Annotated in this window: 48 protein-coding genes and 6 pseudogenes (1 of these 54 only partly in view); 29 read left to right on the top strand and 25 right to left on the bottom strand. The window is 69.6% G+C overall.

Features of this window, described 5'->3' with window-relative positions; all coding sequences use genetic code 11:
- The first annotated feature begins 254 nt into the window (after positions 1 to 254).
- Positions 255 to 752: an Hsp20 family protein gene (locus tag F1D61_RS15820; protein ID WP_203158845.1), complete on the top strand. Its 498-nt coding sequence runs from the start codon at positions 255 to 257 to the stop codon at positions 750 to 752.
- 133 nt (positions 753 to 885) lie between these two features.
- Positions 886 to 1,398, top strand: coding sequence for a hypothetical protein (locus F1D61_RS15815; RefSeq protein WP_203158844.1), 513 nt, complete (start codon positions 886 to 888; stop codon positions 1,396 to 1,398).
- 92 nt (positions 1,399 to 1,490) lie between these two features.
- Here F1D61_RS15815 and F1D61_RS15810 read toward each other — a convergent pair whose 3' ends face one another.
- From F1D61_RS15810 to ribH, 4 genes and pseudogenes are all read right to left on the bottom strand, one after another.
- The gene (locus F1D61_RS15810) at positions 1,491 to 3,638 is read right to left on the bottom strand and encodes a sodium-translocating pyrophosphatase (protein WP_203158843.1); all 2,148 of its coding nucleotides are present in this window, start codon (positions 3,636 to 3,638) and stop codon (positions 1,491 to 1,493) included.
- Between the two features lie 219 nt (positions 3,639 to 3,857).
- Positions 3,858 to 4,861, bottom strand: a pseudogene (thiL, locus tag F1D61_RS15805) (thiamine-phosphate kinase).
- 302 nt (positions 4,862 to 5,163) lie between these two features.
- The gene (gene nusB / locus F1D61_RS15800; protein ID WP_203158842.1) at positions 5,164 to 5,634 is read right to left on the bottom strand and encodes a transcription antitermination factor NusB; all 471 of its coding nucleotides are present in this window, start codon (positions 5,632 to 5,634) and stop codon (positions 5,164 to 5,166) included.
- A gap of 1 nt (position 5,635) precedes the next feature.
- On the bottom strand, positions 5,636 to 6,178 hold the full coding sequence (ribH, locus tag F1D61_RS15795) for a 6,7-dimethyl-8-ribityllumazine synthase (RefSeq protein WP_203159101.1): 543 nt from the start codon (positions 6,176 to 6,178) through the stop codon (positions 5,636 to 5,638).
- 249 nt (positions 6,179 to 6,427) lie between these two features.
- Between ribH and F1D61_RS15790 the strand changes: the two genes are divergently transcribed.
- From F1D61_RS15790 to F1D61_RS15765, 6 genes are all read left to right on the top strand, one after another.
- Positions 6,428 to 7,732: an MFS transporter gene (locus F1D61_RS15790; RefSeq protein WP_203158841.1), complete on the top strand. Its 1,305-nt coding sequence runs from the start codon at positions 6,428 to 6,430 to the stop codon at positions 7,730 to 7,732.
- A gap of 298 nt (positions 7,733 to 8,030) precedes the next feature.
- The gene (gene petA / locus F1D61_RS15785) at positions 8,031 to 8,594 is read left to right on the top strand and encodes a ubiquinol-cytochrome c reductase iron-sulfur subunit (RefSeq protein WP_203158840.1); all 564 of its coding nucleotides are present in this window, start codon (positions 8,031 to 8,033) and stop codon (positions 8,592 to 8,594) included.
- A gap of 42 nt (positions 8,595 to 8,636) precedes the next feature.
- Positions 8,637 to 9,923: a cytochrome b gene (locus tag F1D61_RS15780; RefSeq protein WP_203158839.1), complete on the top strand. Its 1,287-nt coding sequence runs from the start codon at positions 8,637 to 8,639 to the stop codon at positions 9,921 to 9,923.
- 88 nt (positions 9,924 to 10,011) lie between these two features.
- Positions 10,012 to 10,908, top strand: coding sequence for a cytochrome c1 (locus F1D61_RS15775; RefSeq protein WP_203158838.1), 897 nt, complete (start codon positions 10,012 to 10,014; stop codon positions 10,906 to 10,908).
- A 63-nt stretch (positions 10,909 to 10,971) separates the two neighbouring features.
- The gene (locus tag F1D61_RS15770) at positions 10,972 to 11,850 is read left to right on the top strand and encodes an S-methyl-5'-thioadenosine phosphorylase (RefSeq protein WP_203158837.1); all 879 of its coding nucleotides are present in this window, start codon (positions 10,972 to 10,974) and stop codon (positions 11,848 to 11,850) included.
- 82 nt (positions 11,851 to 11,932) lie between these two features.
- The gene (locus F1D61_RS15765) at positions 11,933 to 12,805 is read left to right on the top strand and encodes an MBL fold metallo-hydrolase (protein ID WP_203158836.1); all 873 of its coding nucleotides are present in this window, start codon (positions 11,933 to 11,935) and stop codon (positions 12,803 to 12,805) included.
- Positions 12,806 to 12,985: 180 nt separating this feature from the next.
- Here the strand turns inward: F1D61_RS15765 and F1D61_RS15760 are convergent.
- Together F1D61_RS15760 and F1D61_RS15755 are read right to left on the bottom strand one after the other, a co-directional pair.
- A pseudogene (locus F1D61_RS15760) lies at positions 12,986 to 13,681 on the bottom strand (oxidoreductase); the annotation flags it as partial.
- 167 nt (positions 13,682 to 13,848) lie between these two features.
- Entirely contained in the window at positions 13,849 to 14,142 is a 294-nt protein-coding gene (locus F1D61_RS15755; RefSeq protein WP_203158835.1) for a hypothetical protein, read from the bottom strand.
- 352 nt (positions 14,143 to 14,494) lie between these two features.
- Between F1D61_RS15755 and F1D61_RS15750 the strand changes: the two genes are divergently transcribed.
- Positions 14,495 to 14,875 carry a response regulator gene (locus F1D61_RS15750; RefSeq protein ID WP_203158834.1) on the top strand — a complete coding sequence of 127 codons (381 nt, stop codon included), beginning with the start codon at positions 14,495 to 14,497 and terminating at the stop codon, positions 14,873 to 14,875.
- Positions 14,876 to 14,918: 43 nt separating this feature from the next.
- Here F1D61_RS15750 and F1D61_RS15745 read toward each other — a convergent pair whose 3' ends face one another.
- The 4 genes and pseudogenes from F1D61_RS15745 to F1D61_RS35385 all read right to left on the bottom strand — a co-directional run.
- A complete protein-coding gene (locus F1D61_RS15745) occupies positions 14,919 to 16,163 on the bottom strand; it encodes an alpha/beta hydrolase (RefSeq protein WP_203158833.1) in 1,245 nt (414 codons plus the stop codon).
- A gap of 162 nt (positions 16,164 to 16,325) precedes the next feature.
- Positions 16,326 to 19,207, bottom strand: a pseudogene (locus tag F1D61_RS15740) (EAL domain-containing protein).
- A gap of 166 nt (positions 19,208 to 19,373) precedes the next feature.
- Positions 19,374 to 19,580, bottom strand: coding sequence for a UDP-3-O-acyl-N-acetylglucosamine deacetylase (locus F1D61_RS35390; protein WP_432443280.1), 207 nt, complete (start codon positions 19,578 to 19,580; stop codon positions 19,374 to 19,376).
- Positions 19,581 to 19,918: 338 nt separating this feature from the next.
- Positions 19,919 to 20,467 (bottom strand): annotated as a pseudogene (locus F1D61_RS35385) (UDP-3-O-acyl-N-acetylglucosamine deacetylase); the annotation flags it as partial.
- A gap of 561 nt (positions 20,468 to 21,028) precedes the next feature.
- On the opposite strand from F1D61_RS35385, the gene F1D61_RS15730 reads away from it, so the two are divergent.
- A complete protein-coding gene (locus F1D61_RS15730; RefSeq protein WP_203158832.1) occupies positions 21,029 to 21,766 on the top strand; it encodes a Crp/Fnr family transcriptional regulator in 738 nt (245 codons plus the stop codon).
- A gap of 372 nt (positions 21,767 to 22,138) precedes the next feature.
- Complete coding sequence (locus F1D61_RS15725; protein ID WP_203158831.1) at positions 22,139 to 22,711, top strand: peroxiredoxin; 573 nt, start codon at positions 22,139 to 22,141, stop codon at positions 22,709 to 22,711.
- A gap of 136 nt (positions 22,712 to 22,847) precedes the next feature.
- Here the strand turns inward: F1D61_RS15725 and F1D61_RS15720 are convergent, their stop codons facing one another.
- Positions 22,848 to 25,166 carry a lytic transglycosylase domain-containing protein gene (locus tag F1D61_RS15720; protein WP_203158830.1) on the bottom strand — a complete coding sequence of 773 codons (2,319 nt, stop codon included), beginning with the start codon at positions 25,164 to 25,166 and terminating at the stop codon, positions 22,848 to 22,850.
- A gap of 306 nt (positions 25,167 to 25,472) precedes the next feature.
- Between F1D61_RS15720 and dapA the strand changes: the two genes are divergently transcribed.
- The 5 genes from dapA to F1D61_RS15695 all read left to right on the top strand — a co-directional run bounded on the left by dapA (position 25,473) and on the right by F1D61_RS15695 (position 30,260).
- Entirely contained in the window at positions 25,473 to 26,375 is a 903-nt protein-coding gene (gene dapA, locus F1D61_RS15715) for a 4-hydroxy-tetrahydrodipicolinate synthase (RefSeq protein WP_203158829.1), read from the top strand.
- Positions 26,376 to 26,469: 94 nt separating this feature from the next.
- A complete protein-coding gene (smpB, locus tag F1D61_RS15710) occupies positions 26,470 to 26,943 on the top strand; it encodes an SsrA-binding protein SmpB (RefSeq protein ID WP_091747410.1) in 474 nt (157 codons plus the stop codon).
- Positions 26,944 to 27,296: 353 nt separating this feature from the next.
- Complete coding sequence (locus F1D61_RS15705) at positions 27,297 to 27,479, top strand: hypothetical protein (protein WP_203158828.1); 183 nt, start codon at positions 27,297 to 27,299, stop codon at positions 27,477 to 27,479.
- A gap of 97 nt (positions 27,480 to 27,576) precedes the next feature.
- Positions 27,577 to 29,364 carry an ABC transporter ATP-binding protein gene (locus tag F1D61_RS15700; RefSeq protein WP_203158827.1) on the top strand — a complete coding sequence of 596 codons (1,788 nt, stop codon included), beginning with the start codon at positions 27,577 to 27,579 and terminating at the stop codon, positions 29,362 to 29,364.
- Positions 29,361 to 30,260, top strand: a complete 900-nt coding sequence (locus tag F1D61_RS15695) for a DMT family transporter (protein ID WP_203158826.1) — start codon at positions 29,361 to 29,363, stop codon at positions 30,258 to 30,260. Before F1D61_RS15700 ends, F1D61_RS15695 begins: the two co-directional genes overlap by 4 nt.
- 10 nt (positions 30,261 to 30,270) lie before the next feature.
- Here F1D61_RS15695 and F1D61_RS15690 read toward each other — a convergent pair whose 3' ends face one another.
- The 6 genes and pseudogenes from F1D61_RS15690 to F1D61_RS15665 form a co-directional block, all read right to left on the bottom strand.
- The gene (locus F1D61_RS15690; protein ID WP_203158825.1) at positions 30,271 to 31,446 is read right to left on the bottom strand and encodes a vWA domain-containing protein; all 1,176 of its coding nucleotides are present in this window, start codon (positions 31,444 to 31,446) and stop codon (positions 30,271 to 30,273) included.
- Between the two features lie 32 nt (positions 31,447 to 31,478).
- Positions 31,479 to 32,375 (bottom strand): DMT family transporter, encoded by an 897-nt coding sequence (locus tag F1D61_RS15685; protein WP_203158824.1) that lies wholly within the window; start codon positions 32,373 to 32,375, stop codon positions 31,479 to 31,481.
- A complete protein-coding gene (locus F1D61_RS15680; RefSeq protein ID WP_246775906.1) occupies positions 32,372 to 32,854 on the bottom strand; it encodes a helix-turn-helix domain-containing protein in 483 nt (160 codons plus the stop codon). The genes F1D61_RS15685 and F1D61_RS15680 overlap by 4 nt, the downstream gene beginning before the upstream one ends.
- Complete coding sequence (locus F1D61_RS15675; protein ID WP_203158823.1) at positions 32,847 to 33,089, bottom strand: type II toxin-antitoxin system RelE family toxin; 243 nt, start codon at positions 33,087 to 33,089, stop codon at positions 32,847 to 32,849. Before F1D61_RS15675 ends, F1D61_RS15680 begins: the two co-directional genes overlap by 8 nt.
- Before the next feature lie 51 nt (positions 33,090 to 33,140).
- Positions 33,141 to 34,036: pseudogene (gene hemF / locus F1D61_RS15670) on the bottom strand (oxygen-dependent coproporphyrinogen oxidase).
- A 40-nt stretch (positions 34,037 to 34,076) separates the two neighbouring features.
- Positions 34,077 to 34,532, bottom strand: a complete 456-nt coding sequence (locus tag F1D61_RS15665) for a tRNA (cytidine(34)-2'-O)-methyltransferase (RefSeq protein ID WP_203158822.1) — start codon at positions 34,530 to 34,532, stop codon at positions 34,077 to 34,079.
- 121 nt (positions 34,533 to 34,653) lie between these two features.
- Between F1D61_RS15665 and F1D61_RS15660 the strand changes: the two are divergent.
- Positions 34,654 to 36,515 (top strand): annotated as a pseudogene (locus F1D61_RS15660) (ABC transporter ATP-binding protein).
- Between the two features lie 382 nt (positions 36,516 to 36,897).
- Here F1D61_RS15660 and F1D61_RS15655 read toward each other — a convergent pair.
- On the bottom strand, positions 36,898 to 37,362 hold the full coding sequence (locus tag F1D61_RS15655) for an outer membrane protein assembly factor BamE (RefSeq protein WP_203158821.1): 465 nt from the start codon (positions 37,360 to 37,362) through the stop codon (positions 36,898 to 36,900).
- 295 nt (positions 37,363 to 37,657) lie between these two features.
- Between F1D61_RS15655 and F1D61_RS15650 the strand changes: the two genes are divergently transcribed.
- The 11 genes from F1D61_RS15650 (at position 37,658) to F1D61_RS15600 (ending at position 48,792) form a co-directional block, all read left to right on the top strand.
- On the top strand, positions 37,658 to 38,209 hold the full coding sequence (locus tag F1D61_RS15650; protein ID WP_203158820.1) for a ubiquinol-cytochrome C chaperone family protein: 552 nt from the start codon (positions 37,658 to 37,660) through the stop codon (positions 38,207 to 38,209).
- 164 nt (positions 38,210 to 38,373) lie between these two features.
- The gene (locus F1D61_RS15645) at positions 38,374 to 38,892 is read left to right on the top strand and encodes a YceD family protein (protein WP_203158819.1); all 519 of its coding nucleotides are present in this window, start codon (positions 38,374 to 38,376) and stop codon (positions 38,890 to 38,892) included.
- Between the two features lie 129 nt (positions 38,893 to 39,021).
- Positions 39,022 to 40,056, top strand: a complete 1,035-nt coding sequence (gene plsX / locus F1D61_RS15640; RefSeq protein ID WP_203158818.1) for a phosphate acyltransferase PlsX — start codon at positions 39,022 to 39,024, stop codon at positions 40,054 to 40,056.
- Positions 40,057 to 40,085: 29 nt separating this feature from the next.
- A complete protein-coding gene (locus tag F1D61_RS15635) occupies positions 40,086 to 41,063 on the top strand; it encodes a beta-ketoacyl-ACP synthase III (RefSeq protein ID WP_203158817.1) in 978 nt (325 codons plus the stop codon).
- A gap of 171 nt (positions 41,064 to 41,234) precedes the next feature.
- A complete protein-coding gene (locus tag F1D61_RS15630) occupies positions 41,235 to 41,552 on the top strand; it encodes an integration host factor subunit alpha (protein WP_203158816.1) in 318 nt (105 codons plus the stop codon).
- 41 nt (positions 41,553 to 41,593) lie between these two features.
- Entirely contained in the window at positions 41,594 to 42,106 is a 513-nt protein-coding gene (locus tag F1D61_RS15625; protein ID WP_246775905.1) for a MerR family transcriptional regulator, read from the top strand.
- A gap of 70 nt (positions 42,107 to 42,176) precedes the next feature.
- Entirely contained in the window at positions 42,177 to 42,647 is a 471-nt protein-coding gene (locus F1D61_RS15620; RefSeq protein ID WP_203158815.1) for a hypothetical protein, read from the top strand.
- 201 nt (positions 42,648 to 42,848) lie between these two features.
- Positions 42,849 to 43,325, top strand: coding sequence for a 4-aminobutyrate aminotransferase (locus F1D61_RS15615; RefSeq protein WP_203158814.1), 477 nt, complete (start codon positions 42,849 to 42,851; stop codon positions 43,323 to 43,325).
- 343 nt (positions 43,326 to 43,668) lie between these two features.
- Positions 43,669 to 45,621, top strand: coding sequence for a PrkA family serine protein kinase (locus tag F1D61_RS15610; protein ID WP_203158813.1), 1,953 nt, complete (start codon positions 43,669 to 43,671; stop codon positions 45,619 to 45,621).
- Positions 45,622 to 45,739: 118 nt separating this feature from the next.
- Positions 45,740 to 47,056 carry a YeaH/YhbH family protein gene (locus tag F1D61_RS15605; protein WP_203158812.1) on the top strand — a complete coding sequence of 439 codons (1,317 nt, stop codon included), beginning with the start codon at positions 45,740 to 45,742 and terminating at the stop codon, positions 47,054 to 47,056.
- Between the two features lie 155 nt (positions 47,057 to 47,211).
- Positions 47,212 to 48,792, top strand: a complete 1,581-nt coding sequence (locus F1D61_RS15600) for a SpoVR family protein (RefSeq protein WP_203158808.1) — start codon at positions 47,212 to 47,214, stop codon at positions 48,790 to 48,792.
- A gap of 229 nt (positions 48,793 to 49,021) precedes the next feature.
- Here F1D61_RS15600 and F1D61_RS15595 read toward each other — a convergent pair whose 3' ends face one another.
- The 7 genes from F1D61_RS15595 to F1D61_RS15565 form a co-directional block, all read right to left on the bottom strand.
- Positions 49,022 to 50,011 carry a branched-chain amino acid ABC transporter permease gene (locus tag F1D61_RS15595; RefSeq protein WP_203158803.1) on the bottom strand — a complete coding sequence of 330 codons (990 nt, stop codon included), beginning with the start codon at positions 50,009 to 50,011 and terminating at the stop codon, positions 49,022 to 49,024.
- Positions 50,012 to 50,039: 28 nt separating this feature from the next.
- Positions 50,040 to 50,927: a branched-chain amino acid ABC transporter permease gene (locus F1D61_RS15590; RefSeq protein WP_203158802.1), complete on the bottom strand. Its 888-nt coding sequence runs from the start codon at positions 50,925 to 50,927 to the stop codon at positions 50,040 to 50,042.
- Between the two features lie 79 nt (positions 50,928 to 51,006).
- Complete coding sequence (locus F1D61_RS15585; protein WP_203158800.1) at positions 51,007 to 52,212, bottom strand: ABC transporter substrate-binding protein; 1,206 nt, start codon at positions 52,210 to 52,212, stop codon at positions 51,007 to 51,009.
- 119 nt (positions 52,213 to 52,331) lie between these two features.
- Positions 52,332 to 53,582, bottom strand: a complete 1,251-nt coding sequence (locus F1D61_RS15580) for an ABC transporter substrate-binding protein (RefSeq protein ID WP_203158798.1) — start codon at positions 53,580 to 53,582, stop codon at positions 52,332 to 52,334.
- A complete protein-coding gene (locus tag F1D61_RS15575; RefSeq protein WP_203158796.1) occupies positions 53,582 to 54,331 on the bottom strand; it encodes an ABC transporter ATP-binding protein in 750 nt (249 codons plus the stop codon). Before F1D61_RS15575 ends, F1D61_RS15580 begins: the two co-directional genes overlap by 1 nt.
- Complete coding sequence (locus F1D61_RS15570) at positions 54,324 to 55,130, bottom strand: ABC transporter ATP-binding protein (protein ID WP_203158794.1); 807 nt, start codon at positions 55,128 to 55,130, stop codon at positions 54,324 to 54,326. Before F1D61_RS15570 ends, F1D61_RS15575 begins: the two co-directional genes overlap by 8 nt.
- 123 nt (positions 55,131 to 55,253) lie before the next feature.
- The gene (locus tag F1D61_RS15565) at positions 55,254 to 56,351 is read right to left on the bottom strand and encodes an acyltransferase family protein (RefSeq protein ID WP_246775904.1); all 1,098 of its coding nucleotides are present in this window, start codon (positions 56,349 to 56,351) and stop codon (positions 55,254 to 55,256) included.
- 232 nt (positions 56,352 to 56,583) lie between these two features.
- Between F1D61_RS15565 and F1D61_RS15560 the strand changes: the two genes are divergently transcribed.
- Positions 56,584 to 56,745, top strand: partial view of a DUF4142 domain-containing protein gene (locus tag F1D61_RS15560; protein ID WP_203158792.1) — the beginning only. Its footprint extends 555 nt past the window's final position; only the first 162 of its 717 coding nucleotides appear in the window; the start codon lies at positions 56,584 to 56,586; its stop codon lies beyond the right edge, outside the window.

Here is a 56,745-nt window from a genome sequence, read left to right as displayed (position 1 = left end):
TTTCGCAGGGCCGGGTCGGCGCGGCGCGGATCTGACCCTGCGCCGGGTGGGCGAAAAAAATCGGCGGATGCCGGAACCGGAACGCGGCATCCGCATTTCACACGCGCGAGGCCCGAACGGGCTCGCCTCTCGGGCTCCGCACCAAGGGCCCGGCTGACAGAACCATGATCCGATCCAAGTCATCACGATCCAAGTCATCACGATCCAAGTCATCACGATCCAAGTCATCACGTTGCTCCAAGGAGGATGTGGTCATGAGGACTTTCGACTTCGCCCCGCTCTACCGGTCCACCGTCGGGTTCGACCGGCTGTTCTCGATGCTGGACCAGGCGGCCCGGATCGAGCCGTCGGCTCAGCAATGGCCGCCGTACGACATCGAGAAGATCGCCCAGGATGCCTACCGCATCACCATGGCGGTGGCCGGCTTCTCGGAAGACGAGATCGAGCTGACCCAGCACGACGCCACGCTGCTCGTCACCGGCCAGAAGAAGGACAGGGACGGTGAGCGCGATTACCTGTATCGCGGCATCGCGGCGCGGGCCTTCCGCCAGACCTTCAGCCTCGCCGACCATGTGAAGGTCACGGGCGCCCGCCTGGAGAACGGCCTGCTCTCGGTCGACCTCACGCGCGAGGTGCCGGAGGCGCTCAAGCCGCGCCGCATCGCCATCGGCGGCGGCCGGGCTGTCCACGGGCAGGACAACGCACCGGCAGAGGTCGAGTATCAGGTCGAGCACCGCTCCCGGGCGGCGTGATTTCAAGGCTGTCCGACCCGAAGACTGCCCATCCCTCAGGTCATCGACTGACGAATGGACCTCCGGGGCATCGCGTCCCCGGGGCCCGAACCCCTTGTCGTGGCAATTCACGCACCTTCAGGGAGGATGAACCATGTCGATGGAGACGAACTTCGCCTCACCCGGTCTCCACCACGTCGGCGCGATCAATCCGCCTGCCGGCCGGCCCGAATCTGTCGAGGCCTGGCAGGCCCTCGTCGCACCCGGCGATGTCTTCCGGCACCCGCGGGAGGTGCTGGCGCATCCGCTCCTGTCGCGGGCGGAGAAGCGCGCGATCCTGGCCTCCTGGGCTTCGGATGCCTGCGCGTTGGAGAACGCGCCGGGCCTGCGCTGCCTGACCGGCTGCCGGGCCGAGCCGGTCTCGGTGGATGCCATCCTGGAAGCCCTGGCCGCGCTCGATCGTGATGCGTCGCGGGGCTTCGGCCCGCGTCTGGCGCGGCGCCCGCCTCCACGGCGCCGGTCGCGCAATGCCTGGGCGATCGCGTGGCGCCCGGGCCGGCGGAACGACGACGACGACCCGCCCCCATGCCCCGCCGCGATCATGCCGGCGCCGCGTCCGCGGATCTCCCCGGACGCAGCGGCCCGGGCGCTCTGCCTGCCGGCATAGGCCCCGGGGTAGCATTCGATGAAAGACGGCCGCCCGGGGGAGCCCGGGCGGCCGCGCCGTGGATCGACCAGTCGATCAGCGAGGCGCCGACATCAGCTATGGGCGAGGATCGCCAGCAGCAGCAGGGCGATGATGTTGGTGATCTTGATCGCCGGGTTCACCGCCGGGCCGGCGGTGTCCTTGTAGGGGTCGCCGACGGTGTCGCCGGTCACCGCCGCCTTGTGGGCGTCGGAGCCCTTGCCGCCGTGGTGGCCGTCCTCGATGAACTTCTTGGCGTTGTCCCAGGCGCCGCCGCCGGAGGTCATCGAGACCGCGACGTAGAGGCCGGTGAGGATGACGCCGAGCAGCATCGCGCCCACCGCCGCGAAGGCCTGGCCCTTGCCGGCGATGGCCTGGATCACGAAGAACAGGACCACCGGCGACAGGACCGGCAGGAGCGACGGCACCACCATCTCCTTGATCGCCGCCCGGGTCAGCATGTCGACGGCGCGGCCGTAATCGGGCCGCTCGGTCCCCTGCATGATGCCGGGCTTCTCGCGGAACTGGCGGCGGACCTCCTCGACCACGGCGCCGGCCGCACGGCCCACCGCCGTCATGGCGATGCCGCCGAACAGGTACGGGATCAGGCCGCCGAGCAAGAGACCGACGACCACGTAGGGATTCTGCAGCGAGAAGTCGACCGTGACGCCCTGGAAGAACCGGTACTGCGTGTCCGAGGCGTTCTTGATGAAGTAGTTCAGGTCCGAGGTATAGGCGGCGAAGAGCACGAGGGCGCCCAGGCCCGCCGAGCCGATCGCGTAGCCCTTGGTGACCGCCTTGGTGGTGTTGCCGACGGCATCGAGCGCGTCGGTGGACTTGCGCACTTCCTTGGGCAGTCCCGCCATCTCGGCGATGCCGCCGGCATTGTCGGTGACCGGACCGAAGGCGTCGAGGGCGACGACGACGCCCGCCAGCGCCAGCATCGCGGTGACCGCGATGGCGATGCCGAACAGGCCGGCCAGCGAATAGGTGACGATGATGCCCGCCACGATGACGATCGCCGGCAGCGCGGTCGATTCGAGCGAGATCGCCAGCCCCTGGATCACGTTGGTGCCGTGGCCAGTGACGGAGGAATGGGCGATCGACTTGACCGGCCGGTAGTTGGTGCCGGTGTAGTACTCGGTGATGACGACGATCAGCGCCGTGATGACGAGGCCGGCCACCGCGCAGAGGAACAGGCTGAGCGAGGTGAAGCTGTCGCCGCCGGTGGTGGTGAAGCGGGTCGCGAAGCCGCCGAACATCACCATGTTGAGGCCGGCGATCGCCACGATCGAGAGCGCGCCGGCGCCGATCAGTCCCTTGTAGAGCGCTCCCATGATCGACTGGTTGGTGCCGAGCCGTACGAAGAACGTGCCGATGATCGAGGTGATGATGCAGGCCGCCCCGATCGCCATCGGGTAGATCAGCATCGTCTCGAGCACGTTGCGGCCGCCGACATCGACCTGGCCGGAGAAGAAGATCGCTGCCAGCACCATCGTGGCGACGAGAGTCACCGCGTAGGTCTCGAACAGGTCGGCCGCCATGCCGGCGCAGTCGCCGACATTGTCGCCGACATTGTCCGCGATGGTGGCGGGGTTGCGCGGATCGTCCTCGGGAATCCCGGCCTCGACCTTGCCGACGAGGTCGCCGCCGACATCGGCGCCCTTGGTGAAGATGCCGCCGCCCAGACGCGCGAAGATCGAGATCAGCGAGGCACCGAAGCCGAGCGCCACGAGGGCGTCGATCACCTCGCGGCTCGCCGGGTTCAGGCCGGCGAAGCGGGTGAGGTAGGTGTAGTAGAGCGCCACGCCCAGGAGCGCGAGGCCGGCCACCAGCATGCCGGTGACGGCGCCCGACTTGAACGCCACCGAGAGGCCGGCACCGAGGGACTGCGCCGCGGCCTGCGCGGTGCGGACGTTGGCGCGGACCGAGACGTTCATGCCGATGAAGCCGGCCAGCCCCGACAGGACGGCGCCGATCAGGAAGCCGACCGCCACCTTGATGCCGAGGAACCAGGCGAGGAGCCCGAACAGCACCACGCCGACGAGCCCGATGGTGAGGTACTGGCGGCGCAGATAGGCCTGGGCGCCCTCGGCGATCGCGCCGGCGATCTCCTGCATGCGCTGCGTGCCGGCATCGCGCCGCATGACGTCGTTGATGGTGACGATGCCGTAGGCAACGGCACAGAGGCCGCCCAGGATGATGAGCAGGAGTGCGGTCATTCTACCGTCCTTGATTGTCGGGCATTCCCGCGACGTCGGACGGCCGAGATGGCGAGCGGCCGTGAACGCGCGACGCGGGCCTCCCTCCCTGTTGAGCGGGCCCGCACGCCAGCGCGGATCCACGCCCCTAGTCGTGCCAAACTTCCCACCCGAGCGCAAATGCTCCCAAGCTTCGTCCGCTTGAGACTTTCGACGCCGCGCCGCGGTCTTTGGAAACGATCAGAAGTGGCTGAACGAGCCGGAGCGGAAGCGGCGCGCCGTGCCGTCGGCCGCGCGGAAGACCGGGGGGCGCCGCCCTCCGTCACCGTGCCGATCTCGGTGAGCGCCAGGCCGGCCCGCGCGGCCGCCTCGCACAGGGCCGGGACCTTCGCCGGATCGGCGGCGCAGAGGATCTCGTAATCGTCGCCGCCGGTGAGCGCGGTGTCGAGGAGGCCCGGCACCGCCGCCACGGCGGCGCGGACGGCCTCCGAGAGCGGGATCCGTGCGATCTCGACCTCGGCGCCGAGATCCGCCGCCCGCATCATCTTGGCGAGGTCGCCGACGAGGCCGTCGGACACGTCCATCGCCGCGCGGGCATGGGCCCGCAGGGCCGGCGCCAGGGCGAGGCGGGCCTGCGGATGCAGGTAGCGGTCGACGAGGGCGGCGCGGACCGGGAAGGACAGGGCCTCGCCCCAGGACGCCGCCGGCTTCTGCCGGAGCTTGAGGCCCAGGGCCGCGTCGCCGATGCTGCCGGTGACGAGCAGCCGATCGCCGACCTGCGCCGCGCCTCGCCGCACCATCGTGCCGGAGGGCACCTCGCCGAGCGCGGTGATGCCGAGAAGCGTGGGGCCGGATGCCCGCACCGTGTCGCCGCCGAGCAGCGGGCAGCTCGCCAGAGCCGCCGCCTCGCTCAAGCCGGTGCAGAACTCGGCGAGCCAGGATTCGTCCCAGTCGTCCGACAGCGCCAGGGTGAGGAGGAAGCCCGTCGGCTCGGCGCCCTTGGCGGCGAGGTCGGACAGGTTCACGCCGAGCGCCTTGTGGGCGATCGAGGCCGGGGGATCGTCGGCGAAGTAATGCACGCCGGCCACCACCGCGTCGGTGGTCAGGACCAGGTCGTGGCCGGGGCGGGGCGTCAGCACGGCCGCATCGTCGCGCAGCGACAGGCCGCCGGCACCGGCGAGCGGCGCGAAGTAGCGGGCGATCAGCTCGTCTTCGGTGGGGCGGGGCAGGTCGTGACGTGCCATCGCGTGACGGTCTCGCGGCAGGGGGCGGATGGCAGGTATGAGGCGATCCGCCTGAACCTCGGCCGACAGCTAGGGCCCGCCGACCGGGGGTCACAATGATCTAACGGCAAAAAGCTGAAAATTTTCCCGGTTTTGCCGTCGATCGGGTGCGCCGGCGGCGAGCTGGTCCCGCGGCCACACGCCGTTTCCGGTCGATCCCGTCGCGGTGCAGAAGCGGCTTTCGCCCGAGCGCGTGGAGCCTCCGGCTCGGCGCGGCGGCTCGGCCGAAACGGTTTTCCGCACCGATCGTCCGGACAATCGTGTCAGCCGGCGCGGGAGCCCTTGGTGAAGTCGTCGGGGCGCACGGCGCGGCCGACCTTGTCGAGCACCGCGTTGACGAGACCCGGCTCCTCGCCCTCGTAGAAGCTGTGGGCGACGTCGACGTATTCGGAGATCGCGACCTTCACCGGCACGTCGCGGCGGAACATCACCTCGTAGGCGCCGGCCCGCAGGATCGCCCGCACCACCGCCTCGAGGCGGCGCAGGGGCCAGCCGGCGGCGAGCGCCGCGTCGAGGCGCTGGTCGATCGCCCGCTGCTCGTCGACGGTGCCGCGCAGGAGGTCGCGGAAGAAGGCGGTCTCGGCCGGCGGGTGCTCGACCTCGTCGATGACCTGACCGATCCAGAACGCCTCGAATTCGGCCAGCGCGTCGATCACGCCCTTGCCGGATATCTCCATCTCGTACAGGGCCTGGACCACCGCGAGGCGGGCGCCGCTGCGCTCGGCGGGCTTCATCTCACTTGGTCTCCGGATCGCGGCGGGGGGTGAAGCCGATGGTACGGTCCTGGCGGCCGGATTCCTCGGCCCGGCGCAGAGCCAGCACGGCCAGGGCCGCCTCCGCCGCGCCGCCGCCCTTGTTCATCTCGGCCACGCGGGCGCGGGCCTGGGCCTGGGCTTCGTTCTCGACCGTGAGGATGCCGTTGCCGAGCGGCAGCCGGAGCATGACCGAGAGGTCCATCAAGGCCCGGGCGCTCTCGCCGGCGACGATGTCGTAATGGCCGGTCTCGCCGCGGATGACGCAGCCGAGCGCCACCACGGCGTCGTAGGGCTTGTGGGCGCGGGCGGCGGCCTCGAGCAGGATCGCGACGGCCTGGGGAATCTCGAGCGCCCCCGGCACCGTGACCACCACCGCCTCGGCGCCCGACGCGGTGATCGCGGCCGTCGCGCCGGCCAGGAGCTCGTCGGCGATGTCCTCGTAGTAGCGGGCCTCGACGACGAGCACCCGGGCTCCGGTGAGCCGGGGGCGATCGGCTCCGCTGTCGCGGCGTGGCGTGACCATGGCGAACTTCTGCATCTCGAACGGGCACCGGCTCGCGCGCAGCCGGACAGGCCTTGCCGCGATGCGTCACCGGTGGGGGAGGGGAGCACTAGACCAGAAGAGGCCCGTCCCACAAGTGCTTGCGGTTCCGCAGATCGTCGCTCCTTGCCAACGGACATCAATCCGGTCATCCCGGGCGCCAGAGCCGGGCCCCACGCCCGGCCCGACCCCTAATGCGGCTCAACAACAAACGGCCGGGAGGACGACGCCGTGACCACCGACATCGAAGCCAGGACCATCAAGCGCGTCAGCTGGCGCCTGATCCCATTCCTGATCGTCTGCTATTTCGTGGCCTATCTCGACCGGGTCAACGTCGGGTTCGCCTCGCTGACCATGAACCGGGATCTCGGCATCTCGGCCACCGCCTACGGGCTCGGCGCCGGCCTGTTCTTCATCACCTACTTCATCTTCGAGGTGCCGTCGAACCTGGCGCTGGAGAAGTTCGGGGCCCGCCGCTGGATCGCCCGCATCATGCTGAGCTGGGGCATCATCTCCGGCGGCATGGCCTTCATCGGCGGCGAGACGAGCTTCTACATCATGCGCCTGCTGCTGGGCGCGGCCGAGGCCGGCTTCTTCCCGGGCATCATCTTCTATCTCACCCTGTGGTTCCCGGCGGCCTACCGGGCCCGCATCGTCTCGCTGTTCATGGTGGCGATCCCGCTGTCCAGCGTCATCGGCTCGCCGATCTCCGGCCTGCTGCTCGAGCTCGACGGCGTGCTCGGCTTCAAGGGCTGGCAGTGGCTCTACGTGATCGAGGCGCTGCCGGCCGTGGTCCTGTCGGTAATGACCTACTTCTACCTTACCGACCGGCCGGCCGACGCCAAGTGGCTCGCCCCGGACGAGCGCGCCTGGCTGGAGCAGACGCTCGCCGCCGAGGCCGCCCGCAACCCGCGCCAGGGACACGTGCCGCTCACGCAGGAGATCCTCAACCCGCGGGTGCTCGCCATCGCGGTGGTGTATTTCGGCGCCGTCGCCTTGCTCTACGCCTTCGGCTTCTTCCTGCCGCAGATCTTCAAGGCCTTCGGCCTCACCAACGCCCAGACCGGCTTCGTGATGATCATCCCGTACGCCGTCGGCACGGTCGGCATGCTGTGGTGGGGCAAGCGCTCGGACGCCAAGAAGGAACGCCGCTACCACCTCGCCGCGGCGCTCGCCTGCGCCTCGGTCTGCACCATCGGGGCGGCCCTCGTCGGCGACCCGATCCTGAAGGTGGTCCTGTTCTCGGGCGCCGCGCTCGGCATCTTCGGGGCCCTGCCGATCACCTGGACGCTGCCGACCGAGACCCTCTCGGGCGCGGCCGCCGCCGGCGCCATCGCGGTGGTGAACTCGATCGGCAACCTGTCGGGCTTCGTCGCGCCCTACGCCGTCGGCGCGATCAAGGACTGGACCGGCAACTTCACCGGCGGCCTACTCCTGATCGCCTGCGCGGGCATCGTCGGGATGATCACGGTGCTGCGCCTGAGCCATACCGGCGCACCCGCGGGCACCGGCCGCGTCGGCGCGCCGGCCGAATAGGCCGCACGAGCGCGGGACGGTCCCTCCGGGCCGTCCCGGCACTGGACAACACACTCCCCCGAAATCTGGAATTCCTCCGGATCAAGCCCCCTTTTCGCCCTTTATTCCGGGGCTTGGCCGTGCCAGAGAGCTAGCCGCGCGGCGACGCCCGGTCGCATTGCCGCCATGCGTGGGGAGGTGCTTCGGTCCGGCAGGATCGGGGAACGACAACCCCGCCGACCCTTCCCGCGGGCCTCGACGCCTCCTTGCCGCGCGAGCGGCGGCCCGCGCCGTCAACGATTTTCGGGAGAGCCGGAACTTGGCCACCACCGTCGCCCCATCCGACGCCGCGCATCCCCACGGGACGACCCGCCGGGACTTCCTGTTCCTCGCCACCGGCGCGGGCGCCGTGGTCGGGGCCGCCGCTCTGGCCTGGCCCTTCGTCGCCTCGATGGCCCCCGATGCCGAGACGATCGCGGCCGGCGCGCCGATCGACGTCGACCTCACGCCGATCGCCGACGGCCAGATCGTCAACGTGTTCTGGCGCGGCAAGCTCATCTTCGTGCGCCACCTCACCGAGAAGGAGGTCGCCGACATGAAGGCGGTCGCCCCGGCGAGCCTGATCGATCCGGCGCCGTTCCTGGGCCGCGTCAAGGCGGGCCACGAGCGCTGGCTCGTGACCTACGGCAACTGCACCCATCTCGGCTGCGTGCCGATCGCCAATGCCGGCGGCCACGAGGGCTGGGGCTGCCCCTGCCACGGTTCGCAGTTCGACGCGGTCGGCCGCGTCACCCGCGGGCCGGCGCCGATCAACCTGCCGATTCCGCCCTACGCCTTCCAGGGCGACACCAAGGTCCGCATCGGCGAAGGCGCCACCGCCTGATTCGACGCCGATCGTGAAGCAACGACAGACGCGGGCTGCCCCATGAGCGCACACGCTACGACCTACATCCCCAAGAGCCGCTTCGCGAAGTGGTTCGAGGCCCGGCTGCCGATCGCAGGCCTGGTCCATTCCTCGTTCATCGCCTTCCCGGTTCCGCGCAACCTGAACTACTTCTGGACGTTCGGCGCCATCCTGATGGCGATGCTGGGCTCGCAGATCATCACCGGCGTCTGGCTGGCGATGCACTACCAGCCCTCGGCCACCGAGGCGTTCAACTCCGTCGAGCACATCATGCGCGACGTGAACTACGGCTGGCTCCTGCGCTACATGCACGCCAACGGCGCCTCGATGTTCTTCATCGCGGTGTACGTGCACATGTTCCGCAACCTCTATTACGGGTCCTACAAGGCCCCGCGCGAGGTGCTCTACATCCTCGGCGTCATCATCTACCTGCTGATGATGGCGACCGCGTTCCTCGGCTACACCCTGCCGTGGGGCCAGATGTCGTTCTGGGGCGCCACCGTCATCACCAACATCCTGGCGGCTATCCCGATCGTCGGCGATACGATCCAGAGCCTGCTCTGGGGCGGCTACTCGGTCGGCAACCCGACGATCAACCGCTTCTTCTCGCTGCACTACCTGCTGCCGTTCATGATCGCCGGCGTCGTCGTCCTGCACGTCTGGGCGCTGCACGTCACCGGCCAGAACAACCCGACCGGCATCCCGATCAAGACCGGCAAGGACGCCGTGCCCTTCACCCCCTACGCGACCATCAAGGACGTGTTCGCGGTGGTGGTGTTCTTCGCCTTCTTCGCCTACTGGATCTTCCTGCAGCCGAACTATCTCGGCCACGCCGACAACTACATCCCGGCGAACCCCGCCGTGACGCCGGCGCACATCGTGCCCGAGTGGTACTTCCTGCCCTTCTACGCCATCCTGCGCGCGGTGCCGGACAAGCTCGGCGGCGTGATCCTGATGTTCGGCGCGGTGATCATCCTGGCGCTGGCGCCGTGGCTCGACACCTCGCGGGTCCGCTCGGCCAACTACCGGCCGATCTACCGCCAGTTCTTCTGGGTCTTCATCTTCTGCTGCTTCCTGCTCGGCTGGCTCGGCTCGAAGCCCCCGGAGGGCGGCTACGTGCTGGCCTCGCGGATCGCCACCTTCTACTACTTCGCCCACTTCCTGATCGTGATGCCGCTGGTCGGCCTCTTCGAGACCCCGAAGCCCCTGCCGGGCTCGATCCTCGAGAGCGTCACCGGTCCGGGCAAGCAGGTCGGCTCCTCCGGCATGCCGGCCGGCGCCGCCGCCGCGCCCCCGACCAAGGGCTGAGAACCGGCTTCGGGCGGGTGCTCCACGCACCCGCCCGCTCCACGATCGTGATGAAGCACTAACGACGCCGTAAGGGGCATCGAGGGGAATGATCAGAACACGCGCTCTCTTGGCTGCCGCTCTCGCCGCGCTCCTGTCGGCCGGCGCCGCCTCGGCGGAAGACCACGGGCCGCTGCCGCACCGCGAGAAGTGGACCTTCTCGGGGATGTTCGGCACCTTCGACCAGGCGCAGCTGCAGCGCGGCTTCCAGGTCTACCGCGAGGTCTGCTCGAACTGCCACGGCCTGCACTACGTCCGCTTCCGCAACCTCGGCGAGGAGGGCGGGCCCGACTTCTCCGCCGCCCAGGTCAAGGCGCTGGCGGCCGAGTACAAGGTCAAGGACGGCCCGAACGATTCCGGCGACATGTTCGAGCGGCCCGGCCGCCCGGCCGACAAGATCCCGGCGCCGTTCCCGAACGAGCAGGCCGCGGCGGCGGCCAATGGCGGCAAGGCGCCGCCGGACCTGTCGCTGATGGCCAAGGCCCGCACCTTCGCCCGCGGCGGCCTGTGGTTCATCATCGATTGGCTGCCCTTCGTCGGCTACACCGAGCAGGGCCCCGACTACATCCATGCCCTCCTCAACGGCTACAAGGACGAAGTGCCGAAGGGCGTGACCGTGCCCGAGGGCGGCCACTACAACGAGTACTATCCGGGCCACGTCATCGCGATGCCCAAGCCCCTCAGCGACGGTCAGGTGACCTACGCCAAGGGCGCCGACGGCAAGCCGGTCGCGGCGGAGACCGTCGACCAGTACTCGCGCGACGTGACCGCCTTCCTGATGTGGACGGCGGAGCCCCACCTCCTGGCGCGCAAGTCGCTGGGCCTGCGGGCGATCCTGTTCCTGCTGGTGCTGGCCGGCCTGCTCTACTACGTGAAGAAGAAGATCTGGTCCGACGTCGGCGGCGAGACGCACGGGCTGCAACCCGAGCTGCACAAGACGCACTGACGCCAGCGTGCAATCTTTCCAGAGGCCCCGCGAGGGGCCTCTTTTCGTTACAGGAGAACTCTGATGGTCAAGGCCGTGCTCGGAGTGATCGGCGGGTCGGGCGTCTACGACCTGCCCGGGCTGGAGGATGTGCGCGAGGAGGCAATCACCTCGCCGTGGGGCGAGCCCTCGGACGCGCTTCGCATCGGCCGGATCGGCGAGACCCAGGTGGTGTTCCTGGCCCGCCACGGCCGCGGCCACCGGCTCTCGCCCTCGGGCATCGATTACCGGGCCAACATCGACGCGATGAAGCGCGCCGGCGTCACCGACATCGTCGCGCTCTCGGCCTGCGGCTCGTTCCGGCAGGAGCTCTATCCGGGCCTGTTCGTGCTCGTCGACCAGTTCGTCGACCGGACCAATGGCCGGACCTCGTCGTTCTTCGGCAATGGCTGCGTCGCCCACGTCTCGATGGCCCATCCCGTCGGCCCGCGGCTGCAGGCCCGCATCCTGGAGGCGGCCGAGGCCGAGGAGATCGCGGTCAGGAAGGGCGGCACCTATGTCTGCATGGAGGGGCCGCAATTCTCCTCCTACGCCGAATCGCTGACCTACAAGGCGCAGGGCTACGACGTGATCGGCATGACCAACATGCCGGAAGCCAAGCTCGCCCGCGAGGCGGAGATCACCTACGCCACCATCGCGATGGTGACCGATTTCGATTGCTGGCACCCGGAGCACGACGCCGTCGACGTGGCCGCCGTGGTGGCGGTGGCCCGCGCCAACGCCGCCAAGGCCGCCCGCCTGGTGAGCCGGCTCGCCCGCGACTTTCCGGCCGAGCGCGAGCCCTGCCCGGCGCGCTCCGACCGGGCGCTCGACGGCGCCATCATGACCGCGCCGACCCACCGCGATCCCGCGCTGATGGCCAAGCTCGACGCGGTCTGCGCCCGGGTGCTGGCGGGCGGCTAAGGGTCTCCGGCGCCGCGCCTCCATCGACGGCCGTGCCGCCGCACCTATATGCGGCGGCACCTCCACCGATCAGGTCTCGCGCGTGCCCGGATACCTGCCCTTCGCGGGCGCCCTCGCTCTCCCCGCCTTCGTCTGCGACAATTGCGGCTTCTGGCAGCGCCATTTCGCAGCTCCGCCGAGCTGCCCGATGTGCCTCGACGCGCGCCACGTCGTGCCTCAGGATGGCTGGCGCTTTCGCGATGTCGCGGAGGCGCAAGCCTCGTTCCCGTGCCACTGGGAGGAGGTCGAGGCGGGGGTGTGGAAGTTCTGGAACGAGCCGGTGACCGGCATCGGGCCGAGCGCCTACCTGATCGTCACGCCCGACGGCAACATGGGCTTCGAGGGTTGCCCGGTCTTCAGCGAGGCGGCGCTCGACCACATCGCTTCGCTCGGCGGCATGAAGGTCCTCTCGGCCTCGCATCCGCACAGTTACGGCGCGCTGCCCCAGCTCCAGGACCGCTTCGACCCCGAACTGTGCCTGCCCGCGGCGGACTTCACCTGGAGCGCGGCGCTCCAGGTCTCCTGGCCCTACGACGATGTCCTGGAACCCCTGCCGGGGCTGGTGCTCCACCGCACCGCCGGCCATTTCGACGGCCATGCGGTGCTGCACGACCGCGCCCGCGGCATCGTGTTCTGCGGCGACGCGCTGAAGTTCGAGCTGAACCCGCAGAACCCGCGCGAGGCGCTGACGATCTCGGCCCACAAGGCCTTCGTGCGCGGCGTGCCGCTGACCCAGGCCGAGCTCACCCGCTACCGCGCGGTCTTCGCCGCCCTCGACTTCCACCAGACCTGGACGCCGTTCGAGCAGGCGGCGAATGTCGGCCGGGCGGAGGTGCTGGCCTTGATCGACGCGATGCTGGCCGGGCGCCCGCACGCCTATCCTGTGCCGGTCGCCGAGCTGCGCTCCGGCTCCTGACGGGGCGTCACAACCCGAACTGCGCGCCCGTATCCCCGGGGTGACGAGACTCCGGGCCCGGCTGCGGGCGGGCAGGAAGGGCAGGGCGGCGCAGGTCGCGCCGACGCTGTCGCAGAGCCGCTCGATCGCCCGCACGATCTCCGGCGGGCCGGCGACGTGGACGGTGTCGCTGCCGCGCAAGGTCGGCAGATGGGCGGTGACGGGGCCGTGGCGCACGTCCGACTGGCCGCGGCGGTCGCGGCTCGCGGCCATCGTGATCTGCTGCACGCCGGTGCCGCGCAGCCAGTCGAGGGCCGGGCGCATGTAGAGGTCGTCGGCGTCGGCGGCGCCGGCCACCACCACCATCTCGCGGCCGGTCTCGAGGTGGCGCGCCGCCCGGGCGATGGCCCAGATCGGCGCGAAGCCGGTCTCGGCCGACACCAGCACGAGGCGTCCGGGGCCGGGACGGTAGGGCGTGCCGCCGGCCGGGCCCTTGATCCGCACGGCGTGGCCGGGATGCACCGCCTCGCCGAGCGCCGGGCCGAGGCTGCCCCGGTCGCGGCGCAGGTGGAAGACGAGCTCGTTGAGCTCGGTGTTGCCGTCGATGCGCTGCGTCGGGCAGTAGGGCCTCGCCGGCAGCCCCGCGAAGGCGAGCTCCACGGCCTGGCCGGGCGCGATGTCGAGGCTGCGCGAGACCGTGACCACGACCTCCGTCACCGCGCCTGAGAGCGGAGTGGCGGAGAGCAGCGTGCCGGCGCGCTTGGCGGTGCGCAGGACCGTGAGGGCGGACGGGGCAGGGCCCGGCCGGGTGGCGACGCCCTCGCCGAGGCGGGGGCGGGCGCGGCTGGTGTTGCGCAGGCGCGGCAGCACCTCCTGCAACCCGGAATCCTGGATCATGCCGTCGCGGCCGGCCGCCACGTTCCGGGGCAGCGCGGCATCGAGGGGCGTGTCGCCGGTCGCCACACGGACGGTCTTGCCGTTGACGACGAGCGAGCAGCGGGGCTCATGGCCGTCTCCGTGCGACTGATCGGGCTTTGGGACGGAACGAGGGGGGGCGCCACGCGTCAGCGGGGCGCGAACAGCAGGCGCTCGACGAGCGAGGCCCAGCGGTCGCGGTCGGCGCGCAGGTCCTCCTGCCGGTCCTCGTCGTGAGCCTGCTGGGTCGTCAGCGCGGCGACCTGGGCGCGCAATTCGGCCACGGCCTCGCGCTCGGAGCGCAGGACGGCCTTCATCACCTTGTTCTCGGCCTCGAGGGTCGCGACGAGGTCGTCGATCTCCTCGATCTCCATCTCGTCGGGCGGGGGCAGCCGGTGGGGCCGGGCGCCGATCCAGCCCGGCGGCAGCAGCAGGCGCCGCACCAGATCGAAATCCGGGCCGCTTCTCTCATTGGAGCCCGGGTCTCTCCGCCCATTGAACTCAGGGCCGCTCCGCGCATGGACCTCAGGGCCGCTCCGCTCCTGGCCCGAGATATCGAACGCCGCCTCGCTCATCGCCGCCTCTCCGCGCCCCGCGCCGTCCGGACCGCGCCCTCCGAGGGGCGCGCCGCATCCGATCACGGCCAGGCTGACGATGCGACGATCATGGTTAAGGAGCCTTTAAACGGCACCGTCGCATTCGCGTGATTGACCCGGGGAAGCCGCCGACACACTCTCGCCTCCGTTGCCCGGAGCGGACGGTGATTCGCCCGCCCCGGAACCCACGGAGATCGCGATGCTGGACGGACGACGGGTGCTGATCGTCGAGGACGAGGCGCTCGTCGCCCTGGAGCTGACCGAGATCGTGACCGGCTCGAACGCCTACGCGGTCGGCCCGGCGCGCACCAACCGCGAGGCGCTGGCCCTCATCGAGATCGAGGCGATCGACGTCGCGATCCTCGACCTCAACCTCGCCGACGGCGAGGCGACGCCCACCGCCGAATGCCTGATCGCCAAGGGCGTGCCGGTCCTGATCTGCACCGGTGGCGTCCTGCCGCGGGCGATGCGGCTGATGTGGCCGGATTTGCCGATGCTGAGGAAGCCCCTGAACCCGGACCGGCTGGTCGAGGCGTTGGGGGCGTTGTGCGCGGAGCCGGTGGGCGGAGGCCATCCCTGATCGGCACCGGCCGGGGAACGGCCCGCCCGTTCGAGCGCCGGCCTCAGGGACGGGAGGACGCCCGGTGGAGGGCTTCCGGCGCCGTCGCGTACGAGCCCCCGACCGGATCGCCGGTGAGCTGTCCGGGGCGAGCGGACACCGCATCCAGCACCGACTTCAAGATGGATGATTGCCACGCAAAGTAAGGGTTGAAGGTCAGCCGGGCGTGGCTCTTGTTCGCCTCGCGATACCCCCAGTCCGAGTACCAGACTTCCCCGCCGCGCTCGCAGGCCTGCAAGCCGGTCTCGTCCTGGCCGTTCCAGCAGATGCGGGCGGTTCCGCGGTCGCCATAGAGCTGGTTCGTGGGCCTGAACAGGATGCCCATATGCGAGAACTGGCTGATCCGCCATTCCGGCAGGCGATCGCTGCGGACGAGGATGCGTCCCTCGTCGCCCGGCTTCGCCGGCGTTTCGCCGTACCAGATCAGCCGGCTGGCCGGGTGAGGGAATCGATTGCGGAACGTGTCGAGCAGGTAGCCCGTATCCAGCACCGAGTCGTTGCGGGCCACGACCATGAAGACCGGCTTGTCGTAGGGCCGCTCGTCGAGGTGACGCCGCACCGCCTGGCTGCTGCGGTAGAATTGCGCGAAGCCGTTGGTCGGCACCGTCAGGTAGCGCACCTCGTTCTGAAGTGGCGCCCGCCCGCCCGGCGCGAGCAGCCACGGACGGATCCGAGCGAGCAGCGGCGTCGTCCAATCCAGCGGTACGTCCGACTTGAAGCCCGGTGAGAACAGCACGAGCCCGGCGACGGCGTCGTTCTCGTAGGCGTATTCCGTGGCGAGGTTGGCCCCGGTGGAGAAGCCGCCGAGATAGACCTGCCCGACCTCACGGCGCAAAGCCTCCGCCTGCTCGCGGACGACCTGCCGCCACTGCTCCAGATCGACATCCAGCAGATCCTCCGGGCGGGTGCCGTGGCCCGGCAGGAGGAGCGTGCGCACGAGGATGCCGTTCGCGGCGAGATCCTGGGCCACGTCGTGGAAGGACCAGGGCGAATCCCCGAGGCCATGCACCAGAAGGATGCCCCTGGAGGGCGCCGCACCCCGCCCCGACACGGCCGGGCGCCATTCCCGAGGGGCGTTCAGGGCTACCGCACGCTCCGTCCCCCAGCGTGCCTGCAGACGGGCGAGAGCCTGCTCGCGGTGCGCGGAGAAGCCCGCGGAGTCCGTCGCGAGCCCGGCGGACCCAGCCTCCGCCTGCGCCCCCGCCGCGACCAGGACGGCGAGGAGCAAAGCCGGACGCAACCACTTCATCGGGCAGCTCCTCGACATGGACGCGGGCGAACGGGCAGGTCGGCTCCCGATGCGGCGTCATCGCGGGGGGATGTCGCCCAGGCGCCGCAAGCCACTCTCCCGCGCCGGCCGAGATCTTTTCCGTGCGAGGCCGCACAGGGTCGACGGAGCCGGTATCCGCCGCTACGCCGCTTCCGGCGCCGCTCCCACCAGCTGCCGGGCCTGCAACACCGACATCGGCTCGCCGAAGGCGAACCCTTGCGCGTAGTCGCAGCCGATCTCGGCCAGCGCCAGGGCGTCGGCCTCGGATTCCGCGCCCTCGGCGACGATCTCCAGCCCGAGTTCCTGCGCCATCCGGACGATCGAGCGCAGGATGCCGGAACGGCCGTTGGCCATCTGGCGCACGAAGGAATGGTCGATCTTGATCGTATCGAACGGGAAGCGCTGCATGTAGGTCAGCGCCGAGTAGCCGGTGCCGAAATCGTCGAGGCACAGGCCTGCGCCGAGTTCGTGGATGCGGGCGAGCATCTGCGCGGCGTATTCCGGGTTCTCCATCACCAGCGCCTCGGTCAGCTCCAGCTTGAGCGAGCCGGGGATGACGCCGGTGCGGGCGAGCACGGTCTTCACGTCGTGCAGGAGGTCGTGGCGCAGGAGCTGGCGCGAGGACAGGTTGACGGACGCGAAGATCGGCGGCTCGACCACCAGGGCCTGCTGCCAGGCGGCGAGCTCGGCGGCGGTGCGCTCGAGCGCGAAGACGCCGAGATTGACGATGAGGCCGGATTCTTCCGCGATCGGCAGGAAGACCTGGGGGGCGACGCGGCCGAGCCGGGGATGGTCCCAGCGCAACACCGTCTCGAAGCCCGCCACGGTGCGGTCCTCCAGGCGGACGATCGGCTGGAACAGCACCTTGATCTCGTTGCGCTCCAGCGCCCGGCGCAGGTCGCTCTCCAGCATCATCCGCTCGCCGCGGTCGGAGCGCATGGTCGGGCGGTAGACCTCGATCCGGTCGCCGCCCTGGCGCTTGCCGTTGATCATCGCCAGTTCGGCGTTCTTCACCACGTCGTCGCGCTTCACCACCGCGCCCGCCTCGTGGAGCGCCACGCCGATCGAGGGCGTCAAAAAAATCTCGCGGTCGGCATAGGTGATCGGGGTGGTGATCGCCCGGCGGATGCTGTCGGCGAAGGCGATGATCCGGTCGGGGTCGCGCTCGGAGAGCAGGATGACGGCGAATTCGTCGCCGGCGACCCGGGCGAGGGTGTCCTGGGGGCGCAGCAGGCGGTTGAGGCGGCGCGACAGGGTCAGCAGGATCGAATCCCCCGCCGAGAGCCCGATCGCGTCGTTGACCTGCTTGAACCGGTCGATGTCGACCACGAACAGGGTGGGCTTGAGGCGCGGATCCTGGCTGGCCAGCGCCAGCGCCGCGTCGAGCCGGTCGTTGAACAATTCGCGGTTGGGCAGGCCGGTGAGGTTGTCGTGCACCGCATCGTGCAGCAGCCGCTCCTCGGCGATCTTCGCTTCGGTCACGTCCGCGATGGTGCCGACGATGCGCACCACCTCGCCGTCGGTGCCGATCACCGGCCGCGCCTTGAGGCGGAACCAGTAATAGGGCCCGGCCGCCGAGCGCAGGCGGAAATCCTGGGAGATGCGGCCGCGGCGCTCCTCGATCACCGTGTCGAGGGCGGCGGAATAGCGCTCGACGTCGAAGGGATGCAGCAGCGAGAGCCAGTTCGCCTGCGGCCCCTCCAGCGCCCCGCGCTTGAGGCCGAGCTGCCCCTCGATCTCGGGGCCGGCGAAGACCCGGTCCCCCGGCACGTCCCAGTCGAACACCACGTCGCCGGCCCCCGTCAGCGCCAGGGCCCGGCGCTCGGTGTCGGAGACGAGACTGTTGCCGAGGCCCCGCCCGCGAAGGCGTGCTGGAGCACCGTGAAGCCGATCAGCATCACGATGAGGACGAGGCCGCCGATCAGCGCCGGCTGGACGAGGTCGTTGTGGAGCTGGCCGGTGATGGCGAAGCCCGCCGCCACCACCCAGGCGAGCAGCAGGAGCCAGGTCGGGATCAGCAGGATCGCCCGGTCGTAGCCGTTGTGGATCGCGAGATAGACCACCAGCAGCAGGCCGATTCCCGCCACCGTCGCGATCGAGATCCGCGCCACGCCCGCCGCCACCGGCGGATCGATGACGGCGAGGCCCACGAGGCCGCCGAGGAACAGGAGCCAGATCAAGGCGACGTGGCTGTAGCGCACGTGCCAGCGGGCCAGGTTGAGATAGGCGAACAGGAACACCAGGAGCGTGGCGCCGAGCACGGCTTCCGCCGAGGCCCGGTAGATCCGCTCGGCGACCTCCGTCACCGGGAAGATTCTTTGGAAGAACCCGAAATCGATGCAGGCATAGGCCAGCACCGCCCAGGCGAGGGCGGCGGCGGCCGGGAAGATGATGGCGCCCTTGACCACGAACACGATGGTCAGGAACAGGGCCAGCAACCCGGCGATGCCGATGATGATGCCCTTGTAGAGGGTGAGCCCGGTGGCCTTCTTGCGGTAGGCGTCCTGGTCCCAGAGATAGACCTGCGGCACGTTGGGGGTGCGCAGCTCGGCCACGAAGGTGACGGTGGTGCCGGGATCGAGCGTGATGACGAACTGGTCGGCATCCGGGCTCTCGTCGCGCTCGGGGCGGATGCCCTGGCTCGCCGTGATGGCGGCGATGCGCGAACCGCCGAGATCGGGCCAGACGACGCCCGAGCCGACGAGGCGGAAGTGGGGCGCCACCAGCAGGCGGTCGATCTGCTCGTCGGTGTCGTTGGTGAGCGCGAACACCATCCAGTCCGGCCGCGCCCCGGTCTCGCGCGCCTTCACGGCGATGCGGCGCACGATGCCGTCCTTGCCCGGCGCCGTGGAGATCTGGATCAGGTCGCCGTCGGAGCGGTAGCGCTCGATCGCCGGGGTGAGGTCGATGGCCTGCGAGTCGAGGGTGACGCGCACGGCCTCGACCGCGCGGGCCTCCGGCGTGGCGAGGAGCAGCCCGGCGAGGGCCGCGAGGCAGGCGAGGACGAGTGAGTACGTGCGCAAGCTTCGGCGTCTTCCGACCGGACAGGGACGGCCACGGGGCGGCTCGGGGGAGGTGCCGGACCGTACTGACGCCCAAGCTTGCGGGCAAGGCGGAGGCCACGGATCTCCCCTGCCGCCCGCGAGCGCGGCCGTCGACGGGCTTCGATCGCTCCCCTTTGCGGCCAAATCAAGTTGGGCGGTCGGCGGTCCGATCGGTGCCGGCCGTCGATGCCTCCGTGAGCCGGACCACGTCCCAGCATTCCGGATGGCGCATCAGCTCGGTCAGGAAGGCGAAGGTGAGGGCGTGGGTCGGGCAATTCGCCACCACGCGCCCGAGGATCGGCCGGCCCGCGAGGGCGAGGTCGCCGACGAGATCGAGAATCTTGTGCCGCACCGGCTCGTCGGGGAAGCGCGCCCCGCCGAGCACCCGGCCGCCCAGCAGGATCGCGACCCGCCCGGGCGGGCGCCGCGCAGGAGCGGCTCGCGGTCGCGCGGATGCATGCGGCCGTCCGTCTCCGGGCCGATCGGGCGCCGGTGCTCCGGCCGGCTTTCGGCGGGCACGAGACCGCCCTCGCGCACGGTCTGGGAAGCGAACGAGCGCGTCCAGAGCCGGTCCCGGGTCGAACCCGGCAGGAGCGTGCGGGCGAGCCGCGTCTTGAGCAGGGTGCGCCAGATCAGCGAGGCGTTGCCGAAGCTGCGGCTCGGCGCGATCTCGGCGCGGAACGCGGCGGGATCGATCGGGCCGGACCAGCGCAGCACGCCGAAGCCCGGCAGCCGGTCGGTGCTGACGTCGACGCTGAAGGTGTCGGCCGGCTCGGCGCGCAGGAAGCCGTGCAAGCCGTCGACCTGGAACGGCGCCCGGATGCGCAAGGCCTCGCGCGGCCGTTCCTGCACCACCCGCCCGGCGGACTCGATCAGGGCGCACCAGCGCACCGCCGAACCGTCGAGAATCGGGATCTCGGCCCCCTCCACGGTGATCGCGGCGTTGTCGATGCGGGAGGCCGCCAGGCTCGCCATCAGGTGCTCGATGGTGCGCAGCTTGCGCCCCCGGCCGAGATCGAGGGCGGTGCTCATCCGGCTCGCGACCCAGTCCGCCGTGCCGGCCGGCACGTCCGCAGAGGTCCCGGAGCGCGGGCAGCGCACGGTGAAGCGGATGCCGTGGCCGGCGGGGGCGGGGTTCAGCGTCACGCGGGCGGCCCGGCCGGTATGCAGCCCGGGACCGCGTACCGACACGCTCCGGCCCACGGTCGCCTCGCGCCACGCGCCGTCCTCGAACCCCATGATCGTCGCCCGCCTCGTCGACGGGCAGGGCCGCCGTCCCATGTGTTCCCGAGGAGCCGGCACGGTTGGTCCGAGGGTGGGACGGCCGGGCAGCCGGTCTCTTCGACCCCGGACCCTGAGCCGCGCCAAGACCCGCCGCGCCAAGACCCGCCGCCGGGCACTCGCGCGCGCGATGGCAGGGCGGTTCTAGGAAGACCGACCGGAGGCCGACACTCGTCCGTTCGGACTAATCCCAACGGAAGGCAAAGCAGACGAGATGTCCTTCGCCGCCCGGACGACCGTCGCCCTGAGTGTCGATCGCGACGGCCGGCACGGGACGATCGTCATCGTCTTCCCTTCGATGGCCCTTGCCTTCGATGGCCCTTGACGCATCGCTCGATCTCGCCTTCTCCCAAGGGGAGGCCGCGACGGCCGGCAGGTGAGGCGAGGAAACCCTCAGCCGACGCCGGTCCCCCATGAGCGCTCGACCGGGCGCTTTACCGAGCCGCGGCAAACACTAGCTGTCCATCGCGACCGATGGGACACTCGCGCTGCCGCGCCACGGGCCGGAAAGGGGGCACGATGAATCCGCTGATCCGCAAGCTCGAACGGTTCACCCGCCTGAGCGACGCGGACAAGAGCCTCTTGCAGCAGGCGGCCACCGCCCGGATCGTCAACTACGACACGCACCAGGACATCATCGCCGAGGGCGAGGAGCCGACCGACGTCAACCTGATCCTCGGCGGCTGGGTCTGCCGCTACAAGCAGCTCGCCGATGGCGGCCGCCAGATCATGTCGTTCCTGCTGCCGGGCGACCTGTGCGACCTCAACATCTTCCTCCTGCGCCGGATGGACCACGCGCTCGGCACACTCACCCCGGTGGCGGTCGCCAAGATCTCCCGCGACCTGCTCCAGACGATGCTGAACGCCGATCCGCGCCTGACCCGGGCCCTGTGGTGGGAGGTGCTGGTGACGGCGGCGATCCACCGCGAATGGCTGGTCAATATCGGCCGGCGCACGGCGCTGGAGCGCGTCGCCCACCTGCTCTGCGAGGTGTACTTTCGCCAGGCGGCCGTCGGCCGGGCGAAGGAGGGGCGCTGCGAATTGCCGATCACCCAGGTCGAGCTCGCCGATGCGCTGGGTCTCTCGGCCGTGCACGTCAACCGCACCTTGCGCGAATTGCGCCTGTCCGGCCTGATCGACTGGCGGGGCAAGACCCTGGCGATTCCGGATGTCGATGCCTTGACGCGGATCGCACGGTTTTCGCCGGATTATCTGCACCTCGACTTCGAGGGAGAGCAGTTCGACGCGGCGACTTGAAGTGTCCCTGGTGAAGATACCAATCGCCGTCTTCCATTGTCGATGCGGCAGAAAACGGGCGTTTTATCTCTTGTAATCTGCGCCGAGATCAAAATGGATTGACTCTCTGTGGCGCGATACCGACGCGACAACATTTTTCATGTCATCGATCAAAAAAATTTGGCGTGATGAAAATTTAATTTGCTGGCATTTGCACCTTGCTTGTGTAAATTTATATAAAAACACGGACATTTTTCAATTGTATATAACAATCATCATGCTTTTTCAAAATAAAATATCGCGGATATTTTCTTTAAATCAATGATGATTTCTGCTATGAATCGCGCGTATTAACAATAAACTAACCTTTTTTGATGGGGGATGAAAAGAAAAATGGAAAAACTGAATTTCCAGCAGGTGGACTGGTCTCTGCTGCCACAGCCCACCGATGATGGCGGGAGCGATCATCTTGCGGGGTCTACCGTGCCATCGACGCAGCTGATGTCCACCGACGGAAATCCGGTGGACATTGGCAGCCTCACCGGCTGGAGCGTGCTCTATGTCTATCCGCTCACGGGACGGCCCGACATGAACCTGCCCAATGGTTGGGACGACATTCCCGGCACCCGCGGATGTACGCCGCAATCATGCTCGTTCCGCGATCATTATGGCGATCTGAGACAGCACGGCGTCGCGGGCGTTTTCGGTGTTTCGACGCAGAGCACCGAGTACCAGAAAGAAGCGGCGGAGCGGATGCACCTGCCGTTTCAACTGCTATCGGACGACGGCTTGACGCTGGAAAAAACTTTGGGACTTCCGACGCTGATCGTAGATGGTCGTGTTTTATATAAAAGGATTACGCTGATCTTGCATGGCAATAAGATTGAGAAAGTTTTCTATCCGATATTTCCGCCAGACAGGAATGCGACAGATGTCCTGAGCTACATGAAGGCCATCAACCCGTAATCAAGATCGGCATCACCGTCGTGCGATCCAGATAGCGCGGCGGTCGCGGGGGCATGCCCGGCGATCGCCGTGAGAACCACCGTAGCCATCGCCGCCCTCGATCGGATCGACAGCGGCCGGCAGCATCGCTTCTCCCTCACCGCGCCCCGCGCCGCAGGTCGTCGTCGATCAGCAGCGCACTCCGCCCATCCCCGGCCTCCGCCAGCCGATTCCGATACACCTGCAAGTTCTCGGTCACCCGCTGGACGTAGTTGCGGGTCTCGGTGAAGGGGATGCGCTCGACCCAGTCGACCGGGTCGACGTTCGGGTTACGGGGATCGCCGTAGGCGTCGATCCACTTCTTCACGTTGCCGCCGCCGGCATTGTAGGCCGCGAAGGCGAGGATGTAGGAGCCGCGCCAATCCTCCATCAGCTCGCCGAGATGGGCCTGGCCGAGGCGGGCGTTGTAGGCGGGATCGCTGGTCAGCCGGTCGGTGTCGAAGGCGGCGCTGACCCGGCGGGCGGTGCGCTGCGCGGTCGCCGGCATCATCTGCATCAGGCCCCGCGCCCCGACGCTCGATTGCGCCCGCGGGTCGAACTGGCTCTCCTGGCGGGCGATGGCGAAGACCATCGCGCGCTCGACCTGCGGCACGGCCGACGAGGCCTCGTAGGTCGGGATGCCGTTGGTCGGGTAGGCGTGCCGGTCGAGGGGCAGGCCGCGCTGCACCGCGGTCTTGCCGATCGCCACGAGCGCCCGGGGATCGTTCAACGACATCGCGACGTCGCCGAGCGCGTTCAGCTCGGCCGGGTCGGTCAGGCGCTGGGCGAAATCCATGTAGAGCGGCAGCATCAGTTCCTTGATGCCGGCCGCCGCCAGCAGGCGCAGGGCCCGCACGGCGTTGCGGTTCTCGAAGGCGGTGCGGGCGGCCTCGTCGAGGGTGCTGCACGGGCGCAAGGACAGCGAGCCCTGGCCGAGCTTCGCCCGGGCGAGCTGGCCGTAATAGGCGATCGGCTGCGCGCCCGCGCGCTCGTAGAAGGCCCGCGCCTCGATCGTCTGGCCCGCGGCCTCCGCGGCGCGGCCCTGCCAGTAGGCGGCGCGCGCCACCGAGATCGGCGTCTCGGCGATCGCCGCGGCGGTGGCGAAATGCGTGCCCGCGACGTTCGCTTCGTGGAGGAAGCGCAAGGCGATCCAGCCGGCATGGAACTCCGCCTCGATGCGCTTCTCGACCGTGCGGGCGCTGTGGCCGGCGGCGACCGCGTAGGCCGTCTTGGCGTCGCCGGCATCCAGCAGCTTGCGGGCGACGATGCGGCGCTCGATCCACCATTCGTCGGGATCGGCCAGAACCTCGGGGTTGCGCGGCGCCTGGGCCATCACGGCGGCGGCCTCCGCCGGCTTGTCGAGGCGGCGCAGGTACTGGGCGCGGGAGAACAGGTAGGAGGAATCCTGGCGCAGGCTCGGCGGCACGGCGTCGAGGGCCGCCCCCGCATTCGACGCCTTGGCCTCGACGGCGCGGCGGGCCCGCACCAGGGTGCCGTAAGCCTTGCCGGCGTAAGCGGCGGCGCGGCCGGCGGTGTCCCAGTCCTCCTTCATCAGCGCCCGCTCCATGCGGTAGCGATGGTCGACCTCGCCGATCGTGCCCGGGAAGGCGTCGAGGACCTTCAGCTCCAGGGTGCGGCCGAACGTGTCCTCGCGCCACAAGTCGCGGGCGAGGGTGGCCGCGTCCTCCGGCAAGCCGTCGGCCTTGAAGGCCAGCGCCAGGGCGAACTTGCCCGGCGCGCTCTGCGGCCGGCGGGAAGCGAAATAGGCGCGGACCACCGAGGGGGACTTGCGCTGGGAGAGCAGCGCCTCCTCGGCGCGGCGGCGCACCATGGCGCCCACCGGCCAGTCCGGGTTGTCGCGGATGAACGCCACCGTGCGCTCGAAGCCGATGCCGGCCCCGGCGCGGATCGCCGCCCAGTCGAGCAGGGCGCGGGCGGCCGGGTCCTTGATCCCGTCGCGGATGCGGTCCCCCTCGCTCACCTGGCCGCGCCGATAGGCCTCGACCGCGCCGCGCAGCGCCGGGCCGTCGACCTCGGTGCCCAGCACCGGCCGGCCCGGATCGGGCACGCTCGGCACCGGGGCGGACGGGTTGATCGCCGCGTCCGGGGCGGGGAAGGGGATCGGCACCTCGGGGTCGGCGGCGGCGAAGGCGGCGGCCGCCACCGGCAGCCGGCTCCCGGCCTCGCCGGCATTCCGGCGCAGGCCGTCCGCCGGGGCGGAATCGGCCGGCGTGAAAGCTGTGGACGGGACGAAGCCCTCGGCCGGGGAGAAGCCGTCCTCGCCGCCCCGCTCGACCACGCGGGAGGGCATCGCCGCCTCGGCGGGCGGCGGGGGAGCGACGGTCGAGCCGCCGAGCGCCGTCAGCGAGGTCAGCGCGGCGCCGGACACCGTGAGGGCGAGGACCGCGAGGCGGCGCCGTCGAGGCGAGAGCAGCATGGTTCCCGTTCCCCTGAAGAGCTCGAATGACCGGACGCCCATGGTGAAAGCGTCGCGTTAAGAAGCGATTAACCCTGGGCCGCGATGGCGCCGGAACGCCCGCGGGAACGCGAGCGTTCGCGCGCGGGCCCCCGAGGGCCCATGCGGGAGCGTTTGCGCGCGGGCCCTCGACGCCGTATGTGTCGAAGGCCGGACGGCCGAGTTGGTCGCCCCATCGCGGTCCCCCTGGTGATCCGCATGCGGGCCGGCCTCCCAACCAGACAGATCCCGGGGGCCGCCGCGCCCGCCCGGGCGAGGAACGCCAGCATGACGTCGACGCAGACTTCGCAGCGCCTGAGGGGCTCGCTCACCGCCCTGGTGACGCCGTTCCGCGACGGCGCCTTCGACGAGCACGCCTTCCGGGCCTTCGTCGCCTGGCAGATCGAGAACGGCACCCACGGCCTGGTGCCGACCGGCACGACCGGCGAGAGCCCGACCCTGAGCCACTCCGAGCACGACCGGGTGGTCGAGGCCTGCATCGACGAGGCCGGCGGCAAGGTGCCGGTGGTGGCCGGGGCCGGCTCCAACTCCACCGCGGAGGCGATCGAGCGGTCCCGTCATGCGGAGAAGGCCGGCGCGGACGCGCTGCTCATCGTCACGCCCTACTACAACAAGCCGACGCAGGAAGGGCTGTACCAGCACTTCAAGGCGGTGAACGATGCGGTCGGCATTCCCATCCTGATCTACAACATCCCCGGCCGCTCGGTGATCGACATGAGCGTCGACACCATGGCGCGGCTCTTCGAGCTGCCGAACATCGCCGGGGTGAAGGACGCCACCGCCAACGTGGCCCGGGTCAGCCTCCAGCGCCAGGCCATGGGCGAAGACTTCGTCCAACTTTCTGGCGAAGATGCGACCGCCCTGGGATTCATGGCGCATGGCGGCCACGGCACCATCTCGGTGGCCTCGAACGTCGCGCCGCGCCTCTGCGCCGACTTCCAGGAAGCCTGCCTCGCCGGCGACTTCCGCAAGGCGCTCACGCTCCAGGACCGGCTGATGCCGCTCCACACCCATCTCTTCGCCGAGACCAACCCGTCGCCGACGAAGTACGCGCTGGCCCGTCTCGGCCTGATGAGCGAGGAGGTGCGCCTGCCGATGGTGCCGGTGGGCGAGGCGACCCGCGCCCTCGTCGACGGGGCGATGCGCCACGCCGGCCTCACCAACGGCTGAGCTGCACCCTATATACGGCGGGAACCCCCGGGGCTCCCGCCGCCCGCCTTCCCAGGATCTCTGCCAAGATCTCTGCCAGGACTTCCGCCGCCCGATGGCCAAGAAACCCGAGCCGAAGAACCGCGTCGTCGCCGACAACCGGAAGGCCCGCTTCAACTACGAGATCACCGACACGGTGGAGGCGGGCATCGCGCTCACGGGCACCGAGGTGAAGTCCCTGCGCGGCGGCAAGGCGACGATCGGCGAGGCCTTCGCCGGCCCGTCCGGCAACGACCTCCTGCTGTTCAACGCCTACATCCCCGAATACCTCGAGGCGAACCGCTTCAACCACGACACCAAGCGGCCCCGCCGCCTGCTGCTGCACCGGCGCCAGATCGACAAGTTCATCGGCGCGACCCAGCGCGAGGGCTACACGGTGGTGCCGCTGAAGATCTACTTCAACGAGCGCGGCCGGGCGAAGGTCGAGCTGGGGCTCGGGCGCGGCAAGAAGCTCCACGACAAGCGCGAGACGGCCAAGGAGCGCGACTGGCAGCGCGACAAGGCGCGGCTCTTGCGCGACAAGGGGTGATCACGCGGCATTTCGGCTTGCTTGGCACACGGTAGACGGCTGGTGCAACGCTCGCGATCACCAGGCATTTCCCACCCGCGACCTCACCCTGAGGTGTCAGTCCATCACCGATGGACTGACCTCGAAGGAGGGCTCCAGAAGTCTCTTTGATCCCTGGAGCCCTCCTTCGAGGTCAGCCGATTTTCAATCGGCTGACACCTCAGGATGAGGTCGCGGGTGGGACTGGCGACGTAGCCAGAAACCTATGTCGTGTCCCCGATGTCGTGTGCCTTGGGCCGGCACAACACGCCGCACTGTCTGCCCCGGCCAGCGCCCCTAGCTCAAAATGGGTGCAGGCCAGCGCGGAGGCGCCGATGTTCGTCGAGGGAGGATGGCGGCCGTCCTGGGAGCCGCCGCCGCGCCCGCCCCAGCCCCGGCTCACCGGGCGCCAGGAGCGGATGCTGATCTGGCTCATCGTCGTCAACGTGCTGCTGTGGTTCCTCGCGCCGATCGGCGGCGCGACCGTGATCCACGCGGCGCTGGCGATGATGCAATAGGCCCGCCGCCGCAGCCCAGCCGCGCGCCGCCCCGAATTGCCGCCCCCCGACCCCCGTGCTAGCGCCACCGTCCCACCCCACGGACGAAGCGAGCATCATGGCGCGGCGCCCCCTCCTTTCCGGCGACATGCTGCCGCTGCTCCTCCGGCTGTGGCGCGACTGGCTGCGCCCGCATGCCGGCACCCTCGCCGTCGTGCTGGTGCTGATCGCGGTGATCGGCGTCGCCACCGGCTTCTACCCGACGCTGATCAAGGCCGCCTTCGACGCCTTCGACGCCAAGGATGCCGGGGCGCTCGCCTACGGCCCCGTCCTGGTGATCGCCGTGACGGCTGTCCGCGGCTTCGCGCTGCTCGGCCAGACGGTGCTGACCAACCGGGTCGTCACCCGGATCGAGGCCGACATGCAGGCGGCGCTCTACGGCCACATGATCGAGCAGGACCTGGCGCAACTCGGCCGCGAGAGCCCGGCGAGCCTGACCCAGCGCTTCACCACCGACTTCGCCTTCATCAAGGAGGCGCTGACGCGGATCTCCACCGTGCTCCTGCGCGACGTGGCGATGCTGATCGCGCTCGTCTGCGCGATGGTCTGGATGGATCCCTGGCTGACGATCATTGCCGGCATCGTCGTGCCGTTCGTCGCCGGGCCGATCGCCCGGATCGGCAAGAAGCTGCGCCGGGTCTCGACCTCGACCCAGGAGCAGGTCGGGATCACCGCGAGCCTGATCAGCGAGAGCCTGGCCGGAATCCGCGTCGCCAAGACCTACGGCCTGGAGGGCTATCTCAAGGGCCGCACCCGCGACGCCCTCGACGAGGTGCGCCGCCTCAAGATGAAGGCCGCCAATGCCCGCGGCCGGCTCGATCCGCTGCTGGAAGTGGGCGGCGGCCTCGCGGTCGCGGGCGTGCTCGCCTTCATCGGCCACCGCATCCTCTCGGGCGAGAAGAGCGTCGGCGACTTCACCGGCTACGTCGCCGCCCTGCTGCTCGCCGCCCAGCCGGCCCGCGCGCTCGGCAATCTCAACGCCATCCTGCAGGAGGCGCTGGCCGCGCTGTCGCGCACCTTCGCGCTGATGGACGAGGCGCCGACGATTCGGGAGAAGCCCGGCGCGCCCGACCTGGCGGTCGCCGGTGGCGAGGTCCGGTTCGAGGGCGTGCGCTTCCGCTATCGTGACGACGCCCCGGCGCTCGAGGGCATCGACCTCGTCGTGCCGGCCGGCCGTACCACGGCCCTCGTCGGCCGTTCGGGCTCGGGCAAGTCGACGCTGCTCTCCCTGGTGCCGCGGCTCTACGACGTAACCGAGGGCGGGGTCCGGATCGACGGGCAGGACGTGCGCGACGTGACCCTGGACTCGCTGCGCCGGGCCGTCGCGGTGGTGTCGCAGGAGGTGGTCCTGTTCGACGATACCATCGCCCGGAACATCGCCTTCGGCCGCGAGGGCGCGAGCCGGGACGAGATCGAGGCGGCGGCCAGGGCCGCGGCCGCCCACGGCTTCATCACGGCGAAGGCGGAAGGCTACGACTTCCGGGTCGGACCCGCCGGCAACCGGCTGTCGGGCGGTGAGCGCCAGCGCATCGCGCTCGCCCGGGCTTTCCTGCGCGACGCGCCGATCCTGCTCCTCGACGAGGCGACCTCGGCGCTCGACGCCGAATCCGAGCAGCTGGTCCAGGCGGCGCTCACCCGGCTGATGCGGGGCCGCACCACGCTCGTCATCGCCCACCGGCTCTCGACGGTGCGCGACGCCGACCTGATCGTCGCCATGGAGGGCGGCCGGATCGCCGAGACCGGCAGCCACGCGGCGCTGATCGCGAAGGGCGGCACCTATGCGCGGCTGCACCGGCTCCAGCTCGCCGACGACCGCGAGCCGGCATCCGAGGCACAGGCCTCATGAAGCCCGAGGTGTCGGGGGCGACCGAGGCCCCCACCGGCCGGCGCCTCGCCGCGGGCGTCGGCTTCGCGCTTCTCGCCATCAGCCTGTGGGGCGGCTGGTTCGTGATCACCCGCCGCACGGTCGGGGCGGGGGGCGTGCTCGGGCCCGCCGACCTCGTGGCGCTCCGCTTCGGCATCGGCGGCCTGCTGCTGCTGCCGGTGCTGCTCCTGCGGCTGCGCGGCCTCGACCGGCGGGCGTTCGTCGATGGCGCCTTCCTGTACGTGGCGCAGGGCGCGCCCTTCGCGCTGCTGATCTCGATCGCGCTCCGCTACGCGCCCGCCGGCCACGGGGCGGCCCTGACACCCGGCACGATGCCGCTCTTTGCCGCCCTCCTCGGCGTGCTGCTGCTCGGCGACCGGCCGGGCCGCTTCGCGCTCGCCGGCCTCGGGCTGATCGCCGCCGGGGCGCTCACCCTGGCGGGGGGCTTTCGCGATGCCGACGAGCTGTTCGGCTACGGGCTTCTCCTCACCGCCGCCTTCCTGTGGGCCGCCGGCACCGTGCGGATGCGCCGCTCGCGCCTCACGGCGCTGGAGGCGACGGCGCTGATCTGCGTCGGCTCGCTCGTCACCTATATCCCGCTCTACCTCGCCTCGGGCCTGTCGCATCTCCTGGAGGCGCCGCCGGCGGAGGTGGCGATCCAGGCCGTCTACCAGGGCGTGCTGGTGAGCGTGGTGGCGCTCATCGCCTTCAACCGTTCCCTGGCCCTGATCGGCCGGCGCACCCCGGCCTTCACGGCGCTGGTGCCGGTAATCGCGACGCTTCTCGCGATTCCCGTCCTCGGCGAGGTGCCCGACGTTCTCCATGTCGGCGCCATCCTGGCGATCGGGGCCGGCGTGCTGCTGACGACGCGGGGGTGAAGGCGCTTCCCTACCGCAGCAACGCCCGCGTCGCCTGGTCGATGCCCTCCAGCGTCAGCGGGTACATCCGGTCCGAAAAGATCTGCCGGATCATCGCGTTCGACTGGGTGTAGTTCCACTGCGCCTGCGGCACCGGGTTGAGCCAGGCCACTTTCGGGAAGTGGTTCAGCACCCGCTCGAGCCAGACCTTTCCGGCCTCCTCGTTCCAGTGCTCGACCGAGCCGCCCGCCATCGCGATCTCGTAGGGCGACATCGCGGCATCGCCGACGAACACCACCCGGTAATCGGACGGATAGGTGCGGATCACGTCGAGGAGCGGTGTCCCCTCGGTGTGGCGGCGGCGATTCTCCTTCCACACCGTCTCGTAGAGGCAGTTGTGGAAGTAGAAATGCTCGAAGTGCTTGAACTCCGAGCGGGCGGCCGAAAACAACTGCTCGGCGAGTTCGACGTGCCAGTCCATCGAGCCGCCGACATCGAGGAACAGCAGCACCTTCACGGCGTTGCGGCGCTCCGGCCGGAGCTGGAGATCGAGGGTGCCGTGGCGGGCGGTCTCGCGGATCGTGCCGTCGAGGTCGAGTTCTTCCGCAGCCCCGGTGCGGGCGAAGCGGCGCAGGCGCCGGAGCGCCAGCCGGATGGTGCGCGAGCCGAGCTCCGCCGAATCGTCCAGGTCCTTGAAGGTGCGCTGGTCCCAGACCTTCACCGCCCGGAAGTTGCGGTTGCCGTCCTGGCCGATGCGGATGCCTTCCGGGTTGTAGCCGTAGGCGCCGAACGGCGAGGTGCCCCCGGTGCCGATCCATTTCGAGCCGCCCTGGTGGCGTTCCTTCTGCTCGGCCAGCCGCTGCTTCAGGGTCTCGAACAGCTTGTCCCAGCCGAGCGCCTGGAGCTGCGCCCGCTCCTCCTCGGTGAGGTATTTCTCGGCCAGCTTGCGCAGCCATTCCTCGGGAATTCCTTGCGGCTCCACCGCCTCGCCGACCGTGACCACGCCCTTGAAGACGCGGCCGAACACCCGGTCGAACTTGTCGAGGTTGCGCTCGTCCTTCACCAGGGCGGTGCGGGCGAGGTAATAGAAGTCCTCCACCCGCTGGTCGGCGAGGTCGCGGTCGAGGGCCTCGAGCAGGATCAGGTACTCGCGCAGCGAGACCGGGACCTTGGCGGCGCGCAGTTCGGTGAAGAAGGACAACAGCATGGCGCCGATCAACGCGCCACGGCGCCCCGCGGTCAAGCCCTTTCGGGCTGGGCGGCCGGGGCCTGACGCCGCGCCTCCGCGGCGAGGTTCCAGACGATGCCGCCGACGATCAGCCCGGCGCCGACGAACAGCCACGGATCGAGCGGCTCGCCGTAGAAGCGCCAGCCGAGCACCGCGATCAGCGGGATGCGCAGGAAATCGAGCGGCATGACCAGGATGGCGTCGCCGCGGCGATAGGCGCTGGTCAGGCACCAATGCGAGGTCAGCCCGGCGATGCACAGGACCGCCAGCGCCACCGCGTGGTGCCCCTCGAAGGCGTGGACCGGCAAAGCCGGAAACACCCGGCCGGCCACGAGGTTGAGCGGCAGCTGGATCAGGTTCATCCAGAACAGGATCGACAGCACGCTCTCGGTCCGGGTCAGCGCCTTGGTGGCGACGGCCGTCAGCGCGAACATCACCGCGGCGGCCAGCACCACGAGGCTCGCCGGCTGCAACGCGGCAAGGCCCGGCCGCAAGACCACCAGCACGCCGAGAAAGCCGAGGGCGACCGCCGCGACCCGGCTCGCGGTCAGCCGCTCGCGCAGGATCAGCACGGCGAGCAGCGTGACCCAGGCCGGCGTGGTGAATTCCAGCGCGAAGACGACGGCGAGCGGCAGCAGCGTCACGCCGTAGGACCAGGCGTAGTTGCCGCCCCAATGGACGAGGTTGCGGGCGAGATGCAGCCTCATGCGCCGCGCCGCCAGCGGCCGGCGGCGCAGGAGCGCCACCGCCCCGACGATCGCGACGCCGGCCGCCGCCCGGGCCGCCAGGATGTCGAACAGGCCGAGCGCTGGCGCCAATTCGCGCACGGCGATGGCGGTGGCCGAGAAGGACAGAAGCGCGCCGGCCATCCACAGGACGACGGCGGCGAGATCGGGGAGGGGTTTCACCGGCTTCGTGAGGACCGGCGACGCGGCTTCAGAATGGGCGCAGCGACCTCATTCGGAACGGGGGCGAAGTCCTGGTCCAGAAGCAAAGCTGCGTCGACGTCGCAGGCCTGAGCGATCGCCTCGATCTCCGTCGGGGTGCTGGCGTGGCGTCCCTGCTCCATCGCAGCCAGCACATCCTCGGCGAGTCCAACTTTCGCCGCGAGATCGGCGAGGCCCAGACCGGCATGGCGGCGGGCTGCGACCAGAGGCGGCTCGCCGGCCAGCACGGCAGCCGTCAGCCAATTCGGCGCGAAGGCGACGGTGCCAGCGTCCCGGGCGGCCAGATGGTCCGCGGCGAGCCGCGCGGTCATGCGGTCCTCCGCATCCTCGTCGCCGGCGCGGGCCAGGAGGGCGTCATAGGTCCTCCGCGACAGGATGACGAGTTCCTCGCCTCCCTCGGTGACGATCGACTGAACGCTCATTCGCCTGACCTCATTCATAGATGTCGCGCCGGTCGCCGACCTTGAAGACCTCGATCGCATCGGTCGTCTCGATGAAGACAGCCCGGTACGACCCTGATCGGATTCGCAGCCCGGGAACTCCCACCAGGGCTTTGACGTCGCCGGTTCCCGTCGCTGCGTAGCGCTCGAGCTTTGCCCGCATCTGCCCCCGAGCCTTGTCCGGCAGCCTCGCGAAGGCTTTCAGGGCCGGTCCGGTGAAGCGGATGGCTTTCATGCCCGAAGCCGTTCAGATGGGAGTGGGACAGCCTCGGGATAAGGTGGGATCCTAAGGCCAGCGCACCGTCGGCGGCATCGACGACAGGATCGACGCGACGTTGCCGCCGGTCTTCAGGCCGAAGATCGTGCCGCGGTCGTAGAGCAGGTTGAACTCGACGTAGCGGCCGCGACGCACCTGCTGCTCGTGGCGGTCGGCCTCGGTCCAGGGCGTGGCGAGGTTGCGCCGCACGATCTCGGGATAGATGCTCAAGAAAGCAGTCCCGACCTCGCGGGTGAGGGCGAGGTCGGCGGCGGGATCGCCGGTCCAGTGGTAGTCGTAGAAGATGCCGCCGATGCCGCGGGGCTCGTTGCGGTGCTTGAGGTGGAAATACTCGTCGCACCAGGCCTTGTAGCGAGCGTAGTCGGCGGCCGGATGCTTCGCACAGGCCGCCTCGAAGGCGGCGTGGAACGCGACCGTGTCCGGGTCCTCTTGCGTGCGCCGCCGGTCGAGGACCGGGGTCAGGTCGGCCCCGCCGCCGAACCACGTCTTCGTCGTCACCACGAAGCGGGTGTTCATGTGCACCGTCGGCACGTGCGGGTTCCACGGATGGGCGATCAGCGAGATGCCGGTGGCGAAGAAGCGCGGATCCTCCGCCGCCCCCGGGATCTGGCCGCGGAACTCGGGGGCGAACTCGCCATGCACCGCCGAGACGTGGACGCCGCATTTCTCGAACACCCGGCCGCGCAGCATCGCCATCGTGCCGCCGCCGCCAGGCGCACCGGAATGGTCCTTGCGCTCCCAGGGCGTACGCTCGAAGCGCCCGGGCCCGCCGGCCTCGGGGCGAACGGCCCCGTCGCCTCCTCCTCGATCTCTTCGAGGGCGGCGCAGATGCGGTCGCGCAGGGTCGAGAACCAAGCGGTCGCCTCGGTCTTGAGCGCGGCGATGTCGGGAGCGGCGTCGGTCATGGTCCTCTTCATTCCATACCGGCGCGTCCGGGCCAAGATGTCAGAGGCTGCCGAGCTGGCGTACCCCCTCGCCGAGAATCATCCCGGCCGCCACCGCGACGTTGAGCGAGCGCATGCCCGGCCGCATCGGGATCGTCACCCGGGCCTCCGCATCGGCGTGGACCAAATCCGGCACCCCGGCCGATTCGCGTCCGACCATCAGGCAGTCGCCGTCCCGGAAGGCGTGCGCGGTGTAGGGCACCGAGCCGGCGGTGGTGGCGAGCACCAGGCGGATCCCGGCCTCCCGCCGCCAGGCGTCGAAGGCGGCGTAGGAGCGGTGGCGGGTGATCGCGACGTGGTCGAGGTAATCGAGGCCGGAGCGGCGCAGGTGGCGGTCCGAGACGTCGAAGCCCGCCGGCTCGATGATCTCGACGGCGACGCCGAGGCAGGCGGCGAGGCGCAGCATCGTGCCGGTGTTCTGCGGGATGTCGGGCTGGTAGAGGGCGAGGCGCAGCATGAATCCACGGGCATCCATTCGATCGGCCCGTCATACGCCGGACTTCGGCCTGCGGCATCGCCCCCCGGTTGGCGGATGCCGCCGGCCGCATAGCTGAGGATCCCTCACCCCCGGAGCCCGCATGTTCCTCGACTGGCTCGAGCGCCGCATCGATCCCTTCGCCCCCTTCGACGAGGCGCGCCGCCCGCCCGGCACGGTGGCGGGCTTCGCCTGGTTCTACCTGCGCCCGGTGCGGGGTCCGCTGGCGATCCTGTTCGTGGTGGCGCTCGCCGCCGGCAGCGTCGAGGCCTCGCTCTACCTGCTGATGGGCTGGTTCGTGGACATCCTGGCCAGATCCGGCCCGGAGACCCTGTGGCGCGACCACGGCACCGGGTTGATGCTGGCCGCCGCCCTGATCCTGGTGGCGCGGCCGGTCCTGTCCTGGCTGCACGAGGTTCTGTCGAACCAGTTCGTGGTGCCGCAGACGACGAGCCTGATCCGCTGGCGCACCCATCTCTACACGCTCGGCCACGCCCTGTCGTATTTCCAGGCCGATTTCGCCGGGCGGCTCGCCAACCGGGTGACGCAGGTCGGGGTGGCGGTGCGCGAGCTCGCCATCGTGGTCATCGACACGCTGCTCTACGTCGCGATCTTCGCGGTGACCGCGGTGAGCCTGTTCGGGGCGATCAGCCCCTGGCTGATGCTGCCGGTCCTGGTGTGGATCCTCGCCTATGCCGGGCTCACGGCCTATTTCGTGCCTCGGGCGCGAGCGCGTTCGCTCAAGGTCGCCGATACCCGCTCGGCCCTCGTCGGCCGCATCGTCGACAGCTACACCAACATCCTGACCGTCAAGCTCTTCGCCCGCGACCGCGAGGAGCGCTCGGCGGTGCAGGCCGCCACGACCGAGCATACCGACGCCTACCTGCACTCGTTCCGGCTCATCACCGCCGTCACCGCCACGCTGTCGCTGCTGAACAGCGCCCTGATCGTGGTGACCGCCGGGGTGGTGCTGGCCCTGTGGTCGCATGGGCAGATGACCACCGGTGAGGGGGCGGCGGGCCTCGCCCTGGTGCTGCGGCTGATCGCGATGTCGGGCTGGGTGATGCAGACCGTGCGCGGGCTGTTCGAGAATATCGGCGTGGTGCAGGAGAGCATGCAGACCATCGCCCTGCCGCACGCGCTGACCGACCGGCCGGGCGCCCGCGACCTCGCGGTGACGGGGGCGAGGTGCGGTTCGAGCGCGTCAGCTTCCATTACGGCCGTGAGGATGCCGGGATCATCGAGGATCTCACCTTGCGCATCCAGCCCGGCGAGAAGGTCGGCCTCGTCGGTCCGAGCGGCGCGGGCAAGACGACGCTCACCTCCCTGCTCCTGCGCCTGCACGACCTCGAGGGCGGGCGCATCCTGATCGACGGGCAGGACATCGCCGCGGTGACGCAAGCCTCCCTGCGCCGCCAGATCGCCGTGGTGACGCAGGATACCTCGCTCCTCCACCGCTCGATCCGCGACAACATCGCGTATGGCCGCGAGGACGCGACCGAGGCGGAGATCGTCGCGGCGGCGAAGGCCGCGCATGCCGACGCCTTCATCCGCGACCTCACCGACCACAAGGGCCGCGGCGGCTACGACGCGCAGGTCGGCGAGCGCGGCGTCAAGCTCTCGGGCGGGCAGCGCCAGCGCATCGCCATCGCCCGGGTGATCCTGAAGGACGCACCGATCCTGATCCTCGACGAGGCGACCTCGGCCCTCGATTCGGAGGTCGAGGCGGCGATCCAGGGCTCCCTCGACCGGCTGATGCAGGGCAAGACCGTGCTCGCCATCGCCCACCGCCTCTCGACCATCGCGGCCCTCGACCGGCTGGTGGTGCTCGATCGGGGTCGGATCGTCGAGGAGGGCAGGCACGCCGACCTGATCAAGGCCGGTGGGCTCTATGCCCGCCTGTGGGCGCGGCAATCCGGTGGGTTCCTGGGGAGCGATGAGGAAGAGCGGGCGGCGGCGGAGTAGGGGCCCGGTTCGGTCTTCTCCTCTCCCCGCCCGCGGTAGGGCTGTCCGGGGAAAATCCCGTTTAAAATCAAGCGCTGGATCCCCTCTCCCGAGTGGGAGAGGGGTAGGGGTGAGGGTGGCTCGGGTTCAGGATAAACCGCTAAGCGTCGAGCTGCGCAGCTCGACAGAACAGGGTCATTGCGGCACCCGAGCCACCCTCACCCCGGCCCCTCTCCCACACGGGAGAGGGGAGACGCGCCTTTTTCTTTCCCCGGACAGCCCTGCGCCCGCGGGGAGAGGAGCCTGCGCTACGCTTTTCTCCCGGATAGCCCTGCGCCTGCGGGGAGTAGAGGATGCACGATGCCTGTGAGGAGAACTCGACGTCCCTCGCAGGAGAAGCCGCTTACCGCGCGTTGCCGAACGGCTCGAACTTGGTCAGGCCGCGCATCAGCTGGCCGAGGAAGGCCTGCTCGCCGCCGCTCGTCGGCGTGGTGCGGGAGATGAAGTCGAACACCTTGCCGTCCTGCTCGCCGTAGAGCGCCACGCGCTCGACCTTGAAGCCGCCGTTGAAGTACACCGCCAGGACGCGCTGGTCCTTCGGGCGCTCGCCGATGAACATCACCGGGCGCCGGGTGTTCTGGCTAATGTAGTACCAGGACTTGTTGCCGACGGTGGAGACGGTGGTGGGCGTGCCGAGGAGCTGGAGCACCTGCTCGGCGCTGGCGCCGGGCCGCACCTGGGCGACGGCGGCATCGTCGATGATGTAGCCGTGCCGGAATTCCTCGCCGATCACGCAGCCCGCGGCCGACAGACCGATCAGGCCGGCCGCGGCGAGGCGGAGGAGCGACGGTGTGAAGCGGCGCGGCATCGAGACCTCGGAAGATGTAAGCGGAACGTGTATCGGACGGCCTGACGGCAGCCTTGCGCGAGAAGCGACCGTTGCCGTACCCCGGGGTTGTGGCGTTGGCAAGGCACGGCCAAGCTTCGGCCACGGATGTCCGGTCACGGGCGGGACGCGGCGCCGACGGGGCCGGCCAGAGCATCCTCCGACGGGGCGGGCACTGGTTCGTCGAAGGAAAATGCGGCGAAATCAAAGACGTAGGGCAGCGACCGGTCCCACGGCGGCCGATCCCTGCGCGAAGCGGGAAGCGAGACTTTACACGATGATGCGAAACCCCTTCCGCCGTGAGGATGCCCGCCGGCGCGCCATCGAGGCGTTGCATATCCGCATCAATGCCGGGGCGCGGGTGCCGGCGCTCTACCTCGATCTCGGCGTGCCCGACACGGTCGAGGGCCGGTTCGAGGCCCTGTGCCTGCACGTCGTCCTGGTGCTGCGCCACCTGCGCCGGCTCCCGGCCCCGGCGGCGGACATCGCCCAGGATCTCGTCAACTCGGTCTTCGCGCAGCTCGATTCGTCCCTGCGCGAACTCGGCGTCGGCGACATGGGGGTGTCGAAGCGGATGAAGAAGCTGGCCCAGGCCTTCTACGGCCGCGCCGCCGCCTACGACGCGGCCCTCGATGCCGGCGACCGCGACGGCCTGGCGGCGGCGCTCGCCCGCAACGTCCTGGCCCGGGACGAGCCCGACGCGGCGCGGGGGCTCGCGGCCTACGTGGCGGCGGCGGATGCCGCGCTCGCGGGCACGGATCTCGACGCCCTGATGGCGGCCGGCCCGGTCCTGCCCGATCCGGCGGCCTTCGCCGGTCCCGCGGCCTGACCGGAGGCAAGTCCCGGAGGCAAGTCCCGGAGACAGGGGGACCTTGCGCCAGAGCGCGCCGCGACGCATCTCCTGGCGATCCGGGCCCGACCGCGCGGGCACCCCGCAGGGCTGCCGCGCCCGTTTCCCGGCCCCCACTCCCAGGATCCGACAAGGAGCCCTCGATGACCCCCGACAGCGTCGGCCCGTTCTCCCGCCCGATCCTGGTCGAGCGCATTCTGAAGACCGGCCAGCCCGTCACCGTCGAGGCCAACGAGGGGGAGCGCGCCGCGCTCGCCCGCGATTTCGACCTGCCGGGCATCGCCCGGCTCACCGGCACCTTCCGGCTCTCGGGCTCGCTGCACCGGCTCCAGGTCACCGGGACCGTAGAGGCCGCCGTCACCCAGACCTGCAGCGTCACCCTGGAGCCGTTCGACGGCACGGTGAGCGAGGAGGTCGACGTCGACTTCGCCGCCCCCGACGCCTTCGCGGGGACGCCGGCCGAGGATGCCGACATCCCAGATCCGATCGTCAACGGCCGCATCGACCTCGGCAGCCTCGCCGCCGAGTTCCTGGCCCTCGGCCTCGACCCGTATCCGCGCAAGCCCGGCGTCGCCTTCGAGCCGCCGGCGGAGGACGAGGAGGAGAAGCCCTTCGCGGCGCTCCAGGGGCTCAAGGGCCGAGAGGCCGGAAACGACGGCTGACGACCACCGCATCACGAAAAGACTTCAGAATTCGTTTGCGGCCTGGGCCCGGGTCGCTATTTTCCGCCGCGCCGCGGACCCCCTCGTTCGCGCGTCCCCGGTGGATCCGAGAGGCTGTTCGACACCCCCATGTCCCAGAGAGTGCGCATCTCGCTCGACGCGATGGGCGGCGATCACGGCCCCTCGACGGTCGTGCCCGGTGCGGGGCTCGCCCGCGAGCGCCACCCCGAGACGACCTTCCTGATGTTCGGCGACGAGGCGGTGCTCACTCCCCTGGTCGCGGCCGAGCCGCGCCTGAAGGGCGCCGTCGAGATCCGCCACACCACCGTGGCGGTCGCCATGGACGAGAAGCCGAGCCAGGCGGTGCGCTCCGGCCGCGGCAAGTCGTCGATGTGGAAGGCGATCCAGGCCGTCCGCGACGGCGAGGCCGATGCCGCGGTGTCGGCCGGCAATACCGGCGCGCTGATGGCGATGTCGAAGATCTGCCTCAAGACGATGTCGCATATCGAGCGGCCGGCCATCGCCTGCCTGTGGCCGACGGTGCGCGGCGAGAGCGTGGTGCTCGATGTCGGCGCCACGATCGGCACCGATGCCAACCACCTCGTCGACATGGCGGTGATGGGCGCCGCGATGGCCCGCATCGTGTTCGACCTCGACCGGCCGACGGTCGGGCTCCTCAACGTCGGCACCGAGGAGATGAAGGGCAACGAGGCGGTCAAGGAGGCCGCCCGGATGCTGCGCGAATCCGACCTCGCCGGGCTGGCCTATCACGGCTTCGTCGAGGGGACCGATCTCGGCCGCGGCACCGTCGACGTGGTGGTGACGGAAGGCTTCACCGGCAACATCGCGCTCAAGACCGCCGAGGGGACGGCCAAGCAGATCGCCGCCTACCTGAAGGGTGCGATGGGCCGGACCCTGATGGCGAAGATCGGCTACCTGTTCGCCCGCGGCGCCTTCAACGCGCTGCGCGAGAAGATGAATCCGAGCCGGGCCAATGGCGGCGTGTTCCTCGGCCTCGAGGGCATCGTCATCAAGAGCCACGGTGCCGCCGATGCCGAGGGCTTCGCCGCGGCGGTCGACCTCGCCTACGACATGGCCCGCCACGACCTGATGCGGACGATCCGGGAACACCTCGACGCGACGCCGGCCCAGGCATCGGCATGAAGACCGCTTCAGCCTAGGGAGAACGCATCATGACCCGCCTTCGCTCGGTGGTGCGGGGCTGCGGCTCCTACCTGCCGCGGACGACCGTCACCAACGACGACCTCGCCGCCCGCGTCGACACCTCGGACGACTGGATCATCCAGCGCACCGGCATCCGCCAGCGCCACATCGCCGAGGCCGACGAGACCACCTCGGTGCTCGGCATCAAGGCGGCCGAACGCGCCTTGCAGGATGCCGGGATCGACGCCTCGACGATCGACCTCGTGATCTGCGCGACCTCGACGCCGGACCACACCTTCCCGTCGACGGCGACGCAGATCCAGGCCGGGCTCGGCATCCGGACCGGTGCCGCCTTCGACCTCCAGGCGGTCTGCGCCGGCTTCGTCTACGCCGTCGCCACCGCCGACAAGTTCCTCGTCACGGGCGCGGCCACCCGCGCCCTCGTCGTCGGCGCCGAGACCTTTTCGCGCCTGCTCGACTGGGAGGACCGCACCACCTGCGTGCTGTTCGGCGACGGCGCCGGCGCCCTGGTGCTGGAGGCCCAACCCGGCGAGGGCCTTGCGAGCGACCGCGGCGTGCTGACGAGCCAGCTCCGGGCCGACGGCCGCCATCGGGAAAAACTCTACGTCGACGGCGGGCCGGGCTCGACCGGCACCACCGGCAAGCTGCGCATGGTCGGCAAGGAGGTGTTCCGCTTCGCCGTCGGCTCGGTCACCGACGTGATCGCCCAGGCCTTCGAGGCCACCGGCACCACCGCCGACGATCTCGACTGGTTCGTGCCGCACCAGGCCAACCGGCGGATCATCGAGGCCTCGGCCGACAAGCTCGGCATCGCCCGCGAGAAGGTGGTGCTGACGGTGGATCGCCACGGCAACACCTCGGCGGCCTCGATCCCGCTCGCCCTCGACGCCGCCTGCCGGGACGGCCGGATCAAGCGCGGCGACCTCGTGATGATCGAGGCGATCGGCGGCGGCTTCACCTGGGGCAGCGCGCTGATCCGCTGGTAGGCGGAGCCGATCGACCCCGAAGGCAGGCCGGCCGAATATCCGGGCCAAGTATCCCGGCAAAGTAACCGGGAACCCGCCCAAGGCCCGGTTGACCCGGCGCGCACCGCCGATTAGCGTGCGCGATCATAGACATACGTTAGTTCGCGATTCAGCCGCCGGGGGAGCAGCACGATGGCAGGCAAGACGGTCACGCGGGCCGATCTGAGCGAGGCCGTCTACCAGCGGGTCGGCCTGTCGCGGACGGAATCCGCCGCCCTGGTGGAGACCGTCCTGTCGGAGATCTGCGGCTGCCTCTCCTCCGGCGAGACCGTGAAGCTGTCCTCGTTCGGCTCCTTCGTGGTGCGCGACAAGGGCAAGCGGGTCGGCCGCAACCCCAAGACCGGCGTCGAGGTGGCGATCGAGCCGCGCCGGGTGATGGTGTTCAAGCCCTCGAACGTGCTCAAGGCCCGGATCAACGGCGACGCCGCCCCGGACGAAGACGACAGTTGAGGCCGCCCGGGCACCACGCGGGCTGATTCGGGATCGGGCCGATGACCGGGATGCCGATCGAGGACGAGGATGTCTCGGAGCCCGGCGGCACCGACGCCCCCGTTCGCGCCCTTCTGCCTGAGAAAGAACCCGGCGCCTTCCGTACCATCAGCGAGGTCGCCGAGGACCTCGACCTGCCCCAGCACGTGCTGCGCTTCTGGGAGACGCGCTTCACGCAGGTGCGCCCGCTCAAGCGCGGCGGCAACCGGCGCTACTACCGTCCCGACGACGTCGATCTCCTGCGCGGCATCCGCCGCCTGCTTTATGGGCAGGGCTACACGATCCGGGGCGTCCAGCGGATCCTGCGCGAGCGCGGCATGCGCTTCGTCCAGGCCGTCGGCCGCGGCGAGCAGGTCGCCCCCGCCTTCGTCGAATCCGACCACGAGCCGGAACCCGAGGCCGCGCCGCCGCCGCTCGGGCGGGCGGACCGGGCGAGCCTGACCGCCGTTCTGGACGAGTTGCGGGCGTGCCGGCGGCAGCTGGCGCGCCTGACACCGACTGTGACGGACGACTGATCGGCGGGTCCGGCGCGGAATATGCCCGGCCACCCGGAGAACCGCCGCTTGGCCCCCGCGTTAGGCGCACATGGCCGACCCCCGCCGTCACGCTTCCCCGACCACCGAGCTGATCGCCCGGCTGATGCGCATCGTGCGCACCTGCCCGGAAGCCACCGCCGACGTACTCGAACTGGTGCTGCTGGTGAGCCAGATCGAGGCGATCCCGGTGGTCGACCGCGACTATCGCGACGCGAAGCGGGTGATCGCCCGTCTGCGCCAGCCGCTCTGGGACATGACGCCCGACCAGCGCGCGGTGCTGCGCCAAGCCGCCGACACGATCCGCGATGCCTGCCGCCTGCGCGAGAGCGACATCCCGGCCGACGCGATCGGCGATGCCGGCGAGCGGGCGCGGATCGAGCGCGGGCTCGCCTCGGCCCTTGCGGGCGAGTTCACGCCGGCCCAGATCGCCCGGGTGACCGGCGCCACCCTGGCGGTGCTGCAGGCGGCGACGGGCGACGCGTCGGGGGATGAGCCAAGGGACGAGCAAGGGGAGGGGTAGGATGATCGGCGACTATCCGGTCGAGGGGCGGGGCTACTGGATCTGGCTCGGCGGGGTCGCCCTGCTCGGCCTCTTCAACCTGTTCGTCATGCTGGTCCTGCACTGACGGATTGACGCTCCGGAAACACGGCCCCGGCCCTCGACGGCGCGAGCCCCGCTCCCCACATGCGGCCGGCATCCCCTCGGAGAGCAAGACGCCTCATGACCAGCCCCATCCGCCCGACCCTGGCACTCGCAATCCTGATGGCCGCCGGGCCCGTGCTGGCCGCCGGCCCCGCTTTCGCGCAAGCCCCCAAGGTGCGCGAGCACTCCGTCGTCTCCGGCAAGCAGGTCCGGCTGGTGATGGTGCCGAACCTGAAGAAGGATTGCTCGCTCGGGCCGCAGCCCGAGCTGAAGGTGACGAGCCCGCCGAAGAACGGCGCCCTGATCCAGCGCGCCGGCAAGGTGAAGACCCCCGCCACCTATCGCTGCCCCAACGCCGACGCCAACGTCCAGGCCCTGTTCTACGAGAGCAAGGCCGGCTTCACCGGCACCGACGAGGTGACGGTGGAGATCAAGGGCACCGACGGCAACGTCAGCACCCAGACCATCAAGCTCACCGTCGGGGGCGCTGGCACCAAGGAAGGCCCGAAGGACGGGGCAAAGGACGGCGCGAAGAAGGACGGCACCGACCTCTGACGCCCGTCCGACATCCGGTTCGAAACGAAGCGGGAACGACGGCCCTGCGGCCGGCGTTCCCCTCACGTCTCGCGGAGCAGCCGACGGCGCTCCGAGGGGTGTGGAAAAACCGGAATGGGCGTGTCCTTTACGGCACAGGGCCGGCGCGTACCGGGCTTTGGCCTTGGCGGATCTGCAACTTTCCCGACTGGCGCGGCACGCGCCTTGCTCGCAACCGGCCTGCATACAGGCTCCTGGCCGCCTCCGCACCCCTCCCAACGTCGCCGCGCTGCGACAAACATGGGGATATCGATTGCATCCGAGGCGGGACAGGATGATCCTGGCGATGTCGTGAGGGTCCGGAATGCCAATGCCGTCAGCGAGCGACCTCTTTCAAACTTTCGCGCGCAGCTACGAGTCCCGCCGGGACGCGGAGCTGTCTCTCTCCGAATATCTCGAAGCCTGCCGTGACAACCCCCTGATGTACGCGAGTGCGCCGGAGCGCATTCTCGACGCCATCGGCAAGCCAGAGTTCATCGACACGGCGCGGGACCCGCGTTTGGGCCGGATCTTCATGAACCGGACCATCCGCACCTATCCCGCCTTCTCCGAGTTCTACGGCATGGAGGAGACGATCGAGCGGATCGTCTCGTTCTTCCGCCATGCCGCGCAAGGTCTGGAGGAGCGCAAGCAGATCCTCTACCTGCTCGGGCCGGTCGGTGGCGGCAAGTCGTCGCTCGCCGAGCGGCTGAAGGCCCTGATGGAGGTGCATCCCATCTACGTGCTCAAGGCCGGCAACGAGATGAGCCCGGTCTTCGAGAGCCCGCTGGTGCTGTTCGACCCCGAGACGATGGGGCCGATGATCGAGGAGCGCTACGGCGTGCCGCGGCGGCGCCTGACCGGGCTGATGAGCCCGTGGTGCTTGAAGCGCCTCGACGAGTTCGGCGGCGACATCTCGAAGTTCAAGGTCGTCAAGGTCAACCCGTCGCGCCTGCGCCAGATTGGGATCGCCAAGACCGAGCCGGGCGACGAGAACAACCAGGACATCTCGTCCCTCGTCGGCAAGGTCGACATCCGCAAGCTCGAGACCCTGAGCCAGGCCGATCCCGACGCCTATTCCTATTCGGGCGGCCTCAACCGGGCGAACCAGGGCATCCTCGAATTCGTCGAGATGTTCAAGGCGCCGATCAAGATGCTGCACCCCCTGCTCACCGCGACGCAGGAGGGCAACTACGTCGGTACCGAGAATATCGGCGCGATTCCGTTCACCGGCATCATCCTCGCCCACTCGAACGAGGCCGAGTGGCAGAGCTTCAAGACCAACAAGAACAACGAAGCCTTCATCGACCGCATCTACGTCATCAAGGTGCCGTACTGCCTGCGGGTGACCGAGGAGCAGCGGATCTACGAGAAGCTGGTCTCGGGCTCCGAACTGGCCACCGCCCGCTGCGCCCCCGGCACGCTGGAGATGCTGGCCCGGTTCTCGGTGCTCTCGCGCCTGCGCGAGCACGCGAACTCGAACGTCTTCTCCAAGATGCGGGTCTATGACGGCGAGTCCTTGCGCGAGGTCGATCCCCGCGCCCGCTCGATGCAGGAATACAAGGACACCGCCGGCGTCGACGAGGGCATGGACGGGATCTCGACCCGCTTCGCCTTCAAGGTGATGGCCGCCACCTTCAACCACGACACCACCGAGGTCTCGGCCGACCCGGTCCACCTGATGTACGTCCTCGAGCAGTCGCTGCGCCGCGAGCAGCTCCCCCCCGAGACCGAGAAGCGCTACCTCGAATTCATCAAGGGCGAGCTGGCACCGCGCTACGCCGAGTTCATCGGCCACGAGATCCAGAAGGCGTATCTCGAATCGTATCACGATTACGGCCAGAACCTGTTCGACCGCTATATCGACTACGCCGATGCCTGGATCGAGGACCAGGACTTCAAGGACCCGGAGACCGGGCAGCTGCTCAACCGGGAACTTCTGAACCAGGAACTCACCAAGATCGAGAAGCCGGCGGGCATCGCCAACCCGAAGGATTTTCGCAATGAGGTGGTGAAGTTCGCCCTGCGCTCGCGGGCCCAGCATGGCGGGCGCAACCCGTCCTGGACCTCCTACGAGAAGATCCGCGAAGTCATCGAGCGGCGGATGTTCAGCCAGGTCGAGGAATTGCTGCCGGTGATCTCCTTCGGCTCGAAGAAGGACAGCGAGACCGAGAAGAAGCACGGCGAGTTCGTCGAGCGGATGAAGGATCGCGGCTATACCGAGCGCCAGGTGCGTCGCCTGGTCGAGTGGTACATGCGCGTCAAGCAGGCGGGCTGACCCGCGATCGAACCAACAAGGCCCGCGGAAGGATCTTCCGCGGGTCTGCCACCCAGGGAGCGGTGGCGGGGACTATGCCCGATACGGTAGGATGGCGTGATCGGAGAGCGCGAAGCGGATGCACATCATCGATCGACGCCTCAATCCCGGCGGCAAGAGCCTGGCGAACCGGCAGCGTTTCCTGCGCCGGGTCCGGGACGTGGCCCAGCGCGCCGTGCGCGAGGCGGCCCGGGACAAGGACATCAAGGATCTCGGCAAGGACGGCAACGTCACCGTGCCGGTCGACGGGGTGCGCGAGCCGAAATTCACCCGCAACCCCTCGACCGGGATCAACGACCACATCCTGCCGGGCAACAAGACCTATATCGAGGGTGACCTGATCGAGCGCCCGCCGGGCGGCGGCGGGGGAGGGGGCGGCAGCGGCGAGGGCAGCGACGGCGGGGCCGACGGCGAGGACACGTTCCGGTTCGTCCTCACCCGCGAGGAGTTTTTGGAACTCTTCCTCGAAGACCTCGAATTGCCCGACCTCGCCAAGCGCCGCCTCGCGGTGGTCGAGACCGCGACCCTGCGGCGGGCCGGCTACACGGTGTCGGGCTCGCCCGCGAACCTGGCGCTCGGGCGGACCCTGCGCAACTCGCTGTCGCGGCGCATCGCGCTGAAGCGGCCCAAATCCGTCGAGATGGAGGCCCTGGCGGAGGAGATCCGGGCGCTGGAGGAGAGCCAGCCCGACGCGGTGATCCTCGACGAGTTGAAGGCGGAGCTGGAGCGCCTGCGCACCCGCTCGCAGCGCATCCCGTACGTCGATCCGATCGACCTGCGCTACCGGCGCTTCGAGCCCTATCCGCGGCCCGTCGCCCAGGCGGTGATGTTCTGCCTGATGGACGTCTCGGGCTCGATGACCGAGCACATGAAGGACCTCGCCAAAAGGTTCTACATCCTGCTGCACATCTTCCTGACCCGGCGCTACAAGCACGTCGAGATCGTCTTCATCCGCCATACCGACCACGCCAAGGAGGTCGATGAGGAGACGTTCTTCGGCTCGCGCGAGACCGGCGGCACGCTGGTCTCCTCGGCTTTGGTCGAGATGAAGCGGATCATCGCCGAGCGCTACAATCCCGAGGACTGGAACATCTACGCGGCGCAAGCCTCGGACGGCGACAACGTGTCGAGCGACGGCGCCACCTCGCAGGATCTCCTGCGCTCGGCCATCCTGCCGGCCTGCCAGTACTTCGCCTATCTCGAGGTCGGCGACGAGGGCGGGCCGCGGGCCGGCTTCGTCGAGCACCGCACGACGTTGTGGCGCACCTACGAGCCGGTCGCGAAGACCAATTCGGTGCTCGCCATGCGCAAGGTCAACCACCGCCGCGACATCTACCCGGTCTTCCGCGAGCTGTTCGCCCGCAGCAAGGCCGGGCAGGAGGCCGCGTCACCGTGACGAGGGCGCGGCCGTCCGAGGCCGCGCGTTTCAGAGTTCAGGGTTCGCATCCCGCCGGGGGATGCTCCGGATTCAGTTTAGCCGCATTTTCTTCGACGAACCGGTCTCCACGTCGTCGGAAAATGCTCCAGAGGCACCGGGAGGTCCGACGCCCGATGAGTTCCGCCACCTTCGGCGCGCGGCCCGCCGGCCCGGCCGTGATCGCCAAGAACACCCCGCTCTTCACCGGCAACGACTGGGATTTCGACACGATCCGGCGCATCCACGACGCCTGCGAGGCGATCGCCGGACCGGAACTCGGCTTGAGCTGGTATCCGAACCAGATCGAAATCATCACCGCCGAGCAGATGCTCGACGCCTATGCGTCGATCGGCATGCCGCTGTTCTACAAGCACTGGTCGTTCGGCAAGCACTTCGCCCAGCACGAGGCCGGTTATCGCCGCGGCCTGATGGGGCTGGCCTACGAGATCGTCATCAATTCCGATCCGTGCATCTCCTACATCATGGAGGAGAACACGGCGACGATGCAGACGCTGGTCATCGCCCACGCCGCCTTCGGCCACAATCACTTCTTCAAGAACAACTACCTCTTCCGGCAATGGACGGATGCGGAAGGCATCCTCGACTACCTGGATTTCGCCAAGACCTTCATCACCCGGTGCGAGGAGCGCTACGGCCACAACGCCGTCGAGGCGGTGCTGGACGCCGCCCACGCCCTGATGAACCAGGGCGTCCACCGCTACCCGCGCAAGAAGCGGCCCGACCTCTCCTCCGAGCAGCGCCGCGAGCGCGAGCGGCAGGAGCACCAGGAGCGGATGTACAACGACCTCTGGCGCACCCTGCCGGCCAAGACCCAGGCCGGCAAGCCGGACCCGCATGCCGAGCGGCGCCGGGCGCTCCTGGAACTGCCGCAGGAGAACATCCTCTACTTCCTGGAGAAGGCGGCGCCGCGGCTCCAGCCGTGGCAGCGCGAGATCCTGCGCATCGTCCGCCACGTGGCGCAGTATTTCTATCCCCAGCGCCAGACCAAGGTGATGAACGAGGGCTGCGCCACCTACAACCATTACCGGATCATGACCCGGCTGTCGGAGACCGGGCAGATCGACGAGGCGGCCTACCTCGAATTCCTGCAATCGCACACCAACGTGATCCGCCAGCCGACCTATGACGACCGGCATTACGGCGGCCACAACCCCTACGCCATCGGCTTTGCCATGATGACGGACATCGCCCGCATCTGCACCGAGCCGACCGAGGAGGACCGGGCCTGGTTCCCGGACATCGCCGGCAGCGGCGACGCGATGGGGGTTCTTCGCGATGTCTGGGCGAATTACCGCGACGAGAGCTTCATCGCGCAGTTCCTCAGCCCGAAGCTGATGCGCCAGCTGCGGCTGTTCCACGTCACCGACGATCCGGACAAGCCGGAACTCCGGGTCGAGGCGATCCACGACGAGCGCGGCTACCGGAAGTTGCGTCGGGCCTTCGCGCGGCAATACGACGTCGCCTGGCTCGACCCGGACATCGAGGTGGTCGACGTCGACCTCGAAGGTGACCGCAAGCTGATCCTGCACCACAAGGTGCTCAACCGCGTCCTGCTCAACAAGGACGACGCGATGCGGGTGCTGCAGCACCTCGCCGACCTGTGGGGCTACGACGTCCTGATGAAGGAGGTCGATACCACGACCGGCGCGGTGCTGAAAGAGCACACCGCCAGCGCGCGGCCGACCTTCTTCTGAGGTCTGCTGCCACCCGGCCTCGGCGGATCTGCCGGCCTCGGTGCCATTCCCGGGGCCGCGCAGCGGAACCCGGGATCCATGACCGCTGACGGTGTAGGACGAGGCGGAGCGCTGGTCGCTTCGCTTATGATCGTCGGCGGTCATGGGTCCCGGGTTCCCGGCTGCGCCGGGCCCCGGGATGACGCGGAGGGTGGAAACTCCGCGGAGCAGCGTGGCGAATCCCCCGCCCTCAGAGCGGCCGCTTCAACGTCCGGGCCACCAGACCCAGGATGCCTTCGCGGAACACCAGCACGCAGACCACGAACACCACGCCCTGGATGATCGTCACCCAGGCGCCGAACTGCGCCAGGTAGTTCTCCATCGCGATGATGACGAAGGAACCGAGGATCGGGCCGAACACCGTGCCCATGCCGCCGACCAGCGTCATCAGCACCACCTCGCCCGACATCGACCAATGCACGTCGGTGAGCGAGGCGAGCTGGAACACGATCGCCTTGGTCGAGCCGGCCAGGCCCGCCAGCGTCGTCGAGAGCACGAACACCGCGAGCTTGTACTGGTTGGCGCGGTAGCCGAGCGAGATCGCCCTCGGCTCGTTGTCGCGGATCGCCTTCAGCACCTGGCCGAAGGGCGAGTGGATGATGCGGTAGATTAAGAGCAGGCCGAGGAAGAAGATCACCGCGACCAGCGCGTAGAGCACCCGGTCGTCGGCGAGGCTGATCACCCCGAACAAGTTGCCGCGCGGCACCGCCTGGATGCCGTCCTCGCCGCCGGTGAACTTGGCTTGCAGCGAGAAGAAGAACACCATCTGGGCGAGCGCCAGGGTGATCATCGAGAAGTAGATGCCCTGGCGGCGGATGGCGAGCGCCCCGAAGACGAGGCCGAGGAGCGCGGCCATCAGGGTGCCGCCGAGGATCGCGAGTTCCGGCGTCAGGCCCCAGTACTTGGCGGTATAGGCGGTGACGTAGCTCGCCATGCCGAAATAGGCGGCGTGGCCGAAGGACAGAAGGCCGCCGTAGCCGAGCAGCAGGTTGAAGGCCAGCGCGAACAGCGCAAAGCACAACACCTTCATCAGGAAGACGGGATACAGGATGAAGGGCAGCACCGCGAGCATGACCGCGATGATGACGAAGACGAGGCGGTGGAACACCTTGGCGTCCCGGCCTTCGGGCAGGGTGGGGGCGATCGGGGAGGCGTCGGTGGACGCCGCGGCGGAGGACATCTTGGTGAGTTCCTTCAGGCGAGGCGGGTCAGGCGGTGCGGCCGAACAGGCCGGCGGGCTTCACCAGCAGCACCAGCACCATGATGACGAAGATCACGGTCGAGGAGGCTTCCGGGTAGAACACCTTGGTCAGGCCCTCGACCAGCCCGAGGCTGAAGCCGGTGATGATCGAGCCGAGGATCGACCCCATGCCGCCGATCACCACGACCGCGAAGACCACGATGATGATGTCGGCGCCCATGTTCGGGTTCACCGAGTAGACGGGGGCGGCGAGCACGCCCGCGAAGGCGGCGAGCGCCACGCCGAAGCCGTAGGTCAGCGTCAGCAGCAGGGGCACGTTGACGCCAAAGGCCTGGACCAGGGTCGGGTTCTCGGTCGCGGCGCGCAGGTAGGCGCCGAGCTTGGTCTTCTCGATGACGAGCCAGGTGACGATGCAGACGATCAGCGAGGCGACGACGACCCAGCCGCGGTAGTTCGGCAGGAACATGAACGGCAGGCGCTGGCCGCCGGACAGCTCGGCGGGGATCGCGTAGGGCAGGCCCGACACGCCGTACTCGTTGCGGAACAGGCCCTGGATGATCAGCGCCAGGCCGAAGGTCAGCAGCAGGCCGTAGAGGTGATCGAGCTTGTACAGCCGCGAGATCAGCAGCCGTTCCAGGATCACCCCGAAGATGCCGACGATGATCGGCGCCAGGAGCAGCGCCCACCAATAGCCGAGGCCGGCATAATTCAGCAGCATCCAGGCGACGAAGGCGCCCATCATGTACTGTGCGCCGTGGGTGAAGTTGATGATGTTCAACAGGCCGAAGATGATCGCCAGCCCGAGCGACAGGATGGCGTAGAACGAGCCGTTGATGAGGCCGAGCAGGAGCTGGCCGAAGAGCGCCTGCATGGGGACGCCGAGGATCGTGGGCATGGGGTCTGGCGACTCGCGTGGGGACCGGGCCTGATTCGGATGGGCCGGCGGCGCTCGCGGAGCGCCGCCGGAATGAGCGTCAGCTCTTGTTCACCAGCGGGCAGTTGCCCTGGTTGAGCGGGCGGAACGCCTCGTTGCCGGGGATCGTCGCCAGGGTCTTGTAGAGGTCCCACGGGCCCTTCGACTCGGCCGGCTTCTTCACCTCGAACAGGTACATGTCGTGGATCGTGCGGCCGTCGGGACGGATGTTGCCCTTGCCGAAGAGCGGATCGTCGGTCGGGATCTCCTTCATCCTGGCGACGACCTTGCCCCCGTCGGAGGCCGACTTCAGCCCCTCGACCGCCTTGAGGTAGTGCAGCACGCTGGCATAGACGCCGGCCTGCACGGCGGTCGGCTTCTTGCCGCCGTTCTGCTTGGCGAAGCGGTCGGAGAAGGCGCGGGTGCCGTCGTTGAGGTCCCAGTAGAACGGCTCGGTCAGCACCAGGCCCTGCGCGATCTTCGGGGTCAGGGCGTGGATGTCGGAGGAGAAGATCAGCAGGCCGGCGATGGCCTGGCCGCCCTCGGTGATGCCGAACTCCGCCGCCTGCTTGATGGCGTTGATGGTGTCGCCGCCGGCATTGGCGAGCCCGATCACCTTGGCGCCCGACCCTTGCGCCTGGAGCAGGAAGGACGAGAAGTCGGCAGTCGGGAACGGCGTCTTGACCGCGCCGACGACCTTGCCGCCGTTCTTGTTCACGACCTCGCTGGTGTCGCGCTGGAGCGCCTGGCCGAAGGCGTAGTCGGCGGTGAGGAAGAACCAGGTGGTGCCGCCGCGCTTGACCATGGCGCCGCCGGTGCCGTTGGCCAGCGCCACCGTGTCGTAGGTCCAGTGGACGGTATTGGGCGAGCATTGCGGCCCGGTGAGGTCGGCGGTGCCGGCGCCCGAATTGATGAAGGCCTTGTTCTTCTCGCGCGTCACCTGGTTGACGGCGAGCGCCACCGAGGAGGTCGGCACGTCGAAGATCGCGTCGACGCCGTCGCGGTCGTACCATTGCCGGGCGATCGAGGCGCCGACATCCGGCTTGTTCTGGTGGTCGGCGGCGACGATCTCGACCTTCAGGCCCTTCTCGGCGGCCTTGAAGTCCTCCACCGCCATGCGGGCGGCGACGACCGAGCCCTCGCCGGCGATGTCGGCATAGACGCCCGAGCGGTCGTTCAGCACGCCGATCTTCACCGGCGTCTGCGCCAGAGCCTGGCTGGCGGCAACGGCGCAGAGCGCGCTGGCGAGCAACAACCGTTTCAGCATCAAACGTCCTCCCTGGTGGTGCCGCCCGCACGCGGCGGCGTTCCCTCGAAATCTCGTCTCGACATCCCGGCGGGCCTGTCCCGGTCCGCTTCTCGTTGTTAGGCCGTGCCGGCCCCGCGTCAGGGCCGCGCGCCCACGTCCTGCGCCGCCGTCTCGGCCTGCGCGGCCTGGGTGACGAGCGGGCAGCCGCCCCGGTCGAGGGGCCGGAAGGCCTCCACGCCGGGAATCGTCGCCAGCGTCCTGTAGAGATCCCACTCGCCCTTCGATTCTGACGGCTTCTTGACCTCGAACAGATACATGTCGTGGATCTTGCGGCCGTCCGGCCGGATCGTCCCCTTGCCGAAGAGCGGGTCGTCGGTCGGCAGGTCCTTCATCGTCGCCACGACGCGGCGGCCGTCATCGGCCTTGTTCAGGACCGCGACCGCCTTGAGGTAGTGCAGCACCCCGGCATAGACCCCGGCCTGGGCCGCGGTGGGCTTGCGGCCCCCGAAACGGCGGGCGAAGCGGTCCGAGAAGGCGCGGGTGGCGTCGTTGAGGTCCCAGTAGAACGGCTCGGTCAGCACCAGCCCTTGCGCCACCTTCGGGGTCAGGGAATGGATGTCCGAGGAGAAGATCAGGAGGCCCGCCAGCGCCTGGCCGCCCTCGGTGACCCTCAGCCGTGCCGCCTCCCGCACCGCCCCGATCGTGTCGCCGCCGGCATTGGCGAGCCCGATCACCTTGGCGCCCGAGGCTTGCGCCTGGCGTAAGGCGGGCGCGAAGTCCGAGGCCGGGAACGGCGTCTTGACGCTGCCCAGCACCGTGCCGCCGTTGCGCAGGATCAGCGCCGTGGTATCGCGCTGCACCGCCTCGCCGAAGGCGTAGTCGGCGGTGAGGAAAAACCAGGTGGTGCCGCCGCGCTTGACCATGGCGCCGCCGGTGCCGTTGGCCAGCGCGACGGTGTCGAAGGTCCAGTGGACGGTGTTGGGCGAGCAATCCGGGCCGGTGAGGTCGGCGGTGCCGGCGCCCGAATCGACGAAGACCTTGTTCCGCTCGCGGGTGACCTGGTGGACGGCGAGCGCCACCGAGGAGGTCGGGACGTCGAAGATCGCGTCCACTCCTTCCCGGTCGTACCAGGCCCGGGCGAGCGCCGCGCCGACGGCGGGCTTGTTCTGGTGGTCGCCGGCCACGACCTCGACCGCGAGGTCGCGCGCGAGGGGGCGGAAATCCTCCACCGCCATGCGGGCGGCGACGACCGAGCCCTCGCCCGAGATGTCGGCATAGACGCCCGAGCGGTCGTTCAGCACGCCGATCTTCACCGGCGTTCCCGCAAGCGCTGCCACACTCGGCGCGAGGCCCACCAGCAGGGCCGTGAGGAGGACCCGCGCCCGCATCACACGCCGAGATAGGTGTGGAGCTTGTCGATGTTGGCGTCGAGTTCGCTGTTGGGGATCATGTCGATCACCCGGCCCTGCTCGACCACGAAGTGCCGGTCGGCCACGGTCTGGGCGAAGCGGAAGTTCTGCTCCACCAGGATGATCGTGTAGCCCTCGGATTTCAGCCGGGCGATGGTCCGGCCGATCTGCTGCACGATGACCGGGGCGAGGCCCTCGGTCGGCTCGTCGAGCAGGATCAGCTTGGCGCCGGTGCGCAGGATGCGGCCGATGGCGAGCATCTGCTGCTCGCCGCCCGAGAGCTTGGTGCCCTGGCTGCCCGAGCGCTCCTTGAGGTTGGGGAACAGGGTGTAGATCTGGTCCACATTCATCCCGCCGGGCTTCACCCGCGGCGGCAGCATCAGGTTCTCGTAGACCGACAGGCTCGAGAAGATGCCGCGCTCCTCCGGCACGTAGCCCAAGCCGAGCTTGGCGATGTTGCGCGAGGCCATGGCGATGGTCTCGGTGCCGTCGTAGCGGATCGAGCCCTTGCGCTTGCCCAGGATGCCGATGATGGCGCGCAGCGTCGTGGTCTTGCCCGCGCCGTTGCGGCCGAGCAGGGTCACCACCTCGCCGGGCTTCACGTCGAAGGTGATGCCGTGCAGCACGTGGCTCTCGCCGTACCAGCCCTCGAGCCCCTGCACCGTCAGCAGCGGCGCGGCGCTCGCGCCCGCAGCGGGGACCGGCTTCGTCATCACCGCCTCAGCCATGTCCGGCTCCGATATACGCCTCGACCACGCGGGGATCCTTCGACACGGTGGCGTAGTCGCCCTCCGCCAGCACCTGCCCGCGCGCCAGCACGGTGATGCGGTCGGAGAGCGAGGCCACGACCGACAGGTTGTGCTCGACCATCAGGATGGTGCGGTTCGCCGAGACCCGGCGGATCAGCGCCGCGGTCCGGTCGACGTCCTCGTGGCCCATCCCGGCCATCGGCTCGTCGAGGAGCAGCATCTCGGGCTCGAGCGCCAGGGTGGTGGCGATCTCGAGCGCCCGCTTGCGGCCGTAGGACAGTTCCACCGCCGGGATGTCGGAAAAGTCCGACAGGCCGACCGCCTCGACCAGCTGCAGCGCCTCCTGGTTCAGTGCCCGCAGGACCGTCTCGGAGCGCCAGAAGTCGAACGAGTCGCCGCGCTTGCGCCGCTGCAGGGCGATGCGGACGTTCTCCTTAACCGTCAGGTGCGGGAAGACCGCCGAGATCTGGAACGAGCGCACCAGGCCGAGCCGGGCCACGTCCGCCGGCTTCATGCCGGTGATGTCGCGGCCGTTGTAGCGGATCGAGCCCGCCGACGGCGTCAGGAACTTCGTCAGCAGGTTGAAGCAGGTCGTCTTGCCGGCGCCGTTCGGGCCGATCAGAGCGTGGATGGTGCCGCGCGTCACCTCGAGCGTCACGCCGTTCACGGCGCGGAAGCCCTTGAATTCCTTGGTCAGCCCCTCGGTGGACAGGACGATGTCCCGTCCCTCGGCACCCGCTCGGGCGCGTCCCTCGGCGTGGGTGGTCGGTTGAGCCATGTCGGCGCGTGACCCCTGCGTTTCCTCACTCGCGCTTATGCGCGTATCGCATAGCGAAACAGCATGCCGCGGATGGAGTGTCAACGGGTTCGCGCCGTCCCGGCACGAGGACATCCGGGCTTGTCAGCGCTTAATTCGCCGTCGATCGCGGTGTGCGTGCCGGTTCGAGCAGGGCTCGCGCGGCGCGAGTGAGGGGGCGTTCGACGGTGCGATGCAGCAGGATCGCCGCGAGGCTCGCGAGAACCAGCATCGGGACGACCAACGGGCCGGGCCCGATCGCGCCGGCGAGGCCGCTCGCCTCGGCGACGAGGCGCAGGCCCCGTACGACGAAGGGATGAGCGAGATAGAGCGCGTAGGACGCGTCCCCGAGCAGGATGGCCGGGCGGAGCCGGCGCCCCGTCTCGCTTGCCGGCCCGAGCGCCGCCGCCGCGACGAGGAGCAAGGCAGGCCCGCCCCAGGCGAGGCAGCGGGGAGGGCGGGCGTCTCGCCGGCGAGCGACAGCAGGGCGAGCCCCGCGACGGCCAGGACCAGGCGCGCGAGGCCTGGCAGGCGCAATCCTTCCTGCCGCGCCAGGCCCAAGCCGGCGCCGCAGGCGAATTCGAGCACGATCGGGTCGCTCCAGAACGCGAGCGCCACCGGCAGCGGCCCCGCCACCCGTCCGATCACCACGAGGCCGGCCAGCAGCGCCAGCACGCCGAGAACCGCAGCCCGTCGCCCGAGCGGCAGAACGAGGGCGAAGACGACGTAGAACGCCATCTCGTAATTGAGCGTCCAGCCAAGCGAATAGAGCGGCTGCACCGCCCCGTCGGCCCGGGCCATCGGCCAGAACAGGTAGGAGGCCGCAAGATAGCCCGGCCCCTCGGCCCCGGTGCCGAGGAGGCCGGGCCGCGCCCAGGCGAGGGCGAGGACGACCGTCGTGGCGAGCCAATAGAGCGGCACCACCCGGGCGATCCGGTGGGCGAGGAACGTCCTTCGTGCATCCGCCCGCCCGTGCAGGGGGCTCGAGGCGTGCACGATGATGAAGCCGGAGATGACGAAGAACACGTCGACCCCCGCCGGCCAGGGCAGCCACGCCGCCGGCGTGAAGGCCAGTCCAGCCCGGGCGGCGAGGCCGGCGACCTCGAACTGCGCGTGGCCGGCCGCGACCATCACGGCGGCGAGCGCCCGCAGGACCTGGATCGGCGGCAGGAGGGTGGGGCGGGTCACGGGAGGGCCGGTCACGTCGCTCTGTCGTGCCCGGACGGTCCGGGACGTCGCGGGCCGTCATACCGGAGCGGGCCGCCATCCGGCCAGGGGCGGGCCATGACGATGATGACGCAAAGGTGGGAACAATGATCGCGAAAGCTCGTTGTCCGCACCGAAAGCGTCCTGCCAAGCCGCTCCACATGAACGGCTCGATATTCGGTCGTCGACCGAGCCCGACGCTCAAGAACAGATTTTCAGGAGATCACCCATGAAGAAGCTCGTTGCCCTGACCGGCCTTGCCGTTGCGCTCGCGACCCCCGCTTTCGCCCAGCAGATCGGCAACTTCAACGAGTTCCGCTCGATGGCGCTGATGTCGAACGCGTTCGAGGTGAAGTCGAGCCAGATCGCCCTCGACAAGTCGCGCAACCCG

It is taken from the genome of Methylobacterium aquaticum, from assembly GCF_016804325.1.
Classification (GTDB): Bacteria; Pseudomonadota; Alphaproteobacteria; order Rhizobiales; family Beijerinckiaceae; genus Methylobacterium; species Methylobacterium aquaticum_C.
The sequence above is the reverse complement of the archived record's forward strand: the minus strand, read 5'-3'. Positions and strand labels throughout refer to the sequence as shown.

Bases quoted from the DNA above. Each gene is read 5' to 3' on its own strand.
- F1D61_RS15820 (WP_203158845.1), top strand. From the start codon at position 255: ATGAGGACTTTCGACTTCGCCCCGCTCTACCGGTCCACCGTCGGGTTC.
- F1D61_RS15815 (WP_203158844.1), top strand. From the start codon at position 886: ATGTCGATGGAGACGAACTTCGCCTCACCCGGTCTCCACCACGTCGGC.
- F1D61_RS15810 (WP_203158843.1), bottom strand. From the start codon at position 3,638: ATGACCGCACTCCTGCTCATCATCCTGGGCGGCCTCTGTGCCGTTGCC.
- nusB (WP_203158842.1), bottom strand. From the start codon at position 5,634: ATGAAGCCCGCCGAGCGCAGCGGCGCCCGCCTCGCGGTGGTCCAGGCC.
- ribH (WP_203159101.1), bottom strand. From the start codon at position 6,178: ATGGTCACGCCACGCCGCGACAGCGGAGCCGATCGCCCCCGGCTCACC.
- F1D61_RS15780 (WP_203158839.1), top strand. From the start codon at position 8,637: ATGAGCGCACACGCTACGACCTACATCCCCAAGAGCCGCTTCGCGAAG.
- F1D61_RS15775 (WP_203158838.1), top strand. From the start codon at position 10,012: ATGATCAGAACACGCGCTCTCTTGGCTGCCGCTCTCGCCGCGCTCCTG.
- F1D61_RS15770 (WP_203158837.1), top strand. From the start codon at position 10,972: ATGGTCAAGGCCGTGCTCGGAGTGATCGGCGGGTCGGGCGTCTACGAC.
- F1D61_RS15750 (WP_203158834.1), top strand. From the start codon at position 14,495: ATGCTGGACGGACGACGGGTGCTGATCGTCGAGGACGAGGCGCTCGTC.
- F1D61_RS15745 (WP_203158833.1), bottom strand. From the start codon at position 16,163: ATGAAGTGGTTGCGTCCGGCTTTGCTCCTCGCCGTCCTGGTCGCGGCG.
- F1D61_RS15730 (WP_203158832.1), top strand. From the start codon at position 21,029: ATGAATCCGCTGATCCGCAAGCTCGAACGGTTCACCCGCCTGAGCGAC.
- F1D61_RS15725 (WP_203158831.1), top strand. From the start codon at position 22,139: ATGGAAAAACTGAATTTCCAGCAGGTGGACTGGTCTCTGCTGCCACAG.
- F1D61_RS15720 (WP_203158830.1), bottom strand. From the start codon at position 25,166: ATGCTGCTCTCGCCTCGACGGCGCCGCCTCGCGGTCCTCGCCCTCACG.
- dapA (WP_203158829.1), top strand. From the start codon at position 25,473: ATGACGTCGACGCAGACTTCGCAGCGCCTGAGGGGCTCGCTCACCGCC.
- smpB (WP_091747410.1), top strand. From the start codon at position 26,470: ATGGCCAAGAAACCCGAGCCGAAGAACCGCGTCGTCGCCGACAACCGG.
- F1D61_RS15705 (WP_203158828.1), top strand. From the start codon at position 27,297: ATGTTCGTCGAGGGAGGATGGCGGCCGTCCTGGGAGCCGCCGCCGCGC.
- F1D61_RS15700 (WP_203158827.1), top strand. From the start codon at position 27,577: ATGGCGCGGCGCCCCCTCCTTTCCGGCGACATGCTGCCGCTGCTCCTC.
- F1D61_RS15695 (WP_203158826.1), top strand. From the start codon at position 29,361: ATGAAGCCCGAGGTGTCGGGGGCGACCGAGGCCCCCACCGGCCGGCGC.
- F1D61_RS15690 (WP_203158825.1), bottom strand. From the start codon at position 31,446: ATGCTGTTGTCCTTCTTCACCGAACTGCGCGCCGCCAAGGTCCCGGTC.
- F1D61_RS15680 (WP_246775906.1), bottom strand. From the start codon at position 32,854: ATGAATGAGGTCAGGCGAATGAGCGTTCAGTCGATCGTCACCGAGGGA.
- F1D61_RS15675 (WP_203158823.1), bottom strand. From the start codon at position 33,089: ATGAAAGCCATCCGCTTCACCGGACCGGCCCTGAAAGCCTTCGCGAGG.
- F1D61_RS15665 (WP_203158822.1), bottom strand. From the start codon at position 34,532: ATGCTGCGCCTCGCCCTCTACCAGCCCGACATCCCGCAGAACACCGGC.
- F1D61_RS15655 (WP_203158821.1), bottom strand. From the start codon at position 37,362: ATGCCGCGCCGCTTCACACCGTCGCTCCTCCGCCTCGCCGCGGCCGGC.
- F1D61_RS15650 (WP_203158820.1), top strand. From the start codon at position 37,658: ATGATGCGAAACCCCTTCCGCCGTGAGGATGCCCGCCGGCGCGCCATC.
- F1D61_RS15645 (WP_203158819.1), top strand. From the start codon at position 38,374: ATGACCCCCGACAGCGTCGGCCCGTTCTCCCGCCCGATCCTGGTCGAG.
- plsX (WP_203158818.1), top strand. From the start codon at position 39,022: ATGTCCCAGAGAGTGCGCATCTCGCTCGACGCGATGGGCGGCGATCAC.
- F1D61_RS15635 (WP_203158817.1), top strand. From the start codon at position 40,086: ATGACCCGCCTTCGCTCGGTGGTGCGGGGCTGCGGCTCCTACCTGCCG.
- F1D61_RS15630 (WP_203158816.1), top strand. From the start codon at position 41,235: ATGGCAGGCAAGACGGTCACGCGGGCCGATCTGAGCGAGGCCGTCTAC.
- F1D61_RS15625 (WP_246775905.1), top strand. From the start codon at position 41,594: ATGACCGGGATGCCGATCGAGGACGAGGATGTCTCGGAGCCCGGCGGC.
- F1D61_RS15620 (WP_203158815.1), top strand. From the start codon at position 42,177: ATGGCCGACCCCCGCCGTCACGCTTCCCCGACCACCGAGCTGATCGCC.
- F1D61_RS15615 (WP_203158814.1), top strand. From the start codon at position 42,849: ATGACCAGCCCCATCCGCCCGACCCTGGCACTCGCAATCCTGATGGCC.
- F1D61_RS15610 (WP_203158813.1), top strand. From the start codon at position 43,669: ATGCCAATGCCGTCAGCGAGCGACCTCTTTCAAACTTTCGCGCGCAGC.
- F1D61_RS15605 (WP_203158812.1), top strand. From the start codon at position 45,740: ATGCACATCATCGATCGACGCCTCAATCCCGGCGGCAAGAGCCTGGCG.
- F1D61_RS15600 (WP_203158808.1), top strand. From the start codon at position 47,212: ATGAGTTCCGCCACCTTCGGCGCGCGGCCCGCCGGCCCGGCCGTGATC.
- F1D61_RS15595 (WP_203158803.1), bottom strand. From the start codon at position 50,011: ATGTCCTCCGCCGCGGCGTCCACCGACGCCTCCCCGATCGCCCCCACC.
- F1D61_RS15590 (WP_203158802.1), bottom strand. From the start codon at position 50,927: ATGCCCACGATCCTCGGCGTCCCCATGCAGGCGCTCTTCGGCCAGCTC.
- F1D61_RS15585 (WP_203158800.1), bottom strand. From the start codon at position 52,212: ATGCTGAAACGGTTGTTGCTCGCCAGCGCGCTCTGCGCCGTTGCCGCC.
- F1D61_RS15580 (WP_203158798.1), bottom strand. From the start codon at position 53,582: ATGCGGGCGCGGGTCCTCCTCACGGCCCTGCTGGTGGGCCTCGCGCCG.
- F1D61_RS15575 (WP_203158796.1), bottom strand. From the start codon at position 54,331: ATGGCTGAGGCGGTGATGACGAAGCCGGTCCCCGCTGCGGGCGCGAGC.
- F1D61_RS15570 (WP_203158794.1), bottom strand. From the start codon at position 55,130: ATGGCTCAACCGACCACCCACGCCGAGGGACGCGCCCGAGCGGGTGCC.